This window comes from Deferrisoma sp., assembly GCF_054681715.1.
In genome coordinates, this window is the sequence record NZ_BAAHFQ010000013.1 from 1 (window position 1) to 53,099 (window position 53,099).

Genomic DNA, 53,099 nt, shown 5'->3' on the forward strand with positions numbered 1-53,099 from the left:
CGGCGAAGGAGCTGCTCAACAAGGTGATCTCGGTCATGCACAAGATCCAAAAACTCCCTGCCCGGGTTCGCCTGTACTACTTGCACCCGGCGATCCAATACGCGGCGGCCTAGCGCGCCTATTTAGCCGCCGGGTTAATAGGAGGCTATGAGGCTGGGAGGCTGGGAGGCACGGGTGTGCGTCCGCGCGTCCCAGCGTCCGCACGGTTCCTCACATCCCCAATCCCCCGATCATCTCCACGAAGCTCTCGAGCCGGGTGCGGGTGCGGGCGTCCACCGGGATCGGCCGGTCGCCCTCGAGGGTCAGAACCGGCACCCCGAGCTCCTTACGGAGGATCACGTCCTCCATCTGCCGGAAGCAAAACGACTGGACGTAGTGGACGATGCCCTGGATCCCCCGGCGGGCGATCTCGGCGCGGATGTCTTCGAGACGGCCGAACACGTCGTACGGATAGGTGTAGCGCAGGTAGGCCTCGACGAGATCCGTCCCGGGGTAGGGGAGGGCGAACTGGCGCTGGGTCTCGTTGAACACGACCCCGGCGCCGAAGGAGTCCAGGAGTTCGTAGAGTCCGTCCACGATGGGCGGCACCCCGATGTACCCCAGCCGGACCTCCGGCGGCCGGGGAGGGCGGGCCCGGGCCTCGGCCAGGAACGCCTCCACCCGAGCCGCGTACGCCTCGGGGTCGCCCTCGAAGTCGCTCATGCCCACCAGGAGCCGGTGGTTCTCCTCCCCGGTGACCCGGTGCTCCTCCCAGGTCAACCGATCGAGCTCGATGCCCAGGACCCGCACCCGGTCGAGCCGGCGCTTCTGGGCCTCGGCCTCCTCCCGGCTGGTGCCGAGCCGGCGGCACAGGCGGTCGATCTGCTCCGAGAGGGCCCCCGGGTCCCGGTCGAACGGGAACGCGAAGGGGATGGTCTCGATCCCCTCGTACTTCCAGATCTCCACCAGCGCCTGGGTGTTGGAGCAGTCCCCCGACATCACTCCGATCACGGCATCGACGCCGAGCCGCTTTGCCGCCGCGTACAACCCCTTGATCCAGGAGCAGGTGCTCGTGGGGAATCCGGCCGCCTCGGCCTCGTCGAGGAACCGGCTCCGGTCCGGGTGGGTGATGAAGGCGTTGTTGAGGTCCACGGGCTGGTGGCCGGCGGCGTAGATCGCCTCCACCGGCACCGTGGTCGTGATCCCGATGCGTCCCACGGCGGGCTAGTCCTCGCGGATAAAGAGGTAGTAGATCAGGAACGCTCCCACGGCCACGGCGCCCGCCGCGAACAGGAAGAGCTGCCGGTTGGGGCCGCCCTGGCCGGCGGTGGCGTACCGGCCGAGGAACGCGACCCCCACGCCCCCGGCCAGCACCGCAAACGTCACGCGCCACTTCATAAACAGCGAAACCAGCATGAGCACCCCGATCGCCGCCAGCCCGTACGGGTGGGTCAGGGCCGCGAGGATCTTCTCGTTGGAGACGTGCTCGAGCAGGGTCTGCCAGTCGACGCCGTTCCAGAGTTCCGCCAGGCGGTCGAACACGGGCCACCTCCGGGCGCGGGTTTGGTTCCATGAAACGCGGAAGTCTAGCAAAACCCCCCGCCCGGGTCACGGGGTAGAGGCGCGGCAGCCTTCCGACTCCCCACCGGCGCCTGCGCCCCCGGTTCTGGCCTCTGCCGCGGTGTCTCGGGTATCCTTACCGACTTCGTGACCGCTCTTTTTTTCCGTAGCTGAGGAGTTCGACCCATGCCCATGTCCCCTGACTTCCAGGCGCGGCTTTCCGCCGTGCTGCCCCAGGTGGCCGAGCGGTTCGGCACCCCGTTCCATATCTACGACGAGATCGGCATCCGCCGCACCGGCGAGGCCCTGAAGCGCGCCTTCTCCGGTGTGGCCTCGTTCCGGGAGTACTACGCCGTCAAGGCCCTGCCGAACCCGGCGATCCTCCGGATCATGGCCGACCTGGGGTTCGGGTTCGACTGCAGCTCCATCCCCGAGATCGAGCTGGCCCGGCGGGTGGGGGCCCGGGGGGACGACATCCTGTTCACCTCGAACAACACCACGGTGGAGGAGATGGAGGCCTGCCTGGCCGTGGGGGGCATCCTGAACCTCGACGACATCACCCTGGTGCCCAAGGTGCCCCGGATGCCCGATCTCATCTGCTTCCGGTACAACCCGGGCCCCAAGCGCACGGGGAACGCCATCATCGGCAATCCCGTGGAGGCCAAGTACGGCGTGGCCGACCACCAGATCGTGGAGGCCTACCGCCTGGCGCGGGAGCGCGGGGCCACCCGGTTCGGGCTCCACACCATGATCTGCTCCAACGAGCGCAACGCCGACTACTTCGTCGAAACCGTGCGGATGCTGCTGGATGTGGTAGAACGGGTGCAGGACGCCCTGGGCATCCGGTTCGAGTTCGTGAACATGGGCGGTGGGCTCGGGATCCCGTACCGGCCCGAGGACGAGCCGTTGGATCTCGACCGCATGGGCCGGGAGATCGCGGGGCTTCTGGCGGAGTTCGGAAAAACTCACGGGTACGTGCCCAAGCTCCTCATGGAGAGCGGCCGGTACATGACCGGACCCCACGGGGTGCTCGTGACCCGGTGCATCAACCACAAGCACATCTACCGGGAGTACGTGGGGGTGGACGCCTGCATGTCGGCGCTGATGCGGCCTGCGATCTACGGCGCGTACCACCACATCACCGTGCACGGGAAAGAGGATGCGCCGGCGGACACCGTGGTGGACGTGGTGGGGGCCCTGTGCGAGAACAACGACAAGTTCGCGATCCAGCGCCCCCTGCCGCGGATCGACGAGGGGGACCTCGTGGTCATCCACGACACCGGCGCCCACGGCCACGCCATGGGGTTCAACTACAACGGCCGGCTCCGGCCCCAGGAGCTCCTGCTCCGGGCCGACGGCGCGGTGGAGCGGATCCGCCGGGCCGAAACCCCGGCCGACTACTTCGCCACCCTGGAGTTCGAGCCGGCCGTGTGGAGGGGGTAGGGAACTGGGACGGCTATGGGGGCGGGAGGGGACGGAAAGTCCTTAAGAATTGCGGCCAGAAGGCCGCTCCCCCGGGTTGGGATGCGAGGCGGCGCTAGAACCACGAGGGATTGTAGCGTCCTGGCCTCCCGGCGTCCCAGCGGACGTACGGGAACCACCACGTGCGGATCCTGTGACCCGGCCGCGGGGCCGGGAAAGGAGGCGAAGCCATGAGCCGCAAGGAGTTTTTGTTCGGTGTGGGGCTGGGGGCCGTGGGGGCGCTTCTCCTGGCGAACCTGGTGCGGCCCGAGGCGCCCGTGGCCTACACCCTGCCGGAGCCGGCCGGGCCGGCGGTGTCCATCTCGGCCTCGGGGGATGCGGCCTGGGCCCTGGTGGGGAACCGGGTGTACTACCTGAGCCTCAAGAGCCGAAGCGAGGTCAAGGACCGGATCATCTACCTCATCGACGACGAGGAGCTGAAATGAGCCGGATCGCGGCGGCGCTTGTGGCCCTCCTTCTGGCCTCGGCCGCCCCGGCCCAGGAGGACCTTCCCGCGGCGGTGCGCGTAGGCGACCGGCTGCCGCCGCTTTCCGGGGTGGATCTCGCCGGGAACCCGGTGACCCTCAAGGAAATCACCGGCCCGGGCGCCGTGGTGCTCTCCTTCTGGTCGGTCCACTGCCGCGACTGCGTGCGGGAGCTCGACGACCTCAGGGCCATCCGGCGGGAGTTCCCGGCCGAGGACCTCACCGTGGTGGCCGTGAACACCGATTCGGGACTCCCCCTCGAGCGGATCGCCGGGTTCGTGCGGCGCTACGAGGCCGCCCGGGGCGAGCTCGGGGTGGCCCACCTGGTGGACCGGGACGCCGCCATCCTCCAGGGCCTCGGCATCCGGTTCATCCCGCTCCTCGTGGTGACCGACCCCAGCGGCCGGGTCACGGCCGTGGTGAGCGGGTACCGGGAGGGGGATCGGGAGCGGCTTTCCCGGGCGTTGGAGGAGGGCACCGTGGCCCTCGGGGCCTGGGGCGAGGGGCTCCGGGGGCGGCTCGTGACGCTCCTTCGCTCCCGGGGGCCGGCCGGCGAGGTGGAGTGGGGGAGCTTCCGGGTCGAGGCCGAGTTGCCGCGGTTCGGCCTCCACGACGCCACGGGCTGGATCGCCGACGCCGCCGGCCGCAGGGACCGGGAGGCCGAGACCCGGCGGGTGGAGGCCGTGGTGGCCGATCGGCTCAAGGTGGCCCTGGCCCGCGACGCCCTGGCGAGCGTGGGGGTGCGGCTTCCGTCCCCCGAGGATCCCGGCCGCCCCGGCGAGGGCCTGCGGGTGCCCGAAAGTCCGCTCGCCGGCGACGGCCGGTGGGCCCGGCTCTACGCGGCCCTGGGGTTCGACGGGCTCTACCGGGAGGAAGCCCGCCAGGGGGTGTGGACGGGCGACGTGTACCGGGCGGGGCTCGTGGGCGACGTGGACCTGGGCCGGCTCCGGGCCCGGCTCCGGGAGCTCGGGTTCCCCGAGGCGCCCCGGAGCATCCGGCTCGAGGTGGTGAGCGACTTCGACTTCAAGGCCCGGGCGGTGCTGGAGGAGCTCCGCCGCACCTCCTACCGGCTCCAGCAGGTGCGGGGCGAGGACCTGGTGTACTACGGCACGGCCGACCAGCTCGCCGCCGAGATCCAGGCCCTGGCCCTGGGGCTTCGGCTCTTCGCCGAGCCCCTGGCCGAGGACCGGGTGCGGGTGGAGGTGTTCTAGCGGCTAGGCGGCTGGGCGGCTAGCGCGGCTGGCGCGGCTGGCGCGGCTGGCGACTGGGGACTGGGGACTGGGCGGAACCGTATCGGGTGGCTTTGAGTGATACAAATACGCTTGGAAAACAAATCGTTAGGCGTGATTGGATGCGAAACCACTTGATGGATGATTGGCCGGGCGCCTCGGGGTCCCAGGGCCCCGGTACGCCAGCAGGGGGGGCCGGGGGCCGCCTTGCCGCCGCGCCGCCTCGCCGCCTGGCCGACAAGGAGGCGCGCCTCAGGGACCTCCTGCGCGAGATGGGCGGGGTGGTGATCGGGTTTTCGGGGGGTGTGGACTCGAGCTACCTCTTCGCCGCGGCCGTCGAGGTGCTGGGCGAGCGGGCCCTGGGGGTCACGGCCGTTTCCGAGACCTACCTGGAGCGGGAGCGCCGCGAGGCCGAGGCCCTGGCCCGCCGCCTCGGGGGCCGGCACCGGTTCATCGTGAGCGAGGAGCTCGACCTGCCGGCCTTTGTCCGAAACCCCCCCGACCGGTGCTACCACTGCAAGCGGGAGCTCTTCGGAAAGCTCCTCGAGGTGGCGGCCGAGGAGGGGCTTCCCTGGGTGGCCGACGGCACCAACGCCGACGACCGCTCCGACCACCGGCCGGGCCGGCGGGCCGCCCGGGAGCTCGGAGTGCGAAGCCCCCTGGACGAGGCCGGGCTCACCAAGGCCGACATCCGCTCGCTGTCCCGGGCCCGGGGCCTCCCCACCTGGGACAAGCCGGCCATGGCCTGTCTCTCCTCCCGGTTCCCCTACGGCACCCCCATCACCCGCGAGGCCGTGGCCCGGGTCGGCCGGGCCGAGGAGGGGCTGCGGGCCCTGGGGCTCCGGGTGCTCCGGGTGCGCCACCACGGCGACGTGGCCCGCCTCGAGGTGGGGCCCGACGAGTTCGCCCGGGTCGCCGGGGAGCTCCGGGAGGCGGTCGTCCGGCTCGTCAAGGCGGCCGGGTACGCCTACGTAGCCCTGGACCTCCAGGGCTACCGGACCGGGGCCATGAACGAGGTGCTGCGGCCGGAGGAGCGGGAGGTGGAACCGTGACCCGGGAGGCCCTGCGCCGGCTCCTCGAGGCCCTGCGGGCCGGCGAGACCTCGGTGGACGAGGCGCTCGATCGGCTTTCGGCGCTTCCCTTCGAGGACCTGGGGTTCGCCAAGGTGGACCACCACCGGGCCCTCCGAAAGGGCCTGCCCGAGGTGATCTACGGCGCCGGAAAAACCCCCGACCAGGTGGCCGGGATCTTCGAGCGGCTGGCCGAGCGGTCGGCCACCGTGCTCTGCACCCGGGCCTCGAAAGCCGCGGCCGAGGCCGTGCGCCAGCGGTTCCCCGAGGCCCGGTACGACCGGCTGGCCCGCATGATCCTGCTGGAACGGGAGAAGCCCCGGCCCGTGGGCCTCGTGGCCGTGGCCGCCGCCGGCACCTCGGACCTCCCGGTGGCCGAGGAGGCCGCGCTCACCCTGGAGGCCTTCGGGAGCCGGGTCGAGCGGCTCTACGACGTGGGCGTGGCCGGGCTCCACCGGCTCCTGGCCCACGGCGAGGTGCTCCGGAAGGCCCGGTGTGTGGTGGCCGTGGCCGGCATGGAGGGCGCCCTGCCCTCCGTCATCGGCGGGCTCGTGGCCGTGCCCGTGATCGCCGTGCCCACGAGCGTGGGCTACGGGGCGAGCTTCGGCGGCATCGCCGCGCTTCTGGCCATGCTCAACTCCTGCGCGTCGGGGGTGACCGTGGTCAACATCGACAACGGCTTCGGCGCCGGCTACCAGGCCCACCTGATCAACCGCCTTGCCGAAGGGGAGGCGGGGGGAGAGGGGCCAAGGGGGGCCCCGAAGGGAAGCTGCTGCCACAGGAGTGGGTAATCCATTTCCCATTCCGGCCCGGCTCCGGGGGAGGGAAAATGTTTTCCCCGCCCGACCGCCTGGCCTCATGGCCGCGCGATCGGGCCCCCACGGCCGAATATCCGCACGTCCGGGCGCCCCCGGCACCCCAGTTGCATGAACCCCGACCGCCACCGGGGGGCGCCGTGCCGGATGCCACGGCACCGCACCGGCGCCCCTGGTGAGCCCAATCTTGCCCGAATTCCCCCCGCGCCACGGGGGCCCCTCGATATCGATCGGAACCCATGATTCGAACAACCTCCGTCCTCGCGGCCCTCCTCCTCGTTCTGACGCTCGGCCTCGGGGCCTGCGGCAAGGGCCCGGCCGAGAAGGCCGCCATGCACCGGCAGCGGGCCGACGCCTACCTGTCCGAGGGCAAGGTGCGCGAGGCCAGCATCGAGTACCAGGCCGCCCTCCAGGAACTCCCCAACGACCCTGACAGCCTCTACGGCCTCGCCCGGTGTTTGGATGTGCTGGGACGCCCGGGCGAGTACCGAAAGACGCTGGCACGGGTTCTCGATGCGAATGCGGGTCACATTGGGGCAAACCTGGATCTAGCGGAACTCTTGCTTTCGGCCGGAAACTACGAGGAGGCCCTCGAACGGGCGGAAACGGCTTTGAAAGCCGCTCCCCTAAGCGCCAGAGGACTCCGATTCAAGGCCGAGGCACTGAGCGGGTCGGGGCGGGTGGAGGACGCCGTTCGGGCGTGGCTTGCCGCGACCGACTCCCCCGAGGCGGACGAAGATACCTTCCGGGCCGCGGCGGCCTACCTGGCGTGGCGGGAAGGAGCGGCCGCAGGGTTGGAGGTGTGCCGGGAGGGGCTGCGCCGATATCCCGACTCCCCGAAGCTTCTCGAGACGTTGGTATCGCTTCTCGTCGAAAGCGGGAAAACGGAGGAGGCGAAAGAACTGCTTGACGCCGAACGCTCCAAGTCACCCGAAGCGGTCTGGGTGGACCGCGTGTGGGCCCAACTCCTGGAGCGGTCGGGCAAGCCGGCGGATGCGGCGTCGTATCTCGAACAAAGGCGTTCAGCGAGAGCTCCGAGCAGCGAGGCGTGGAGGGAGCTCACCGTCGCGTTGGCGCGCGTGCTCCTGCGGACCGGCGAGTTGGACCGAGCAGGTTCGGTATTGAACGACGCGCTGAAGGTGAAACCGGGCGACCCGAGGCTAAGCGCAATCCTTGCCGATGTTCTCATCACCACCGGTCGGCCCGACGAGGCGCGGAAGTATCTGGAGGCGGCGGCAAAGCTAGAGGCCGGAGGCCGTACGGCCCTTTTGCTCGAAGCCAAGATGCACCTGGTTTCCGGGCGCCACCGGTGGGCGGCGGACGCCCTGCAAAAACTGATAGCACGGGGCGACATGACCGTCGAGACCCACTACCTTTTCGCGAAGGCCCTGGCCGGCCAGCGCCGTTGGGCCGCCGCGAGAGCCGAGTTCGAGCGGGTGCTCCAAAGGGTCCCGAGCCACCCGTTTGCCCGGTTCGATTATGCCGAGTTGCTCCTGGATGCAGGAGCCCCGGAAGCGGCCGACAAGGTTCTGGGGGTGCTTCCGGAAAGGCTGCTCACCCTGCCGCGGGTCCGGTTCCTGCGGACGGAGATCTTCCTTGCCGCGGGGGAACTTGAGGCCGCGGCGCGCGAACTGAGGGAACTGGACCAGGCGTTGCCCCAGAACGACCGGGTGGCGAAACTGCAGGGGGACTTGGAGCGTGCAAAGGGTCGAGCGCGCAGAGCGCTCGAGTGGTACCGGGAGGCCCGAAGCCGAAACCCGGAGGGCTGGGAGCCTCTCCTCGCCCAGCTTGCGGTGATGAAGGAACTGGGCTCGCCGCTGCGAGAACGTATCAGGGAGGTAGAGGACTACCTGCGGCTCCAGGGAGAGGTCCCCATCGTTTTGAACTATCTCGCCACCCTGTACTACGAAGAGGGGAAACTCGAAGAGGCGGCCTCGAAGATCGACCGAAGCCTTTTCCTGGAGCCCAACTACTGGTCTACCCGGTACATGAAGGCGAAGATCATTGCCGCGCAGGGAGATCTTGCGAAAGCTTCGGTCGAGTTTCGGGAAGCGATCAACCTGAATCCGTATCAACCCCACGCGTATAACGATCTGGCGGCCCTTTTGCTCCGGCAGGGCCGGGTGGAAGAGGCGGAAGCGGTGTACCGGGAGTTTTTGGACCGGGTGCCGGGAGAGCCCTACACGGCCAACAACCTGGCGAACCTCTATCTAACCCTTGGACGCACCGAGGAAGCGCTGGCCTTGGCCAGACTCGCGGTGGCCGGAGCCCCGGGAGATCCTCGGGTGGCCGATACCCTGGGCTGGGCGTTGGAAACCGCGGGACTGCACGAGGAGGCAGAGCCGGTCTTGCGGTTCGCGGCGGCCAAAGCCCCAGAGGATCCCGAGGTGCTTCTCCATAGGGCGCAGAATCTGGTGTCCCTGGGCCGCCGGGACGAGGCGCGCTCCGTCTTGAACCGGCTGAAGCCCCTGCCGGGTGCCGAGGCTCTGGAGGCAAAGGTTGAGGCCTTGCGGGAGAGAATGGAGGGGAACGGGGGCGGAGGGGGGTGAAAAGGTTTTCCACTTTTGGGTAACGGACCGCGGACCGTGTCCGGGCCTGGAAGAAGCCCGCGGTTGGCGGGGGCAGTCAGAACATGTTGAAAATACACACGATTCTGTTCGTCTTCGTGTGGTGTGGTCATGACGGGGTATTGGCACAGAAAGTGCATATTAAACGCGCCGAGATAACTTCAACGGGTGATCGCAGGGCACGCTGCTCACGAATGTGGCCCTCTAGGGAGAGAGGTTAGACATGAGAACACCATTACGTTTCGCCTGGACCGTGGCACTGGTGGGCGCCGTGTTCGCTGGTTTCTCGAGTGCCCACGCCGGCGTCGTGACCTTTGAGATGGACACCGTCTTTTCGGGCAAACCTTCGCCAGGGGGAACGCCCCCGTGGTTGACGGCCACAGTGGAAGACATCGCAGCCAACCAGGTGCGCATCACCATGAGCGCCCACGATTTGGTGGGGGATGAAGATGCCACGCGGTGGTACTTCAACCTTGACGAAGGGCTCCAGTTGGACCCCAGCAACTTCTCCTTTGCGAGAGCGGCCTCGGATCCGGGTACCGTCGGGAATGTGGACATCGGAGTGGGCACGAATACGACTAAAGCAGACGGCTCCGGAGGTTTTTACGATCTCACGTTTGATCTTCCCCCTCCGGGGAATCGGCTGTCGGCCGGGGAGCTTCTCGTGTACGACATCACGTACTCGGGGGCGGGTACGTTTGGGGCGGATTCGTTCAAGTTCCTGAGCAGTGACGGTTTTGGTGGAACCACCCAGTATTACTCCGCTGTCAAGATTCAAAGTTTGGCGGGGGGCGAGAGCACCTGGGTCGGTGCCACGGATGTTGGCGGGGGGGGTGGCGGCGGGCCGGGGGGGGTGGTTCCCGAGCCCGGCACCATGGTGCTCCTGGGCACCGGGCTTCTCGGGATCGCCGGGGTGACCCGGCGGCGGGGGAAGAAGGGGAAGAACGAGGAGGAACCCGCGTCCTGATCGAGACGGGGGCGAGCGGGGGAACGATCGAAGCGAGGGGCGCTTTCCGCCTTGGGAAGCGCCCCTCGCTTCGTTTGGCTTCGGCACGGCATCTCCCCTGGACCCCTGGGGGGCCTTAGACGCAGCATGGTGACGCCCGTGTCAGGCCGCGCCCCCCTGTCCTACGAGTCTTCCAAGGCGCGATCCGGGCCGGGGGTCCGCGTATCGGAGACCAGCTTCCGGAAGGCGGGATTCGGGAGGGGCCGAAGGGCTGTAGGTCGCGCGGGGCGCCGAGCGGCCAAACGATTCACGATTTACGACTTCACAATTCACCGCAGTTGAGCCGCCTCGCCGCCGAGCCGCCACGACGTCCGGCGGGGAGGCGCATGGCAGTTTGGATTTGCGCCTCGGCGGTCAGGTTCACGGAGGAACGCGTAGCATGACGGAAACCCCGAAGGCCCTCAACCGGCCGCCGGAGGCCCCCTCTCCAGCCCCCGAGCCGACCTCGCCGTGATCCGAATCCTTTGGGAGCGAATCCGACCGAGCCGCCGAGGGCTCCAGCCCGAGGCGGGGTGCCTGCGCTGCGGCATCTGCTGCGACCTCTACGGCCATCGGTTGCGGGCCACCGACGGGGACCTCGAACGCTGGAACCGGGAGGGGCGGGCCGATCTGCTGGCCCGGATGGGGCCGGACCAGGAGATCTGGTACGACCCGGCCACGGGGGAACGCCTGGACGACTGCCCGTTTCTGGTGCGCACCGGCCCCGAGGAGGCCCGCTGCCGCATCCATGACACCAAGCCCGAGGTCTGCCGGCGCTACCCCACCCGGGCCCACCGGGGCCGGTGCGTGCGAGGGCGGGTGGTGTCGGAGGGGGACGGGTAAGACGGCGGCCGCGGCGCGGCGGAGCAAAAAATCGCCGGAGCACGGGAAAGGAGGGAAACCGTGCCCCGGCCAAGAGGGGTTCGCGTCGGGTTGGGTCAACCTCGATCCGACGCTTTGTCTTTCTTTTCGTCCGCGTGAGGCATCGACTTTAGGCGGTTGCGAAATTTTTTTCGGCCGGCGGCCGGACCGGCGTTTGCATAAATCCCCACTTGGGGCGGGGTTCGCCCACGGCGCCACCGGAGGGCGGGCCGGGGGCCCGCTGCGGCTTCCCCGAGGGGAATCAACGGGTTTCGCGCGCTTGACCCCCGCCGCGGGGCGGTACTACAGTGCGCCGACCGCCCGGTTGGAGCGGTTTCGAAAAGCGAGGCAAAATCGCCACATGAATGCCGCGTCGCTTCCCAACCTTGGGAAAATTCTTTCTCCGGCCCAGTGGGAGCGGTTCGCCCGGTCCTTTGCCGAGGCCGCCGGAGTCCGAATGGCCCTGGTGTGCGTTCCCGGCGGGGTGGTGGCCGGGGACCTGCGGGAGTTGGGGCTGCCCGAGGTGCCGGGGCAGGATCCCAAGGGGTGGCCGGGGTTCCTCCGGAAGATCGTGAAGCAGGCCCTCGGCGGGGACGACACGATCCTGTTCCGGGACCCGTCGGGCCGGTTGGTGTTTGCCGGGCCGGTGGCCGGCGCGTCCGACCTGCCGCAGATCGTCCTTTTGGGCGCCGGGGACGCGGGGGCCGAGGTGGAACCCCGGAAGCTCCAGGCCTGGGGCACGCTGGTCCGGCTGTGCCTCGGGGCGCTGGTGCGCGGGCATGCCGAGCGCCGCCGGGCCGACCGCGACCGAACCCGGGCCGTGACGCTGTTCGACCTGCTGCCCGACCTCCTGCAGGCGGGAAGCGCCATCGAGGTCTGGGGGCTTGCCCTTTCGACCCTGAGCGTGCTCTTCGAGGTGGAAAACGCCGCGGTGCTCGTGCGCGAGGGCGGGGCAGGCCGGTTCCGGGTGCAGACCGCGTCGGGGCCGCTGGAAAAGGCGCTCCTTTCGTGGTCGCTCTCGACGGAGCTCCCCCCCGTGGCCGACCTGGAGAAGCACCGCCGGCCGGTGCGGGTGGACGACCCCCACGAGCTCTCCCGCCTGGGGCTGCCCGAGAGCGTGGAGCGGATTTCGCTCTTCCCCGTGGGCACCGGCGACCGCGTGGACCTGGTGCTGGCCGTGGTGAACCGGGAGCTCGACGCGGACGAGAGCGCCCTGCTGCGGGGGTTCGGGGTGCAGCTCGGGGTGGTGCTGGAAAACCGGAGGCTCCAGGAGGACGCCCGTCGCCGCCACGAGCAGGTGGCGGCCGTGCGAAGCCTGTCGCAGCGGTTCCTGGGCAGCCTCGACCCCGAGGAGCTTTTCCGGGTCATCCTCGACGAGGCCCGAAAGCTCACCGGGGCCCGCAAAGGGAGCCTCATGGTGCCCGAGGCCGGAAACGGGGCCCTGCGGGTGCGGGCGGCCGTGGGCATGGCCGAGAAGGTGGCCGAGCGGCTGCGGCTCCGGGCCGGGGAGGGGATCGCCGGCAGGGTGTTCGCCACCGGCGAGCCCATCATCGTCCACGACATCGAGCTCGACCCGCGGTTCCGCCGGAAGAACCGGCCCCGGTTCGACACCCGAAGCTTCCTGTGCCTGCCGATCCGGAAGAACGGCCACACGGTGGGGGTGCTGAACCTCTCGGACAAGGCCACGGGAGAGCCCTTCGAGCCCCAGGACCTGGACGTGCTGGAAACCGTGCTGGCCCAGGCCACGTTGGCCATCGAGCGGTCCACCTACTGGGCGCAATCGAAAGAGCTCCGGAGGCTCTCGATCACCGACGGCCTCACGGGGCTCCTGAACCGCCGGTACTTCCAGGAGCGGCTGGCCCAGGAGCTGGACCGGGCGTCGCGCCACAGCCATCCCCTGAGCCTCATCCTGATCGACATCGACCACTTCAAACACTACAACGACACCAACGGCCACCCGGCCGGCGACAAGGCCCTGGTGCTCCTGGGGCGGATCCTCCGGGCCAGCGTGCGGGCCATCGACGTGGTGAGCCGGTTCGGGGGCGAGGAGTTCGCGATCATCCTGCCCGAGACCCGAAAGCGCGAGGCCGTGGAGATCGGAGAGCGGATCCGCAAGGAGGTGGAGGCGTTCTACTTTCCCGGCGAGGAGCGCCAGCCCGGGGGGAAGCTCACCATCTCGATGGGGGTGGCCGCGTTCCCCGAGGACGCCCGGGACCTGAGGGGGCTCATCCAGCGGGCCGACCGGGCCCTCTATCTCGCCAAGGCCCGGGGCCGAAACCGCATCGAGGCCCACGCCACGGCCCCCGCCGCCCCGGCCCCGGCCGAGGACGACGCCGCGCCGTCCGAGTCCCAGCAGGCCGGGTGGACCCGGGTGTTGTAAAGGCTGGGAGGCTGGAAGGCTGGGAAGCTGGAACGCTGAACCCTTGGGGACTTCGGGGGCCGCCGGTTGCCTTCCTGGGGCGCGCCGGTTGCTCTGCGGCCTCTTCCCCGTGCCCCTTTGGCGCCATCCCGTTTGTCCCGCTCCGATACCCCCTTTTGGCTCCCTCCCACACCCCCCGGAAGCCCTCCACCGCACCGCGCCCCTGGAATCGCACGCCGGATCCCGGTAGCCTTACTAAATTCGGTCGTTGGTCGTTGGTCGTCGGTCGTCGGTCGTCGGCCAGGTGGTGGGCCGCCACGGCCCGGATCAAGGGACCGAAGACCGCAGGACCGGCGACCGTGGACCGCAGTCACGTGGAACTCCCATGCCCCCGTACGACAGAATCCTGATCGAGTTGGTGCTGCCGGTTCTCGCGCTGTTCGCGGCGGAGCGGTTCCTGGTGTACCGGTTCGTGCGCACGCCGGCCCAGCGCGATTTCGTGCGGCGTAACCGGGTGCTGTGGCCCAACAACATCAGCCGGCTGCGCTACCCGATGGGGTTCGTGACGGTGGCGCTCCTCGAGCTGGGGTGGCCCCGGGCCGCATTCTTGTTTTTCGCGTTCTGGATGATCACCGATCTCACCGACGGCGACATCGCCCGCCGCACCGGCCTCTCGAGCCCCCGGGGCGCCACCATCGACCCCCTGTCGGACAAGCTCATGTACGCCCCGCTCCTCGTCTATTTCGCGTGGAAGGGCGTGTACGATCCGTGGCTCGTGGGGGTGCTCCTGGGGTTCGACCTCCTGGGGCAGGCGTCCCGGCGCTTCCTCAAGGAAAAATCGGCCAATCTCTTCGGGAAGGCCAAGACGTTCCTCATCGTGGTGCTCCTGGCGGTGACCGGGATCGAGTGGATCTACGGGCCCCTGCCGCTCCACCGCACGATCCGGCCGCTCCTGGTCATCTGCACGGCCCTCGCGTTTTGCTCGTGGGCGTTCAAGGTCATTCCCAACTACTGGTACGCGAACATCCTGAGCCTGCTGAATCTGGTCTGCGGCTTGGGGGGCATCTGGGTCGTGGTGACCGGCCGCGACCCGGTGTACGCCTTCGGCCTCGTGTTCCTGGGGCAGTTCCTGGATCTTTTTGACGGGCGCGCCGCGGAGAAGTGGGGGTCCACGCCCCGGGGGGAGATCTTCGACGACGTGGCCGACGGGACGAGTTTCGGGGTCACGGTGGGGCTCATCGTGGCCACGGCGTTCGACCGGTTCTGGCTCGGGGCGGCGCTGGGGTTCGTGCATCTGGCCGCCACCGTGTACCGCCTGATCCGGTTCGTGGTGGAGAAGCGAAAGGCCGGTGTCGCCGGCGGGGTCCACGAGTTCAGCGGGTTACCGAGCCCGGGCGGGGCGCTCCTGGTGGGAAGCGGGTGCCTGCTGGTGCCCGGCGACCTGGCCAAGGCGCTGATCGTGCTCGTGAGCGCGGCCCTCATGGTGTCGAGGGTCCCCTACGCCCACTTCGGCCGGGCCGTGCTCCCCCGGATCCCGCGCATCGCCCGGGTGGCCTTTTTGGCCTTCTTCCTCCTGCTTCTCGCCCAGGGGGTACGCACCGACGAGTACACGGCCCCCCTGTGGATCGCCTTCCTCGCGGCCGTCGCGTACGTGGCCTCGCCCGTGGTCCGCTGGATCTCGGGCACCCCAGCGGGCCAGAAGGCCGCGTGAGCCCGCTCACGAGCCCTCCGAGGCCGATTCCTTGACGGCGTTTGTCTGCTATCGGTACCCTCGGGGCGGTGCTTCGTTTCCCTTCGGAGAACGGCCGCTTCCGGCCGTTTGAGGAGCTACGGATGGCCCGCTCTCGATCGGCGCCCTCGGCTTTGGATCTCGTGGTGGTACTCGGCGCGGTGGCCGTGCTCTATGCCGCCGTGGTGCCGCCGATGGTGCAGGACTGGCGCATCGACGAGAACTACTCCCACGGGTTCCTGGTGCCAGCCGTGAGCCTGTACCTCCTGTGGGACCGCCGGCGGGAGTTGGCCGAGGCCGCCCGGCGGGCGCGGGGCTCCTGGGCCGGGCTCGCGCTGTGCCTCGGAAGCCTCGCCCTCTACGTGCTCGGCCGGGCCGGGGCCGAGCTGTTCCTCCAGCGTTCGAGCCTGGTGTTCCTCCTCATGGGGTCGACGCTGTGGCTTTGGGGCTGGGGCGTGTTCCGCAAGGCCCTTTTTCCGCTGGCGTTCCTCCTCTTCATGGTTCCCCTTCCGTACCTGGTGTACGATTCCGTCGCGTTTCCCCTCAAACTCCTGGCCGCCCGGGTGGCCACGGAGACCCTGTTCTGGCTGGGGGTTCCCGTGTTTCGGGAGGGCAACGTCATCCACCTGGCCTCCCAGACCCTCGAGGTGGCCGACGCCTGCAGCGGGATCCGGAGCCTCGTGAGCCTCCTGGCGCTCAGCGTGGTCTACGCTTACTTTATGGGCCGCGGCGCGTGGCGCCGGGTGCTCCTGGTGTTCTCGGCCGTGCCCATCGCCGTGGCCGCCAACGCGTTCCGGGTGACCGGCACCGGGCTGCTGACCCACTACGTGAGCCCCAAGGCGGCCGAGGGGTTCTTCCACACGTTCTCCGGCTGGCTCGTGTTCGTGGTGGCCTTCGTGCTGCTGTTCGCCACCGGGTGGGTGCTGAACCGCATCGGCCCCCGACCACAGGACGGATGAGGAACCCATGCACCGGAGAACGCTGGTTCTGGTGGCCCTGATCCTGGCTACGGCCGGGTACACCCGGTTCCTGAGCGACGTCGAGGCCGTGCCGCTCCGGCGGCCCCTGGCCAGCGTGCCCCTGGAGATCGGGGCGTGGAAGGGGGTGCCGTCGAGCCTCGAGGAACGGATCGTGCAAGTGGTGGGCGTGGAGGACTACCTCCTGCGCACCTACCGGGCGCCCGACGGGGCCGCGGTGTCGGTGTACGTGGGGTATTACGAGCGACAGGCCGAGGGCGACCAGATCCATTCGCCCCGCCACTGCCTGCCCGGCGCCGGGTGGCGGCCCGTGGAGGCCCGGGTCGTGACCTTCGAGACCCCGGGGGTGAACGGCGGCGCCACCCGGGCGAACCGGGTGGTGATCCAGAAGGGCGATGAGCGCCAGGTGGTGCTGTACTGGTACCAGAGCCGCGGGAGGAACATCACGAACGAGTACTGGGCCAAGGTGTGGCTCGTGGTGGACTCGATCTTCCGCAAGCGAAACGACGGCGCGCTCGTGCGGTTCATCGCCACGGTGCCCAAGGGGGGAGACCCCGACGCCGTGGCCCGTAGGATGGAGGAGTTTGTGCGGGAGTTCCTGCCTCGGCTCCAGGAGGTGTTCCCGGCATGAGCGCTCCGGGGGGCGGCAGCGCTCGCAGGAGCCGGTGAGGACCCAGGGCGGAGGCGATGCGCCGGGGGGCGGGGCAGAGTTTCCGCTTCCCAGCCTCCCAGCTTCCCAGCCGAAAAGGAGTATGGACCATGACCGAGGAGCGTGGGTTCACCGTGCGCGACCGAAGGAAGGTCCGGCCGGACGGGGAAGGGGTCCAGGAGGAGCCCCGGCCCGCCGAGTCCTCGGAGCGGACGCGGCAGACCCCCCTGCCGCCCGTGGACTTCACGGGTTTCGTGGTGGGCCTGGCCCAGATGGCCCTGGTGCATCTGGGTGAGGTGCCCGACCCCGCAACCGGCGGCCTCCAAAAGGACTTGGAGCAGGCTCGGCACACGATCGACATCCTGGACCTCCTGCGGGAGAAGACCCGGGGGAATCTCACGGCGGACGAGGACCGGCTTCTCGAGACGGTGACCGCCGATCTCAAGTGGAAGTTCGTGAGGGCCAACCGTGGGGCGTGACCGCCGCGAGCGCCGTGGGGCGGCCGCGAGGGAAAGGGGGCGGTCATTCGGCGGGTAGCGGCCCTGGTGGGCCTGGTGCTCCTCGTGGCCGGCAGCGCGGCAGCGCTTCCTCCGGGGTGGGAGGACGCCGGCCGGTCCCCGGAGGCCCGTGCGCGGCTTCGGGCCTGGATGGAGCGGCTTCGGGCGGAGCAACTGGCTTCGGACCTGGTGCCGCTCGAGTTGCGGTTTCTGGAGAAGGCCCGGCGGGCGCAGACCGCCGAGGAGGCCCCGGTCTGGGCCGAGTTGGCCGTGCAAGCGGCTCCCGGCGACCCAAGGGCCCGGTGGGTTCTGGCGACCCGCCCGGAGACCGCCTGGGCGGACCGGGTGCGCCACGGCCTGGCGGGCCTGGGCGCGGTCGTCTCGGACCCTTGGGTTTTGGGACAGTTGGCCGCCCGGACGGCCGTGGGGATCGGGCTGGCGGGCTGGGCTGCCCTCACCGCCTTCGTCCTGTGGGGGGTGGTCGCCCGGGGCCGCCTGCTCCTCCACGACTACGCCGACGCGTTCCCGTGGCGGTACCGCCGGTGGACCCCCGGAGGGGTGGGCGTGTTCCTGGCGGGTGCGGCCTGGCTGGCCGGGTTCGGCCCCGGTGCCGCGTTGGGGGCGCTGGCGGCGGCTCTGGTGCCCTACCTGCCCTCCCGGGGACGGATCGTCCTCGCCGTGGCGTTCCTTGCCGCGTTTTCCCTACCGTTGTCCCTCAGGCTGGGGGCGTTCGACCCTCAACTCTCGTCCCAGGCGTGGCACCGCTACCTGGTCCGGACGGGGGCCAAACCGGGGGCGTTCGGGCCCGGGTCCGGCGCCGATCCGGTGGTGCGGTACGCTCTCGCCCAGCGCCGCGGGGACTGGGGCGAGGCGAAGCGGGTGGCGGAAGAGGCCCTGGCCCGGGGGGACAACCCCGCGTTTTGGCGCGTGGCCCTGGGAAACGCCGCCTATCTCGGGAGGCGGTACCAGGAGGCCGAGGCCCACTACGAGGCGGCGGCCACCCTCCGTCCGGACGATCCAGTGGCCTGGTACAACCTCCACCTGGCTCGGCTGGCGCGGCTCGAGTTGCGGGGTGCCGACGAGGCGCTCCAGAAAGCCCGGTCCGTGGACGCTTCCGCCGTGGAACGCTTTGAGACCCGGCAGCAGCCGGGACGGGGTGACGGCGTGCCCGCCGCGGTGCCGGTGCCGCCGGGGTGGATCTGGGGACCGCTTCTTCGCCCCGCCCCCGTGCCCGGATGGGCCGGGCCGGTGGTGGGCTGGTTCGTGTGGCCCTGGAGGGCGGTGCCGGTCTGGGGGGCTGGCCTTGTGGGGTTCCTCCTGGCCATTGCGGCGGGCCGGTTGGCCCGGGACCGGCGGAGCCGGCTGTGCCCCGGGTGCGGGGTGGTGATCTGCCCTCGGTGCGGCTACCGGGTGAAGGGAACCGATCTTTGCGCCGCCTGCTGGTCCCTCGATCGGGCCGAGGCTCCCGACCCGGCCGAGGCCGAGCGGATCCGGGATCGTCGGCACCGGTGGCGGCGAAGGCTGGAAGTGGGAACCCGGATCGGAAACGCGCTCCTTCCCGGGTGGGGCAGATTCCTCGCACGCGGGGGAGGAAGAGCCGCGGCCGCCGGGGTGCTGTGGGTCGGCGCGGTGGGGGCCCTGGGAACGGCCTGGGTCCCGGTGCCGCTCTGGCCCTGGTGGACCGAGCCCCGGGCGTGGTGGGCCGCCGCCGGGTTGCTGGCGTTTCTTCACGCGTGGTCGCTCTTGCGGGCCCTGGGCCGGAGGGGGACGGGATGAGCCTCCGCGGAAACCTGGAGACCTTCAACCTTTCCGAACTGCTGCAACTCGTTTCCCACCAGGGAAAGACGGGAACCCTCGAGATCGAAACCGCCGACGGCGTCGCGCGGTTGCGTTTTCGAGAGGGGCGCCTCGTGGAGGCGTGGCCCGACCGGCGGAGCCCGGCGGAGTTGATCGGGGCCCGGTTGGTGCGGGCCGGCCTCATCACCCCGGCCCAGCTCGGGCTCGCCCTCGAGCGCCAGCGCCAAAGCCTTCGCCGGCTCGGGGACATCCTGGTCTCCATGGGGGTGCTCCGGCTCGGAGAGTTCCGGGAGGTGCTGGGCCTTCAGCACCGGGAAACGGTGTACGGGCTTCTCGCCCTCAAACGCGGCGAGTTCCGGTTCCGGGAGGAACCGGTGGAGGTGGAGGAGGGGGTCAGCGAGTTGATCGACGTGGGGGAGCTCCTCATGGAGGGGTTCCGCCAGGTCGACGAATGGCCCCGGGTAAGAAAGGTCCTGCCGTCGGACCGGATCGTGCTGTCCCGGAAGGCCGGCAGTCCCCTTCCGGAAGACGTGGACGCGGCCGCCCTCAAGGTGCTCGCCCTGGTGGACGGGGTGGCCACGGTTCGGGAGGTGGTGGACCGGGCGCGGCTCGGGGAGTTCCGGGGGATGCAGGCCCTCGCGGAACTGCTGGAACGCGGCGTCGTTCAACCCGCGGGCACGGGGAAGGCGGTCGCCCCTGCGCCGGCCCGGCGAAGGGGCCGCCTGCCCCTCGACCTAGTGCTCGGCGTGCTTTTGGCCGCGGCGGGCCTGGCCACCGCATGGACCGCCGGGCCCCGGGGGGTGAACGGCCTGCGGGCCGCCTGGGCCGAGCGGAACCGGGTCGCGGACGACTGGCGGGCGAGAATCGCCGCCCACGCGCAACCCGGGGATGGGGCCCGTGCCCCGGCCGGACGGGGGGAGGGCCGGCGGTGATCGTGGTGGCCGAGAACCTCACCGTGGCCCATCCGGAGGTGGCCCGGGCCGTGGCCCGCCGCGACCCCGAACCCCTGCAACGGCTGGCGCGGGCCGCGGTCGAGGCGGGGGCGGCCTACCTCGACGTGAACCTGGGCCGGTCGGCCACCCGGGACGATGTGGCCTTCGTGGTGGGGAGCCTGGAGGGCGTGTGGGCCGGAGGCTTGGTGGCCGACGCGGCGCGGCCCGAGCCCATGGCCTGGCTGGCGGAGCGATGGGAGGGGCCCGTCGTTCTGAACGGTTACTCCGCCGACCCGGGGCGGGACGGGATCCCGGAACTGGCGGCGCGCCTCGGGGCCGAGTTGGTGGTGTTCTGCATGGGCTCGGGGGTGCCGCGGGAGGCCGACGAGCGCCTGGCGTTGGCCGCCGAGCTCGTGGGCCGGTGCCAGGAGGCCGGGGTTCCCCTCCAGCGGATCTGGATCGACCCGGTGCTCGTGCCCCTGGGGTGGCAGGACGGGCAGGCCTACAACGCGGCGCTCCTCGAGGTTCTCCGGAGATTGCCCGAGGTGTTCGGGGAGCCGGTGGCCACGATCGTCGGGCTCTCCAACCTGACCACGGGCGCCGCGGGGGGGCGGGGCACCGGATGGCTCCAGGGGGTGTTCCTGGCCGCGGCGGCGGGGGCGGGGCTCACCCACGTGATGCTCGACGCGACCCGTCCCGACCTTCGGCGGGTGGTTGCCGCCCTCGAGGTGTTCGAAAACCGAAGGCTGTACGCCCCCGAGGAGTTTCGGGCACCCGGCCCGGGCGGCGGGTGACCCGGAGGTTTCCGGGGCGCGCCCGCCCCCGGGCGAGGTGAATCCCGGCTCCCATGTCAGGAGCCAGAGGACAGACGACAGAGGACGGGGGTTCCCTGACATCTGTCCTCTGAAGTCTGGTCCCTGACACGGCAGCCGCTCTTTCGGCGCGGAACACGCGTCTTTGCGAGAGTCGGGGGGGCTTGCCGCCAAACGGACCAGCAGCCCAGCGCGAAGCACCAGGAAAGGACCAACCCATGGCCGACCTTGTCACCCTCCGCTACGCCAACGTGCTCGCCGAACGCATCGGACCCCAAGGGCTTGCGCCCGGGGAGATCGAGGCCGCGTTCCCCGAGGCCGCCCGGGCCCACGAGCGCCTGGGGGCCCGCCGGCGCTCGGGGGAGATGGGGTTCTACGACCTCCCCCTCGATCGGCCCGGGTTGCGGGAGAGCCTGGAGCTCGCCGGCCGGTTCCGGGGCGCGTACCAGAACCTGCTGGTGCTGGGCATCGGCGGAAGCGCCCTGGGCACCCTGGCCGTGCACCGGGCCCTCGGTTCGGCGCTCCACAACCACCTGCCGCCGGAGCGGCGGGGCGGCATGCGGCTGTTCGTGTGCGACAACGTGGACCCCGAGACCATCGCGGACCTCCTGGACTGGCTCGACCCCCGGGAGACCGCGGTGAATGTGATCTCGAAGTCGGGCGGCACCGCCGAGACCCTGGCCCAGTTCCTGGCGGTCCATGCGTGGCTCGCGGGGGCCGTGGGCTCCGAGGGCGCGCGCGACCGCCTCGTCGTCACCACCGACCCGGAAAAGGGGTTCCTCCGGCAGTACGCCCGGCGGGAGGGGGTGGCCGCCCTGGACGTGCCGCCCAACGTGGGCGGCAGGTTCTCGGTCTTGACCCCCGTGGGGCTTTTTCCCCTGGCCTGCGCGGGCGTGGACGTGGAGGGGCTCCTCGACGGCGCGGCCGCGGCCGAGCCCGTGGCCACCCGGCCCGACCCCTGGGACAACCCGGCCTACCTGTTCGGGCTGGTGCACGCGCTTTTCTACCGCCGGGGCCGACCGGTGCACGTGATGATGCCCTACAGCGACGCGCTGCGGGACGTGGCCGACTGGTTCCGGCAGCTCTGGGCCGAAAGCCTGGGCAAGCGGCTATCCACCGACGGCCGGGAGGTGTTCGTGGGGCCGACGCCGGTGAAGGCCCTGGGCACCACCGACCAGCACAGCCAGGTGCAGCTCTACATGGAGGGGCCCCACGACAAGGTGGTCACCTTTCTCGAGGTGGGCGAGGGCAGACGCAATCTGGGGTGCCCGCCGCTTCCCCAGGGGGCCGACGAGGTGGCGTACCTGGCCGGGCGCTCCCTCGGGGAGCTCCTGCGGGCCGAGAAGCGGGCCACCGAGGCGGCGCTCGCCGAAAACGGCCGCCCCAACCTCACGTTCTTCCTGCCCCGGGTGGACCCGGGCACCCTGGGGCAGATCCTCTATCTGCTCGAGGTGGCCACGGTGTTCACCGGGGAGGTCCTGGGGGTGAACCCGCTTGACCAGCCCGGGGTGGAGCTCGGCAAGCGCCTCACCTTCGCCCTCATGGGCCGGCCGGGCTACGCGGAGATGGCCGAGACGGCCCAGCGGCTGGCCGCCCCCGCCGACCGATGGGTCTGCCCCCGGCCGTGACCCGCTGGGCCTCGGTGGACCTCGGCTCCAACACCTTCCGGCTCCTCCTGGCCGAGGAGACGGCCCCCGGTGAGCTTCGGCCCGGCCCCCTTCGCCAGCGGGTGGTCCGCCTGGCCGAGGGGCTTCGGCCGGGGGGGACGTTCCGGCCCGAGGCCCGGGCCCGGGCCGAGCGGCTCCTGGAAGTGTTTCGGGCCGAGATGGACGCCTACGGAGCCCTGTACCGCGTGGGCGCCTTGGCCGCCGCGGGCCGAAACGCGGCCGACGGGCCGGCGTTTGCGAGGCGGGCCGGGGAGATCCTGGGCGGGCCGGTGCGGATCGTGTCGGGCGAGGAGGAGGCGCGGCTGTCCCTTCGGGGCGCGCTGGGGCTCCTGGAACCGCCCCCTCCCGCCGGGCTGTTTCTCGACATCGGGGGCGGCTCGACCGAGGTCGCGGCCTGGGAGGGCGGCGGCCGGCCGGTGGCCGCGGCGAGCCTTCCCGTGGGGGTGGTGTCGCTCTGGGAGGCCGGGGCGTGGTCGGACCCCCCGGCGCCCCGGGAGCGGGCCACCTTGACCCGGCGCGCCGCCGGGGCGTGGGACGGCCTGCCGGACCGGCTCGCGGACCCGCGGTGGACCCGGGAGCTCGGCGCCGGTCGGGCCGAGGTGGTGGCCACGGCCGGCACCCCGCTTACCGTGGCGGCCGAGGCGTTCGGCCTTGCGATCCGGGACACCCGGGCCCTGTCGGGCCGGTGGGTGCCGCGGGAGGCGTTGGCCCAGGTGGCCGAGCGGTTTTGGGCCATGACCCGGGCCGAGCGGGCGGCGCTCCCGAGCGTGGAACCGGGCCGGGAGGACGTGATCCTGCCCGGCCTTTCGCTCCTCGAGACCTTCCTCGACCGGTACGGCGCGGCGGGGTTCCGGGTGAGCGACGGGGGGCTCCTGGAGGGGATCCTCCTGGAGGCCGTCGAACGGGAACGGGGCAGGGCCCGGCTGGTTTCGGGGCCGGCGGGTGGGGGACAATAGCCGAGTCCAGCCTCCAGGGTGGGGCCGCCGTACCAGGGGCCAGAAGACGGAGGACAGAAGACAGGGGGTCTCTGAGGTCTGCCCTCTGAATTCTGATCCCTGACGCGGAAACGGCTCCCACGGGTAGGGATGGGCGTCACGCTGGAATCATAAGAGATTTTCGCATGTTAGCATCCTAGCCTTCCAGCCTCCTAGCGGGAAGGTACTCGGAAGGACCGCCATGAAGAATCGCGCTACTGGACCGGGGTGGATGTGGGCCGTGGGGATCGCGCTCGGGGGCCTCCTGTTCGCGGGGGTGCTCTGGGCCCGGCCCCCCGAGGTGGCCCCCGAGGAGCGGGACGAGCTTTACCAGCGGCTCCGGGTGCTGGCCGAGGCCATGGACGTGGTGCAGCGAAACTACGTGGAGCCGGTCAAGCCCGAGGATCTCGTGTACGGGGCCGTGGAGGGCATCGTGGCCCGGCTCGACCCCCACTCCTCGTTCATGACCCCCGACATGTTCCAGGAGATGCAGGTGGAAACCGAGGGGGCGTTCGGGGGCCTCGGGATCGAGATCACGGTGAAGGACGGCCGGCTCACGGTGGTGAGCCCCATCGAGGACACCCCGGCCGCGGCCGCCGGCATCCAGGCGGGCGACGTGATCGTGATGATCGAGGGTGAGCCCACCGAGGGCATGGACCTCATGGAGGCGGTGCGCCGGATGCGCGGTCCCAAGGGCACCCGCATCACGATCCACATCCTGCGGGAGGGGTGGGACAAACCCAAGGCGTTCACCCTGACCCGGGACATCATCCGGATCAAAAGCGTCAAGGCCCGGCGGGTGGACGGGGTGGGGGTGGTGCGGATCACCCAGTTCCAGCAGGCGACCCACCGGGAGGTGGCGGAGGCCCTCGAGGGGCTCCGGGACGACCCGAGTCTCTACGGGTTGGTCCTCGACCTGCGCAACAACCCCGGCGGCCTCCTGGACCAGGCCGTGAAGGTCGCCGATCTCTTCCTGACGGGGGGAACCGTGGTTTCGACGAAGGGCCGCGACCCGGAGCAGGAGGTGGTCTACACGGCCCGGGACGACGGCACCGAGCCCAAACTCCCCCTCGTGGTCCTGGTGAACGGGGGCACGGCATCGGCCTCCGAGATCGTGGCCGGCGCGCTCCAGGATCACAGGCGGGGGCTGATCCTGGGCGAGCGCACCTTCGGGAAGGGGAGCGTGCAGACCATCCTTCCGCTCTCGGACGGCTCGGGTCTTCGGATCACGACGGCGCTGTACTACACCCCGTCGGGCCGCACCATCCAGGCCCGGGGCATCGAGCCCGACGTGAAGGTGGCCGCGGGCCCCGGGGATCCGGAGGAAGTGCCGGAAGACCGGATCCACGGCCGGATGCGCGAGGAGGACCTCAAGGGGCACTTCGAGCCGGGCCAAGAAGAGGGCGAGAGGCCCCCGAAACCCGAAGCCGAGGAACCGGGCGGCGCCGGTGAGGGCTCCGATCTGAGCCAAGACCGCCAGTTGCAGCGGGCCGTCCAGATCCTCCAGGCCCTGCGGGTGTTCGGGGGCATGGGCCAGGCCTCCTCGGCCCCGGCGGACGCCGGCCGTGGCCCGTAACCGGAAGCGCCGGGGCGGAAGAACGGGCCGGCGCGGCCTCGGGTGGGTCGCGGCCTGGCTGGCCTGTCTGGCCCTCGTGGGGGGCGCCTACCTCCTGGGCCGCCAGCACCGGACGAAGCCCGCGCCGGTGGGGGTGGAGGCACCGGGCGGGGCCCTCCGGAGGGCACTGGGGCCCCTCGACGGGACCCCCGCCGAACTCCGGGTGGCCGACGCGGACCAGGCAGAGGCGCTCCTGGCCGAGGTCCGCGAGGCGGCCCGGGCGGACGGGGTGGCCCTGGGCCCCGTGCGCCGGGAGGCGGACCGGATCCGGTTCGACCTGGACCTCCCGTCGGGCCGGCTGCCGGTCACGATCCGCTGGCGGCGGCCGCCCGAAGCCGGGCCGCGCCTTGCCGTGGTGATCGACGACCTGGGGGGGAGTCTGGACCGGGCCCGGGCGTTTCTCGATCTGCCGATCCCCGTGACCCCGGCGATCCTCCCCTACCTGGAGCACAGCGCCGACGTGGCGCGGTTGGCCCGGGAGCGCGGGCGGGTGGCCCTTCTCCACCTCCCCATGGAGCCCGAGGGCTATCCGGAGCGGGCCGACCCCGGGCCCCACGCGCTCCTCGTGGGGCTTTCCGAGGACGAGGTGCGCGCCCGGGTCCGGAGAGCCCTGGCCGACGTGCCGGGCGTCTCCGGGGTCAACAACCACATGGGCAGCCGGTTTACGCAACGCGCGCAAGAGATGGCCTGGGTGGCCGACGAGCTCCGGCGGTCCGGGCTCTTTTTCCTGGACAGCGTCACCACGGCCCGGACCGTGGCCTACGACGAGGCGGTGCGGGCCGGGGTTCCGGCGCTCCGGCGGGACGTGTTCCTCGACAACGAGCAGACCCCCGAGGCGGTGGGCCGGCAGCTCGAACGGGCCGTCGAGCGGGCCCTTCGCACGGGCCAGGCCGTGGCCATCGGCCATCCCCACCGGGTGACCCTGGACACCCTGCGCGAGTGGGCCCCCCGGATCCGGGAGGCGGGCGTGCGGGTGGTGCCATTGGACGAGCTCCTGGCCGCCCAGCCGGGGGGATGATCAGGCTTCCGCTTCGAGATCCTTCTCCCCGAACACCTCGGCCTCGAACACGTGCACCTCGGCGCCGTGCCGCCACGCCCCCGGGGGGAGGCCGGCCTTGAGGCAGGTGTGGTCCAGAAACGTCTCCCGGTCCCAGCCCTGCTCCACGGCCACCTGGGGCAGGAGCACCCCCCGGTGGAGGCCGTGCACGATGTAGACGCCGTGGCGGCCCACCTCCACCTCCTCGGGCCGGGCCCGGCGCATGGGGGAGAGCACGCTGATCTCGAGGTCGATCCGGCCGAACTCCTCGGGCCGGAGGGGCGGGAAGCGCGGATCCTCGAAGGCCGCGGCCCGGGCCATCTCGGCCACATTCAGGTAGAGCGGCCGGTCGGCCTGGAACGTGCCGATGCACCCCCGGAGCGCCCCGGCCTCGTGGAGGGTGACGAACGCCCCGGCCGGCCGGGCGAGCTCGGGGAGGGTGGGGGCTTGGGGGACGTACCTTCGGCCCCGGAGCCCCTGCCGGATGGATTCACGCGCGATGGCAAGGAGTTCACGACGGGCTTCGGGGGAAAGGGCCATGGGATGCCTCCTTACGTGTGCCGGGAAGGGGAGTCGACGGACGCGGGCGCCGGTGCCGCCTCCCGATTCACTCTTGGGCGCGGGCCGCGGCTTGTCAAGGCGCGTTGACCCCCTTGCGGGGCCTCCCTATAATCCGGGCCCCATCCGCGCCGCGGAGGAACCCATCCCTGAAGGAGGGCGTTTGATGCTTTCGATCCGCACCATCCGCGAACAGGCCGACCGCGTCCGGCGGGCCCTCGAGGCCCGGGGCGCCGATGTGGACCTCGACCGGATCCTGGCCCTGGACGCCCGGCGCCGGGAGGTTCTCCAGGAGCTGGAGGCCCTTCGGAGCCGGCGCAACGCGGCCTCGAAGGAGGTTGGCCGGATCAAGCGGGAGGGCGGCGACGCCACGGGCCTCATGGAAGAGGTGCGGCAGGTCGGGGAGCGGATCAAGGCGCTCGAGGCCGAGCTGCGGGAGGTGGAGCCCGAGATCGACGGGCTGCTCCTTCGGGTGCCCAACATCCCCCACGAGTCGGTGCCGGTGGGCCGGAGCGAGGAGGACAACCCGGTGGTGCGCACCTGGGGCGAGCCGCCGGCGTTCGATTTCGAGCCGCTGCCCCACTGGGAGATCGGGGAGCGGCTCGGCATCCTCGACTTCGAGCGGGCGGCCAAGATCACCGGCGCCCGGTTCGTGGTGCTGCGGGGGCTCGGCTCCCGGCTCGAGCGGGCGCTCATCCAGTTCATGCTCGACCTGCACACGGGCGAGCACGGCTACACCGAGGTCTGGCCCCCGTTCATGGTGAACGCCAAGGCCATGACCGGCACCGGCCAGCTCCCGAAGTTCGAAGAGGACCTCTTCCATCTGACGAACACCGACTACTACCTCGTGCCCACGGCCGAGGTGCCGGTCACGAACCTCCACGCCGACGAGATCCTCGACGAGGAGGCCCTGCCGGTCTGCTACACGGCCTACACCCCCTGTTTCCGGGCCGAGGCCGGCGCCTACGGCAAGGACACCCGGGGCATGATCCGCCAGCACCAGTTCGACAAGGTGGAGCTCGTGAAGTTCGCCCACCCCGACCGGTCGTACGAGGAGCTGGAAACCCTGACCCAAAACGCCGAGGAGGTGCTCCGGCGGCTGGGGCTCCCGTACCGGGTGGTGACCCTGTGCACCGGGGACCTGGGGTTCTCGGCCGCCAAGACCTACGACCTCGAGGTGTGGCTCCCGGGCCAGGGCCGGTACCGGGAGATCAGCTCCTGCTCCAACTTCGAGGACTTCCAGGCCCGCCGGGCCAACATCCGGTTCCGGCCCAAGGGGGGGAAGGGCACCGAGCTTGTGCACACCCTGAACGGCTCGGGTCTCGCCGTGGGCCGGACCCTGGTGGCGATCCTCGAGAACTACCAGCGCGAGGACGGCAGCGTCGTCGTGCCGGAGGCCCTGCGGCCGTACATGGGGGGCGTGGAGGTGATCGAGTAGAAGCCAGAAAGCGGAGGGGTGGCCGAGCGGTTTAAGGCACCGGTCTTGAAAACCGGCGGGGCGCAAGCCCCCGTGGGTTCGAATCCCACCCCCTCCGCCAGCTCAGAGATCGGGCGGAAGCATTCCGGTGAGACGTGACGGCCGACCTTGCGGGGTCGGCTGATTTGTTTCCTCCCCCCTACCACCCCTCCCAGATCCGGTCCCGGAGCCCGGAGGTGCGTTCGGCCCGGGATTCGACGGCGGCCCGTAACACGGCGGGCCGGCCCCACACCTCCGCGTGGCTTCGCGCCCGGGTGAGCCCGGTGTAGACGAGCTCCCGGGTCACCACCGGGCTCGGCCGGTCGGGGAGCACCAGGAGCACCCGGTCGAACTCCGAGCCCTGGGATTTGTGCACCGTCATGGCGTAGAGGGTTTCGCAGGGGGGCACCCGCACCGGCGGCAGGGTGCGCCAGCCGCCTTCGGGGGTGGGGAAGAGCACCTGGAGCGTGCCGGTGTTCGCATCGGCGTAGCACAGGCCCACGTCCCCGTTGTAGAGCCGAAGCGCCGGGTCGTTTCGGGTGACGAGCACGGGCCGGCCGGGATACCACCCGCCGTGGGAGGGCACGCGTCCCTCGCGGGCCAGGATCCCCTCGACCACCCGGTTCACCGTGGTGACCCCGTAGGGGCCTGCGCGAAGGGCGCAGAGGATCCGGAACCGCTCCAGCCGACGGTAGGCCTCCTCGGGCCGGCCCTCGGCCAGGGCCTCGAACACGGGCACGATGCCGGCGCGGACCACGGGTTCCAGCGCCCCGGGGAGTTCGGTGGGTGCCGGAAGATCCTTCCAGGACACCTCGCCCCCCGCCGCCTGGCGCAGGAGTTCCAGCGCCTCGCCGCTTCGGCCCGCGTTGACCGCCCGGGTGGCCCGGCCGATGCCGCTCTCCTCGCCGAAGCGGTAGTTGCGGCGGAGCACCACGAGTCCCCTCGCCGGCGGCGGCTCGTCCCGGACCCAGGGGTCGAGGGGAAACCCGGCCAGGGGGGCCAGGTCGCGGGTGTGGTCGGCCGGGACCCCGTGTTCGGCGCCGGTGTCGCACAGGTCGCCCAGCACCGAACCCGCCTCCACCGACGCCAGTTGGTCCCGGTCGCCCACGATCACGAGCCGGGCCCCCGGCTTCACGGCCGAGGTGAGCCGGGCCATGAGGGAGAGGTCCACCATGGACACCTCGTCCACCACGACGAGGTCGTGGGGCAGGGGATTGTCGGGGCCGAACCGGCCGCGGCTCCGGCCCGGCACGACGCCGAGGAGCCGGTGAAGGGTCGAGGCCTCACCGGGGATGCGATCGCGCACCTCGTCGGGTACGGGAAGGGCCCCCGGGGCTTCCCGGGCCTGGCGCACGGCCTCCTGGAGCCGCGCGGCCGCCTTGCCCGTGGGGGCGGCGATGGCCGCCCGGAGCCGTTCGTGGCCGGGGTGGGCGAGCAGGAGCGCGAGGAGCTGCACCACGGTGTGGGTCTTTCCGGTGCCGGGGCCGCCGGACACGAGGGTCAGGGGCCGCAGGAGCGCGGTGGCCGCCGCGAGCCGCTGGAAATCCGGCTCACCGCCCTCGGGCGGGAACAACCGGTCCAGGTCGGCCCGGGCCCGGTCGGGGTCGTGGGGGAGGTTCGGCGCGGCGGCCCGGTCTCGCACCCACCGGGCCACGCCGTCCTCGTAGGCGAAGTACCGGTGGAGGTAGAGGCGCCCCGCGTCGTCCAGGACCAGGGGTTTGACGTCGCCGGGCCGCCCCACGGCGGGGCTTTGGGCGAGCGCCCCGGCCCACCCGGGGTCGGGCCGGAACGGGGGCGGGAGCTCTCCGAGCACCCGTTCCGGCCGGCCCAGGGGCAGGCACACGTGGCCCTCGGTCACGGCCCGGCTCGCCAGGGCGGCCGCCAGGGCCACCTCGGCGCGGCCGTCCCCCGACAGCCGGACGATCGTCCGGGCGAGCTCGGCGTCGAGGGCCCCCACCACGCCCTGGGCTTCCAGCGCTTCGAGCAAGGTCTCCACGGTCATTCTCCCCCTCGGTCGTGGGACTCGCCGCCGGCCGCGGCCTCAGCCCGGGATCGCGCCGAGGGCCGCCTCGAGGTCGGCCCAGAGGTCTTCGACGTCCTCGAGCCCCACGGAAAGCCGCAGGAGCCCCGGGCCGATCCCGAGCGCCCGGCGGTGGTCGGGGGGCATGGCCGCGTGGGACATGGCCCAGGGGTAGGAGAGGATGGACTCCACGCCCCCCAGGCTCACGGCCACGGCCGGGATGCGAACGGCCCGCAGGAGCGCCAGCGCCCGCTCCCCGGTCCCGAGATCGAAGCTCAACACCGCTCCCGGCCCCGTGGCCTGGCGGGCGTGCACCTCGGCGCCGGGGTGGTCGGGGAGCCCGGGGTAGTACACGCGCTCCACCGCCGGATGGGCCGCAAGCCGGCGGGCGAGTTCCGCGGCCGCGGCCTCCTCGGCGTCCAGGCGGGCCTTCAAGGTCTTGATCCCCCGGACCAGAAGCCAGGCGTCGTGGGGCGAGAGCACCCCGCCCAGGGCGTTTTGGAGGTAGCCCACCTGTTGGGCGAGGTCGGCGTCCGCCACCACGGCCACCCCGGCGACGAGGTCGCTGTGGCCCCCGAGGAACTTCGTGGCGCTGTGGACCACGATGTCGGCGCCCAGCGCGAGGGGCCGCTGGCGCAGCGGGGTCATGAAGGTGTTGTCCACCACCGTGAGGATTCCCCGTTCCCGGGCGATGGCCGCGCAGGCCCCGAGGTCGGTCACCCGGAGGAGCGGGTTCGAGGGGGTCTCCAACCAGAGCATCCGGGTGTTGGAGCGAAGCCCCCGGGCGACGGCCTCGGGATCGGTGGTGTCCACGAACGAGGCCTCGATGCCGAACCGGGAGAACACCCCGGTGAGCGCCCGGTAGGTGCCGCCGTAGAGGTCCCGGGCCGCGAGCACGTGGTCGCCCTGGTTGAGGAGGGCGAGCACGGTCGTCGTGGCGGCCATGCCCGAGGCGAAGGCGAACCCCGCCGTGCCGCCCTCGAGATCCGCCACCAGGCTCTCGGCCGCGTGGCGTGTGGGATTGCCGGACCGGCTGTAGTCCCAGGGGCCGGGGTGTTCGGGGTCGGGCTGGTGAAACGTGCTGGCCATCACGATGGGCGTTCCGAGCGCCCCGGTGGCCGGGTCCACCTCCCTGCGGCCGCCCACGCAGCGCGTGGCGGGGGAAACGCGTCGTCCTTGCGTCATGGCTTTCCTCGGGTTGCGGGTTGGGCGGTTCGAGTCCCCCCGGATCGGCGGGGCGGGCGTCAGCCCCCCAGGGCCTGGGCGAGGTCGGCGATGAGGTCCTCGGGGTGCTCGAGGCCCACGGAGAGCCGCACGAGATCGTCGGTGACGCCCAGGCGTTCCCTCACCTCGGGCGGCACGTCGCAGTGGGTCCGCCGGCTCGGCACGGTGACCAGGGTCTCCACCCCGCCCAGGCTCTCGGCGAAGGTGGCCACCCGCAGCCGCTCGAGGAACGGGCCGACCCGCTCGGCCGCGGCGAGCCGGAAGCTCACCATGGCCCCGAACCCGGCCGCCTGCCGGGCGAGCACCGCCCGGCCCGGATGGTCCGGGAGGCCGGGGTAGTATACCCGGGTGACCGCGGGGTGTCCCAGGAGAAACCGCGCCACCTCCCCGGCGGTGCGGCACTGGCGTTCGAGCCGCACCCCGAGGGTCTTGAGGCTTCGCACCAGGAGCCACGAGGAGAAGGGGTCGAGCACGCCCCCGGTGGTGTTTTGGAGAAACGCGAGCTGCTCGGCCAGGTTGGGGTCCCGGGCCACCAGGACCCCGGCCAGGAGGTCGTTGTGGCCCCCGAGGTACTTGGTGGCGCTGTGGACCACGATGTCGGCCCCGAGTTCGAGGGGGCGCTGGAGGTAGGGGGTGAGGAAGGTCGAGTCCACGACGAGCCAGGCCCCGTGGTCGTGGGCGAGGCGGGCCAGCGTTTCCACGTCCACCACCTTGAGCAGCGGGTTCGTCGGGTTCTCCGCCACGACGGCCCGGGTGCCGGGCCGAAGGGCCCGCTCCACCCGGCCCGGGTCGGTGACATCGGCGTAGGTCACCTCGAGGCCGTACGCCCGGAACACCTGCTCGAACAGGCGGTAGGTGCCGCCGTACAGATCGTCGGAGGCCACCAGGTGGTCCCCCGGCCGGAACAGAAGACACAGGGTGGTGAGCGCCGCCATCCCGGACCCGAACGCACAGGCCCCCGCCCCGCCCTCCAGCCGGGCCACGGCGTCCTCCAACACCTTGCGGGTGGGGTTGGCCGTGCGGGAGTAGTCAAACCCGGTGGTGCGGCCGAGTCCCGGGTGGGCGAAGGTGCTCGACGGGTGGATGGGGGCGCTGACGGCCCCGGTGGCCGGGTCGGCCCCGAGCCCGGCCCGCACCAGCAGCGTGTCGATCCGCATGGGACCTCCTCGGGCGGGAAGGGTGAGGCTAGGTGGCTCGCCGTCGTACCCCGGCCAGCACGGCTGCGCCGAGGGCCATGGCGACGCTCAGGCACTGGCCCATGGTGAGAGGGCCGAGCACGAATCCGAGTTGGGGGTCGGGTTCCCGGACGAACTCCACCCCGAACCGGACGAGGGCATATCCCCCCAGGAACGCCGCCGCCGTAAGCCCCGGCGCCGGCCCGCGGCGCCAAAGAACCCAGAGGACGAGCCCCAGGAGGGGGCCCTCCAAACCGGCCTCGTACAGTTGGCTCGGGTGACGGGGCAGGGGCCCGCCGCCCGGAAACACCATGGCCCAGGGCAGATCGGTCAGGCGGCCGTAGAGTTCGCCGTTGACGAAGTTTGCGAGGCGGCCGAAAAAAAGCCCCGGGGGGCCGCCAGGGCGAGCCCGTCCGCGAGCACCCACGGGTCGGCCCGGTGCCGTCGCGCGTAGGCCCACAGGGCGACGCCAACCCCCAGGAGCCCCCCGTGGAAACTCATCCCTCCCTCCCACACCGCCACGATCTTCCACGGGTGGGTGGCGAAGTACGGTGCGTTGTAAAACAAAACGTACCCTAGCCGGCCTCCCAGCACGACGCCGAGGACGAGCCAGCCCACCAGGTCCCCCACCTCGCCCGGGCCGAGCGGCAACCGCCCCGCGCGGGCCTGCCGCCGTAGGACCCAGGCCCCCAGGAGAAACCCCGAGAGGTAGGCAAGTCCGTACCAGCGCACGGCGAGGGGGCCGATCCGGAAGGCCACGGGGTCTAGCGCGGGGTAGGGCAACACCTTTGGTTTTCCTTTCGACGAAACGGGGTCAGAGACCGAGCCCCTCCAGCGGCGCCGACGGCTGGGGGGTCGCCCGGCGCCAGAGAACCAGCCCGACCCGCTCGCCGGTGCGGCGGAAGGTGAACTCCAGGTCGTGCTCGTAGGCCAACAGGGCCACCGGGGCCACCTGCTCGGGCCCCCGCAGTCGAAACAGCACCCGGTTCCCGGCCGCGACGAGGTCGAGGAAGTGGGGCGTCACCTCGAACTCCACCGCGCCCCGCTCCTGGGTCAGGTCCACCACGTAGCCATCGGGTTCCGTGGCGAACTGGCGGTCGAGGTGGATGACCTGAGCCGCCCGCACGCCCCCCAGGGCCCGGGCCTCCCGGACGATGCCCCCGCCGGCGATGAACGCGCCGTCCTGGAGCACGAACCGCCCGAGCTTGGGGTTGTCCTGGAACGCGTCGAGGGCCGCGGGATGTCGGAGCCGCAGGAGCACGTTCCCCACCTCCGGGCTCTCGAGCCGCTCGGCGTGGCGCTCCAGAACCTCCAGTGTGGAGGCGTCGATCCGGTCCTCGATGTCCAGGCACTGGGCCTCCACCTCGGTGGTCGCGACCTTGAGGATAACCGTTTTCCCCCTCTCCAGGGGAGCCTTGCCGAGCCAGAACAGGCTGGCCCGGATCTCGCGGCCCACCACCGGTCCCCGGTCGGGATGGCCCATCACCTCGCCCCGCTCCACGAAGAGTTCCTCGTCGAACGTCAATCCCACGCAGTCGCCCGAACGGGCCTCCTCCAGGGGCGGATCGCCCCACCGCTCGACCGTTTTCACCCGGGCCGTGCGGCCCGAGGGGAAAAACCGGACCGCGTCACCGCGCCTCACCCGGCCGGTCTCCACCCGGCCCACGTAGAGCCGCCGGTTGTCCCACGTGTACACGTCCTGGACCGGGAACCGGAGGGGCAGGGCGTCCTCGTCCTGGGTCCCGCCCAGGGTGGCCAGGGCCTCGAGTACCGTGGGCCCATCGTACCAGGGCGTGCGGCCGAGGCGGCGGGCTATGTTCTCCCCTTCGCGGGCGGAGATCGGGATCACGTGGTCCGGTGCGATCCCCAGGGAGTGGAGGAGCGAGCGGACGTCGTTTTCCGCCTGGAGGAACGTGGCGCGGTCGTAGTCCGCCTTGTCGAGCTTGTTCACCGCCACGACCACATGCCGGATGCCCAGGAGCGAGAGGATGAACGCGTGGCGCCGGGTCTGCTCCCGCACCCCCTCCACTCCGTCGAGAAGGAGGACGGCCGCGTCGGCACTGGCCGCGCCGGTGATCATGTTCTTCAGGAACTCCTTGTGCCCGGGGGCGTCGATGATGACGTACGGGCGTCCCTGCCACCGGAAGAAGGTCTGGGCCGTGTCGATGGTGACGTTCTGTTCCCGCTCCTCCTCGAGGGCGTCCATCAGGTAGGCGAACTCGAAGGGGCGGCCCTGCCGGCGACAGGTCTCCTCGATCTCCCGGTAGCGGGATTCCGGGATGGAGCCGGTGTCGTAAAAGAGCCGCCCGATCAGGGTGGACTTGCCGTGGTCCACGTGGCCCACGATCACGATGCGAAGGGTGTCGGTTCGGTTCATGGTGTGATGTCCCGTCGTGGTTGCCTGGAAGACGATTTCAGTGCCAGGTGCCAGGTGCCAGAAGACAGAGGACAGGGGGCCCTGACTTCTGACCTCTGAATTCTGGCCCCCGGTACGGGAGCCGCCCCCACAGGTTGGGACAGCCGATCACGCCGGAAACACAGGGTTTCCGGCCGCCCAGCCGCCTAGCCGCCTAGCGGAAAGTCCACGGTGTGCAGGGGCCCCGACTTCCGTCCGCGACCCCGGGCCCCGGTCACATGTATCCGCGAGCGCGGAGTTTTTGCATGGCGTAGGCGTTTTCCTGGTCCTGGGCCCGGCCCGCGCGCTCCGGGGTTTTCGTGGCCTCGAGTTCCGCGATGATCTCGGCGACCGTGGAGGCGTTCGAGGGGAACGCCCCCGTGCACGGCATGCAGCCGAGCGAGCGAAACCGCTTGCCATTCTTGGAAAAGTACAGGGGGCAGATCTCGATCTCCTCGCGCTCGATGTAGCGCCAGATGTCCAGCTCGGTCCATCCCAGGAGCGGATGGATCCGCACGTGGGTGCCCCGGTCGAAGTCGGTGTTGAACTGGTCCCACAGTTCCGGGGGCTGGTCCTTGTAGGCCCACTCGAAGTTTTCGTCCCGTGGGGAAAACACCCGCTCCTTGGCCCGGCTGCCCTCCTCGTCCCGGCGGATCCCGAGAAAAAGCCCCTGGAAGCCGTGCTTCGCGATGGTCTGGGCCAGGGCCTGGGTTTTCAGGGCCTCGCAGCAGGCGAGCCGTCCCCTCTCGGGCCCCATGCCGTCCGCCAGGGCCTCCTCGTTCCTGCCCACGATCAGTTCGGCGCCCCACTCGGCCACCATGCGATCGCGAAACGCGATCATCTCCGGGTACTTGTAGGTGGTGTCGATGTGCACCAGCGGAAACGGGATCCGGCCGAAAAAGGCCTTCCGGGCCAGGTGCGCCATGACCGTGGAGTCCTTGCCCACGGAGTAGAGCATGGCGAGGCTCTCGAACTTCCGGTACGCCTCCCGGAAGATGTAGATGCTCTGGTTTTCCAGTTGGGTTAGATGATCACGCATGGGTCCCTCCCGTTTCGGGGGTTGGGCCGACGTGCAGCCCGCACTCCTTGTGCTCGGGGTCCTCCCACCACCACCGGCCGGCCCGGGGGTGCTCGCCGGGCCGGACCGGGCGGGTACACGGTGCGCAGCCGATGGAGGGGTAGCCGGCGCGGTGGAGTTTGTGCATCGGCACGGCGTGGGCGGTGGCGTAGGCCTCGACCTGGGTCCAGGTCCAGTCGGCAAGGGGGTTGATCTTGAGAATCCCTCCGTGGGCGTGGTCGATCTCGAGCGGCGCGAGTGCGCTGCGGGTCACGCTCTGTTCCCGCCGGAGTCCGGTGATCCACCCGGCCAACCCCTGAAGCGCCCGGCCCAGGGGTTCCACCTTCCGGATGCGGCAGCATTCCTTTCGCGCCTCCACGCTGTTGCGGAAGCTGAAGAGCCCCCGCTCGCTCTCGAGCCGCTCCACGGCGTCCCGGTTAGGGAAGTACCACCGGATCGTCACGCCGTAGCGAAGTCGCGCCGCTTCGGCGGCCTCGTAGGTCTCCTCCGGCAACCGTCCTGTGTCCAGGGCGAACACGAGCGGGTCCGGGGTGAGCCGCACCAGCATGTCGAGGACCACGAGGTCCTCAAGGCTGAAGGAGCAGGCGAGGGCCACCGGGCCCCCGGCGGCCTCGAGGCCGATCCGAAGGATCTCCTCGGGAGAGGCGCCGGCGGGGAGGGCTGGGAGTTGGCGGATCGCGGCCATGGGGGCCTCCTTGGGTCAGATGTAGTACTCGGGTTCGGGCCGGTGCCGGCCGAACGGGATGCGGTTCCACAACCGTTCGTGCAGGAAGTAGGCGCCGAACTTGACCACCGTGTCGGTGATCCCGATGGTCGCCGCGAACTCGGCCTCGCCGGTGGCGGCGAACACGATGGCGGTGGTGACCACGGTGGCCACCAGGCGCCACGACAGGGCTTTCGCAAGGCTCCGGCGGGCGGTTTCCACGGTTTTTACCTCAAGGAAGTCGGAGTATTTTTGTTGACCGCAGTGCAAACATATAGTAAGGCGATCGGAAATGCAAGTGCAGAACTCGGAAAACTTGCAAGAAACCACCGTCAAAGCACGTAGGCAGCCGGGAAATAGGGCTTCGCGGGATCCGTTGGGGCCCAACGGCGGAGGTCGGTACAAGCGGGTTCTTCGGGGGAAGACGGGGAAGGGTTCGGGCCGGAAAACAAAACCCCCGGCCCAAGGCCGGGGGCAAGCGGAACCGAACGAGGAACGGGAATGGGTCAGCGGTTCACGGCGACCAATCCGGGCTGAACCTTGCCCAGGGTCTCATCGTCCAGGATGCGTTGCGTGAGAACGCAGTCGGGGTACACGTAATCGGCCAGGAGGCAGGCGCAGGGTTCGCCGGACTCTTCCTGGATCTCTATTTCGTCCCCCTTCTTCACCCAGTTGCCCCCGCTCACCAGGATCCGGCCGCCGATCACGGCCAGAACCCGGCCGGGTTCCTTGGGTAGCGGGGTCTCCTTCTGAGCCAGGGTGGTCACCAGGGCCTCCACCGCCTCCCGGTCGGGCGCCGTGGGGTCGAGTTCGAGGTACCGCTCAAGGTGGTACCGCGCGAGTCGGTACGCCCGGAAGCCCTTGAGGAAGGCCACCCCCAGGTTGTAGTGCGCCTCCGGGTAATCCGGTACGATCTCGAGCGCCTGGAGGTAGCAGTCGATGGCGTCGGCGTATCGCTTCGCCGCCAGGAACTGGTTGCCGGCCTCCTTCATGAGTCGCGCCGAGCGCGGGACGTCGGCGGCCGGTGCCCAATGGGTGACGAGGAGTGCCGACCCGACCACGAGGGCCACGATCCAACCCACCTGCTTCGTTCGCATGGCGAACCCCCTTGAGACGAGAAAAACGAAACGGCCTCAACCCGAACCCGGGGAGGGCGGGAGCCCGTCCCCGAAAAGGAAGTCGCGTGCCCAAAAGTAGCAAAAAATTTCCCCGAGACAACCCCAAAACGCCGGGGGAAGGAACCATTTTGCGGGAATCCCCAGGGAATGTCCGGACGCCGGCGAGGGCTCGGGGCGTATCCGATTCAAAGTTTGTGCCACGCAGAACAAGTGGAGCCCCGGTGACCCGGGAAGCGCTGGAGGCCCTGTACCAAACCCACCACCGCCCGGAGTTCCTGTGGCCCGACCCGCTGGTGTACGCCCGGGGGTGGGACGATCCGGCCGACGGCGAGGTGGCGGCGCTCACCGCCGCGGCCTTCGCCTACGGCCGGGTGGAGAAGATCCTCGAGGCCCTGGGGACCGTGTTCGAGGCGCTGGGCCCCCGCCCGGCCCGGGCCCTGGAGGCGACGGAGCCCGCCGCGTGGCTCGAACGGTTTCAGGGGTTTTCCTATCGGTTCCACAAAGGGGCCGACGTGGCGCTGTTCCTCCACCTGGTGGCCCAGGCCCGGGAACGGCACGGAAGCCTCGGGGAGCTCTTTCGGGCGGCCGATCTGGGGGGCGACGTCGGGGTCGCGCTCGCGCGGTTCGCGAAGGCCATCCTTTCCGGCGACGCCCGGCCGATCCTGGGGGACCGGGAGGTGCCCCCCGGGCACCCGGTGCGCCATCTTCTCGCGTCCCCGGCCAGGGGGGGCGCGGCCAAGCGCCTGTGTCTCTTCCTACGCTGGGTCGCCCGCCGCGACGCCCTCGACCCCGGGTACTGGCACGGCCTCGTGGACCCCGCCCGGCTGGTCGTTCCCTTGGACGCCCACGTGGCCCGGGTGGGCCGGGCCCTGGGCTTCACGCGCCGCCGGGCCAACGACTGGAAGACGGCCCGGGAGATCACGGCCGCGCTCGCCCGGTTCGACCCCGCAGACCCGGTGCGCTTTGACTTCTGTCTGTTTCGCTACGGCATGGGCCGGTACGGACCCGTCGACGGGAAAGACGGCCCGCGGGCGCCCCGCGGCTCGTGAGGTCCAAGGCCTTTCCCCGCGCTTGGCCGGCCGCTGCCGGACCGCCTCGGGGCCAAGCCCGGGCCTCAGAGGGAGGGGTAGAAGCCCGGCCCGAGGTCCAGGAGCTGGGCCAGTTCCTCGAGGGCGGTGTACACCTCCTGCAGGAGCTGCGGGTCCCGGAGGTCGTCGAACACCAGGCGGTCCCGGTAGTGCCGGTTCACCCAGTCGCGCAGGGCCCCGAGGAGATCGGGGGTGAGGAGCACGCCCCGGTGCACGGCCCGGAACTCCTCGGGCGTCAGCACCACCCGGAGCCGCAGGCAGGCGGGTCCGCCGCCGTTTCGCATGCTCTGGCGCACATGCACGTAGTGGACGGCCCGGATCGGGCCCTCGGTTTCCACGAGCTCGGCCAGGATCCCCCGGGCCTCGGGGTCGGCCCGGCACTCCGTGGGGGCGACTATGGCCATTCCCCCGTCGGGAAGCGTCAGGATCTGGCTGTTGAAGAGGTAGGTCGCCACGGCCGACCGCAAGGGTAGGCGCCGTTCCGAGATCCGGTAGAGGTGGAGCGGCCGGCGGAAGGCCTGCTGGAACCGCCTCGCCAGCTTCCGGGAAGTGCCCGGGTCTGCCCAGGCCGAGGCGTGGCAGAGGAGCACGTCCTCGTTGCTCACGGCGGCGACGTCGTTGTGGAAGACTCCGGCGTCGATCGCCTTGGGGTTTTGACGCAAAAACACGGTGCGCTCGGGCGGGGTTCGGTGGCGGCGGGCGACGGACTCCGAGGCCTCCAGGGCCTGGCGCGCGGGAAACCGGGCCGGTTCCCGGCCCTCCACCCGCAGCGCCCTCCGGCCGTACACGAACACCTCGATCCCCGCCGAACCGTGGGCGGGTGCCAGGCGCATGTGGTTGGCGGCCCCCTCGTCGGCAAGGGCCGGGGAGGGGGGGAGCGGCGGGTGGACGGCGAAGCGTTCGGGGTCCGGGAAGATCCGAAGAAGGGCCCGGTGGGTCCCCTCGGCCTCCAGGAACCGGTGGAAGTGGGTCACGAGGTTCGCCGGGGTGAAATGCACCCGGCCGTCGGCCGCGTCCGCCGAAGGGGTCACGGTGGCGGCGTTCGCGGCCCACATGCTCGAGGCGCTGGAAACCGCGGCGAGGAGGTCCGGGGCGTCCCGATAACACCGCTCCAAGACCTCGGCGGCGGATCCCCGGAACCCGAGGGCCCGCAGGGTGGGGAGATGGGGCCGTTCCTGGGGCGGCAGCACGGCCTGGGGGACCCCGAGGGCCATCACCCGCTCCATCTTGGCCAGCCCCTCGAGGGCCGCGGCCCGCGGGTTCGAGGGCGCCCCCCGGTGGGTCATCGAGGCGACGTTGCCGTAGGCGAGCCCGGCGTAGTGGTGGGTGGGCCCAACCAGACCGTCGAGCTGGAGTTCCACCGCTTTGTTGGGAGGCTGCATCATCCGCACCCCTTCGGACTCACGCCATGAACTTCGCGGACTTTCGTGGCGAGCCTGGCGGGCGTTGCGAGAGGCCCAAACTCAACGCCCGGCGGAAGGTTTGGGGGCGCCATGAGTTCCGCCTCCTGGATCGCCACCGGGTCGGCGCACTGGTCCACGGCCCAGTACCCCAGGGGCCGATGGTTTCCGCTCTGGCCCAGCCCCCCGAACGGGAGCCGCCCGCTCGCCCCGGTGGTGGGGCGGTTCCAGTGAATGACCCCGGCCCGGAGGCCGCGCCGAAACCGCTCGAATTTCTGGCGGTCGGGCGTGAGGAGCCCCGCCGCGAGCCCGAACGCGGTGGCGCCCGCGAGCCGGACCGCCTCGTCGAAGGTCCCGGCCCAGTACACCCGCAGGAGCGGGCCGAACCACTCCCGGTCGGGATCGGCCGGTCCCAGACCCGAGGCGTCCACCACCCCCGGCGACAGAAACGCCCCGCCGGGGCGGAGGATGCGGGGTTCCAGGAGCGGCCGGCCCCCCTGGGTCACGAGCCGGTGCCAGGCCCGGCGGATCGTGAGCGCGGCCCGTCGGGTGACCAGGGGGCCGCCGAAGGGTTCGGGTTCCTCGTGCCAGGCACCGAACCGGAGCCCGCGGGCCCCCTCCACCACGGCGTCCAGGATCCGGCGGCCTCCGCGGGAGCGGGGCAGGATCAGACGCCGGGCGCAGGTGCACCGCTGACCCGTGGTGACGAAGGCCGAAAGGAGGGCGTGGGCCGCCGCCACCCCCTCGTCGGGCACGTCGTCCCAGATGACGAGCGGGTTGTTGCCGCCCAGTTCCAGGGCGAGGAGGGTCTCGAACCGGCCCGCGAGCGCCCGGTGGAGCCTTCGGCCCCCGGCCACGCCGCCCGTGAAGAACACGCCGTCCACCCCCGGAGCCGTGGCCAGGGCGCGGCCGACCGCCGCACCCCCTTGGACCAGGTTCAGGGCCCCGGGCGGCAGGCCCGCCGCCTCCCACAGGGAGGCCAGGAGTTCGCCGGTCCCCGGGGTGAGTTCGCTCGGCTTCCAGACGACCGCGTTCCCGGCGAGGAGCGCGGGCACGATCTGGCCCGAGGGCAGGTGGGCCGGGAAGTTGAAGGGGCCGAGCACCGCTACCACCCCCAGGGGCCGGTGTTCCACCCGTCCCACGGCCCCGCCCAGGTCCACGGGGGCGTGCGCGCACCGCTCGGCGAACGAGGCCCCGGTGAGGTCCACCTTGGCCCGCACGGCATCCACCTCGGCGCGGGACTCCCACAGGGGCTTCCCGGTCTCCCGGGAGATCCGGCGGGCGAGTTCCTCCCGGTTCGCGGCGAGTTCGTCCTGGAACCGGCGGAGCACCCGGAGGCGCTCTTCCCGAGGGGTGCCCTCCCACCCGGGCGCGGCCCGCGCCGCGGCGGCGACGGCCTCTCGCACCTGCTCCGGCACGGCCTCGCGCCCGGTCCAGACCTCCTCGCCCGTGGCGGGGTCGGTCCGTCGGAACGCCGGACCCCGACCCCCGATCCACCGGCCGCCGACCCAGAGCCGGCCCATCAGGCCGTTCCCCCCGGCCGCAGGGGTGCGCAGGCCACGGGATCCCCGGGTGAAACGCCGAGCACGGCTCGGGCTTCCCCGTCGAGGGGCGCCTCGGCCGCCCCGGCGGGAAGGGGAACCGAGACGATGGGCACCCCCGTGGGGTGGGGTGCCACGAGGTGGGGCACGCCGTCCGCGGGCCGGGCGGCGGGAGCGGCTGGAACCACGCGGGTTTCCCGGACCGTGCGGATGGCGGGCCGGTCACATCCGACCACGGGACCCCCGTCGAAGATGTCCACGAATCCCAGGGGCTCGAACCCCTCCTGCCGGAGGAGCGCCAGCGCCGGCTCGGTCTCGGGGTGGACCCGGCCGATGACCTCCTGGGCCTCCCGGGGCAGAAGGGGCACGTAGATCGGATGGGTCGGCATGAGCTCCGAGATGATCCGCTTGTCCCGCACGCTCAGGTAGTCGGCCTTGGGGAAATCGATGCCGAAGAAGTGCCGGCCGATGGCCTCCCAGAACGGGCAGCGGCCGGCCGGGTCCACCACGCCGCGCATCTCGGCGATCACCACCCGCTCGAACCGGTGGGGCTGGCAGGCCATGTAGAGGAACCGGCCGAGGGAGAGCACGCGGCCGTTGCCGTGGCGCCGGTACGCGGGGGAGAGGTAGAGGCTCCCGATCTCGCACGGTCCGCTGTGTTCGCGCACGAGGTGCAGGCACCGGATCTCTCGGCGGATTCCCAAGACCTCGGACACGAGTTCGTGGGTTTCGAGGCGGTAGGTGTAAAAGGGATCGAACCCCCCCACCTTGGCCACGATGCCGCTCGTGCCGGCGATCGCGCCGGTCTCGAGATCCTCGAGGACGAAGAGGTACGACTCCCCCCCGGGCTTCCGGATCTCGCGGCCGAAGGCCTCGGCCCCGTCCCGGACCCGGTCGGCCAGAAGGTCGGGGTCCTTGGGCAGGCTCGTGAGCCCGTAACCCGACGCCCCCACGAGCCCCACCACGGCCTCCCGGTCTTCCACGCGCACCGGCCGAAGAACCATCATGGCGGCCCTCCCTCGATCACCCGTTCCACGATCCGGACCACGGCCTCCAGGTCCGCCTCGTACACGGCCGGGGTGGGCACCAGGAACCGGACCCGGGCCGGGTCGTGGACGGCCGTGTACGCCACGATCCCCTCGTCGAAAAGGCGCCGCACCGTGGCCTTGGCCCCGGCCTCGGAGCCGTCGAAGGGGGTGAACGCCACCATCGCCCCAAGCCCGAAGGGGCCCCGGATCCGTTCGGGCATCCGCTCGGCCAGGCGGCCCAGTCGTTCGCGGAAGAACGCCTCCACCCGCGCGTTTCGGCCCTCGGGCCCGAAGAGGCCGGCCTCGCGGATCTCCCGGACGACGGCCCGGCCCACCCAGAAGGAGGCGGTGGCCCCGGTGAAGGTCTGGCTCACCAGGCCCGCCGGGGGCCGGTACTCCGGCCGAAACAGGGTGGCGCACACCTGGGTCATCTTGCCCACGGTCACGAGGTCCACGAGGTCGTCGAGCCCGAAGTGCTGAAACGCGAAGGGGGCGTGGGTGCGGCCGAAGGTCTGGATCTCGTCCACCACGACGGCGACGCCGCGGTCCCGCAGTTCGGCCATGAGGGGACGGAAAAACGCCGGGCTCCCCGGGTAGAACCCCCGTTCCCCCTGCACCAGTTCGAAGATCATGGCGGCGTGGCGACCGGGGTAGCGATCGAGGTGACGGCAAAGGGCCTCGTGGGCTCGCGCCGTGCTCCCCTCGGGATCCCCGGGGTCGAAGAACGGCACGTAGTCCACGGCCAGGGTGGGGGGGAGGCCCGTGCGGTAGCCCGGCCGGTCGGTCACCCATGCGAGCGCCAGGGTGCGGCCCGCGAACCCGCCGTCGAAGGCGAGAAGGCGGTCGGCCGGCGCGTGGCGGTGGAACGCGAGCTTGAGCGCGTTCTCGTTGGCCATGGCCCCGCTCGTGGTGAAGAACACGTGCCGAAGGGCCGCGCCCCCCTCGTTCGCGAGCCGGAGGAGGTCCTCGCCCAGGGCCGGCACGACCCCGCCCTGCTGGAGGTTCCCCTGCATGGCCACGTCCTCGAGGGCCGCGTCGATGGCGGCCTCGAGGAGGGCCGGGTGGCCGTGGCCCAGGAAGTGGACCCCGATCCCCCCGATCATGTCGTATTTGACGCTGCCGTCCACGAGCTCGACCAGGGGCCCCCGGCCCCGGCCGGTGGCCAGGTAGGGGAGGGCGAGGGGCCCTCCCCGGAGTTCGGACCACGCCTCGATCCGCGCCCTGGCGGCCTCGGCCCGCGCGGGGTCCGGGGGGCGCACGCCCCTCAGGTCGGCCTGGAGTTCGGCGATCCTCCGGAGCAGCCCTTCCCGGAGCTTTTGGACCACGGGGTCGGATCGGAAAGGGTTCAAGGTGTCCAAGGGCTCTCTCCTATCAGAGGCCGCTCCGGGGCCTTGCCGCGGGAAGGGCCGCGGCCGGGACGAAGCCCCCGGTGGGGCCAGCGTTTTCGGCGGGGTCCAACGGCGATCCCGGCTGCCCGGCCGCCTGGCCGACGAGCCGCCTAGCCGGAGTTCCACGGAACTCCGGCCTCGAGCCGACACAGGAAGGCGTGCACCAATGCGGCCCGCTCCTCGAGGCTCTCCACGGCCACCCACTCCTCCGCCGTGTGCATACCGTCTCCCCGGGGGCCGAGGCCGTCGGCGCAGGGGAGGCCCAGTGCGGTGAGCAAATTGGCGTCCGAAACCCCTCCGCTCGGCCTCCAGGGGAGCTCCCGGCCCAGGTCCGCGGCGCAGGCGGCCAACGCCCGGTACAGGGCTTCGGCCCTGGCGTCCAGCCGGCGGGGCGGCCGGCCGAACCGGCCCTCGATCTCGATCCCCACCCCGAACCGGGCCGCCACCCGGGCATGCACGGCCGCCAGGGCCTTCTCGAACCGGGCCGCCGCCTCCGGGGTCCTGGCCCGCACGTTCCACCGGGCCACCGCCCGGTCGGGGATCACGTTGACCGCCTCTCCGCCCCGGATCTCCCCGACGTTGATCCGAAGCTCCGGGTCGGCTCTCCCGAGTTCGTCCAGTTCCACGACCAGGGCGGCCAGCGCGTGGACGGCGTTTCGCCCCTGTTCCGGGTTTCGGCCCGCGTGGGCCCGCCGCCCGCGAACCACCGCAATGTAGTTTCCGGACCCGTCGCGGTCGGAAACAAGGGCCCCGTCGGGGTGGGAGGGTTCGAACACGAGGGCGAGGTCGTGGCCGGCGGCACGCCTTTGGAGTTCCGGCCCCGAACAGGGGGATCCCAGTTCCTCCTCGGGGGCGATCCAGACCGACCATCCGATCTCCGGCGAGGTGCCGGAACCGGCTTCGTAGCGCCGGAGGGCCTCCCACAGCACCAGAATGCCCCCTTTGTCGTCGAGGGCTCCCGCACCCCCCAACCGGTCCGATCTCGGGGAATCGGGGGGAGAGGGGGCGGAGGGTGGGAGGGCCGTGTCGGCGTGGGCGACCAAGAGCACCCGGCAGGGGGCCTCGGGCCTTCGGGTCGCCCAAAGGGCCGGGGCCGGCACGAACGTCGCGGCTTCCCCGGCCTCGTCCCGGGTGCGCCAGGCCGGCAGGGAAACGAGCTCGGTTGCGGCGCCGAGGTCGCGGAAGAGCGGATCGAGCTCCCGGAGGAACCGCTCCACCCCGGCCGGGTCGCGGCTCCAGGTCGGCATCCCGACCCACCGAGTCAGCCGGCGAACAAGGTCCATGGTGGCCCCCCGGGCCCCTGCGGGGCCCGACAAACGGAGGAAGGCAACGCCCGGGCCGAAGGCCCGCAGGAACATCGGTCGCGGCTCGGAAGCCGCTCCCCCGGCTTGGCCGGCGCGATGGCGCCGGAATCCCGAATGTTCTTAGCCGCCTAGCTGCCGAGCAGCCCAGCCGCCTAGCCGAAGTTCCTTGGAATCTCCCCAAGGACCCTTTGGGGCCCCGCGGCGCAGGACAGGAACGTCCGAGTCAGAGTTAAGGGCAGGAGCGGCGCCCGTGCCAGGAGTCAGTAGACAGACGACGGAGGACAGGGGGTTTCTGACATCTGCCCTCTGAACTCTGAATTCTGAAAAGCAACGGCCGGCGGCGCGCTCGGTCGGCGTCGCCGGCCTAGGCGGTTCGGCCCTACGGAAGTCCAACCACGGAGCAGTCAGCCAGATAGAGCGTGGTCCATTCGCCCCAGTCGTGGGCATCGACCAGGGTGCCCCGGAACGACACCCTCGTCCCCTCCCGCAGGTCGTTCCGGTCTTCGGCGTCGGGGAGTCGCGGGAGGCCGCAGGCCACCTTGCGGCCCGGTGAGACCTGAAGCAGCAGCACGCCCGGGTTCCGGTCGGGCACCGAGGTGTCGTAGTACGTGCGGGGCAGGAGCGCCTCGACCGCGCCGGCCCCCTCCACGGGGGTGCCGGCCCGCTCGCGCAGATAGCCCTCCCGCTCGGCCGGGGACACGAGTTGCCCGAACGCGACGAACACCTGCACGGCCTTGAGAGGTTCTCGGTCCGTGGCCGTGCCCGGCCAGGCCGCGGCAAAAAGGAGCAACGCGGCCAGCCAGGTTGTCGCCGGTCGCTTGTTCACCGGCGCACCACCAAATCGAGCCCCACCAGTGTGTCGTCGCGCCGGGTGTACTTGAGGCGCGCGGTTTCTCCGGGTTGGAGATTTCCGAGGGAGAGGGGCTGCCCGTCGGCGCGCGGTTCCACGCCCTCGTCCAGGGTGACGCCCACGGTCAGGTCCCCCTTGGGGGTCGGGACCTCGAGGACCACGGACCGGTACGCCACGTCCACGGCCGCGATGCGCCCCTCCACCACGCGGATCTCGCCGGGCTGGATCGTGGCGGCCCAGGCCGCGGCGGCGAGAGCGGAACCGAGCAGTGCGGAAAGGAAACCTTTGCGAAGCGCTCCCATGACACACCCTCCTTCGTCTGAAACCACCGGTTTCGGCCCCGGTCGACGGCCACCGGACTGGCCGCCGATGCCCCAACGGCCCCCAACCTAGCCGATTCCGCGGGGTTGTCAACGAAGGCCCGGGACCGGTCGAACCGGCCCCGGGCCCAGGTGTCACTCGGGAGTTCCGTAGGCCGCGGGCCGGAAGCTCTTATGCTCTTAGCCGCCTAGCTGCCGAGCAGCCCAGCCGCCTCGCGGAAGTTACTTCGAAAGCGGCACGACCACGTAGAGCGTTCCGACTCCGCGCTTCACCAGGAAGAGCACGCTGCCCTTCCCCTTGGCCTCCCGTAGGGCCTTCCGGTACTCCTCGATCGATCCGACGGACTCCTGATTGACCTCGAGCAGAATGTCGCCGCGGCGCAGTCCCGCCTCGGCTGCCGGGCTTCCAGGCTCAACCCCGGACACCACCAGCCCCTCGTCGGTGTCGAGCCCCAGGTGTTTCTGGAGTTCGGGGGTGATCTCCTGGACCGTCAGGCCCAGTTCCTCTTCCACCGTGGCCTCGCCGGCGAGTTCCTCCTCCTTGAGTTCTCCGAGCTTCACCCGGAAGGTCTTGCGCTCGCCCTTTCGGAGCACCACCACATCCACCTCGCTGCCCGGGGCGTGCTCGGCCACGATGCGCGGCAACTTGTGCATCTTGTCGATCGAGACCCCGTCGAACTCCACGATGATGTCCCCCCGCTCGATGCCGGCCTTGTCCGCCGGTCCGTCCGGGACGACGTCCCACACCAACGCCCCCTCGGGCTCGTCGAGGCCGAACTGGTCCGCGAGTTCTTTCGTGACCTCCTGGATCATCACCCCGAGCCAGCCCCGGGTCACCCGGCCCCGCTCCTTGAGTTGGGGCACGATCTCCTTGGCCATGTTCACCGGGATCGCGAACCCGATCCCGGTGCCTCCGGCGACGATGGCGGTGTTGATCCCGACCACCCGGCCCTCCATGTCGAACAGGGGGCCGCCGGAGTTGCCCGGGTTGATCGCCGCGTCGGTCTGGAGGAAGTTGTCGTAGGGCCCGGCCCCGATCACCCTCTCCTTGGCGCTGATGATCCCGGCGGTCACGGTGTGGCCGTACCCGAAAGGGTTCCCGATGGCCACGACCCAGTCGCCGACCCGGATCTTGTCGCTGTCGCCGACCTTCACGGGCTGGAGCCGAACATCCTTCGGATCGATCTTGATCACGGCGAGGTCGGTCTTGGGATCGGTGCCGACGATCTCGGCCTTGAACTCGTGCTCGTCCGACAGGCGCACGACGATCTCGTCGGCGCTCTCCACCACGTGGTTGTTGGTCAGGATGTAGCCCTCCTCGTCCCAGATGAACCCGGACCCGAGACTTTGGGTCTTGAACTCCCTTGGCTGGTCCCCGAAGAACCGGTCAAAGAAGTCGTCGCCGAAGAACCGGCGGAACGGGTCGTTGGGTCCGAACCGGGGAAAGTCCCGGAACAGCCGGCGGGTCTTCACCACCTTGGTCGTCGAGATGTTCACGACCGACGGTTTGAGCTTCTCCACTAGGGGGGCGAAGCTCTCGGGCGCTCCGCGGGCCCAGGCCGTGTGCCCGGCGAGGAGCGCAAGCCCAAGGAACAGTGCGAGCCACCCCCGTGCCGAGATCCGCGTCGTGTCCATGGTGTCCGACCTCCTTTCGGCGATTGGGAAAAGTGCGGAGAGGGCCGCCGGAACGGCGGCCCCAATATAAGCCCCAAGGATGAGGAGGCAATGAAACGGACCTTAAAATCCCATGAAACGGGTGCGGGCGATCAGGGACCTTCGAGCCCCAGGTGGGTGACGAGCCGTTTGGCCACCACGGGAAGGTCGGACTCCACCCTCGAATCGCGTTCCGCCGACCCCGCCTCGTCGGCGCCTTCGAGGAACAGGTTCGCCACGGCCCGGGCGCCGAGCACCTCGAACCATGCGTCGAGGATCCGGTGCAGGCAGGTGAACACCGAGTGGGACGGGGCGCCGGCGGTGGAGAGCACGGCGGCCACCCGCTCCCGGGGCGGCGGCCGGTCGAGGAGGTGAATCCGGGACCAATAGGGCTGGAACCGGTCGATCACCGCCTTGAGGGGCGCGGGGGGCCCGAGGAAGTAAACGGGGCTCGCCACCACGAGGGCGTCGGCGCGGTCCGCGGCCTCGTACACCCGGGGCATTTCGTCGCCCGTGAGCACGCACTCCCCGGTACGGCCGCACGCGCCGCACCCGGTGCAGGGTTTCACCGTGAGCTCCGAACACCGGAGGTGTTCGGCCCGGATCGGGAGGCCGGCCAGCAGGGCCTCCAGCCTCCCCACGAGGGCGTCGGTGTTTCCTCCTTTCCGGGGGCTTCCGTGGACGAAAAGGACCCGTTTCTCCATCAGTCCCCCCACAGCCAGACGCCGCGGTTGGAAAGCGCGTAGGACTGGTCTTCCAACACCTTGCGGTGCATCGCCTCCTCCTCGGCCAGTCGCAGGAACAGCTCGCGGCCTTGCCGGTCCGGCGCCTGGTCGGCGAGTCGGCGGTACCGCTGCTCGGCTTCGGCCTCGGTTTCCACCGCGATCCGCAGGGCCTCAAGCGCGTCGGCGTGGGGCGACGGGGTGGACGCGGGCGTATCGCCCTCGGCCCGCCGAGGGGGGAGGTCCCGGGGTTGATACTCCGGCCACGGCCTTTCGTGGAGGAGCGCCTCGCGCAGCTCCTCGAGATGCTGGCGGTGGTGGCGCTCGAACGCCGCCAGTTCCCTGAACATGGCTTGGCCGCCGGGGTGGTCGGTCTTCTGGGCCGCCCCTTCGTAGAAGTTGCAGGCTTCTTCTTCGGCACGGATGGCTTGGTCGAGTGCCTCGCGAAGATCGGTGGGATGCATTGGGCCTCCTCGTGGGTAAGGGGAAGAAGAATTCGTCGCCGGCACGATGGTACCACCGCAGGCCGCCGCTGCAAGCGACCCGGCGGGCCCTTGTCCAACACCGAAACAGCGAGGGTGACTGTGGGGCGGGCGTGGATCAGTTGTGGAGTGATCCCTCGACACCTGGGAAGTTCGAACCGAAGTCCCAAGATCTGGATCGGGGGATCAAGGAAAAATGCTTGGTACAGGCTTGCACAATGTATGAACCTGAGCTATATAGACGAAATCTACCGGACCGATTCCAAAGGAGGATGAAATGGACAAGCGACTGCTGCTGCAACTGACGGCCGACATCGTGGCCTCCCACGCCTCGATGAACGAGATGGGTCAGGAGGACCTGTTGGCGGAGATCGACAAGGTGTACAAGAAACTCGCCTCCCTGGCGGGGGAGGAGGTGGAGGAGGAGTCGGCGGAAGCCCAAGTGGTAGCCGAGGGCGCCCCGGCGCCGGCCACCCCCGTCGTGCCTCCGGAGGTGGCGTTCGGCAAAGACAAGATCTACTGCATGCTCTGCGGCAAGGGTATGAAGACCCTGAAGCGCCACCTCTCCACGGCCCATGGGCTCACGCCCAAGGAATATCTGGAGATGTTCGGCCTGCCCAAGAACACGCCGCTCGTGTCCGAGGAGTACTCGGAGCAGCGCAAGCGGATGGCGGCGGAGCTCGGCCTGGCCGACAAGCTGGTGCAGGCCCGGGCCGCCCGGGCGGCGAAGCGCAAGGCCAAGGAGGGCTAGGTCGGGAAAGGGACGGCAACGAAACCGGCCCGGATCGCTTAGACGATCCGGGCCGGTTCGCGTTTGGCGAGGCACCCCATGGGAACGGACAACGTCGTCTTTTTGGAAGTCATCGAATGGTTTGACCCATCCGGCCGGGTGGTGGCTCACCGGATCCCCGAACGGGGGTCGGGCGAGTTCAAGATCGGGGCCCAGGTGATCGTGCGCGACAGCCAGGCCGCGGTGTTTTACTCGGGCGGGGTGGCCTGCGACGCCCTGGGGCCGGGTCGGCACACCCTGGTCACCAAGAACGTGCCGCTCCTCACCAAGGCCCTGGCCCTGCCGTGGGGGTTCACGAGCCCGTTCCGGGCCGAGGTGTACTTCGTGAACCTCAAGGTGTTCCCGAACCTGCGGTGGGGCACACGGGACCCGGTGGCGTTCCGGGATCGGGAGTTCGGGCTGATCCGGCTCCGCGCCCACGGGATCTGCGACGTCCGGGTGACCCAGCCCGTGCTGTTCGTGAACACCCTCGTGGGCACCGAGGCGTCGTACACGGTGGACGCCCTGGAGGCGTACCTGGGCGAGGTCATCGTGTCGCGGCTCAACGACCACCTGGGCGAGCACCTCGATTCGGTCCTGGATCTGCCCACCCGGTACGGGGAACTGGCCGACGGTCTCCGGGAGCGGTTGGCCCGGGATCTCGCCGGCTACGGCCTGGAACTCGGGCGGCTCTACATCAACGCCATCACCCCCCCGGACGACGTGCAGCAGGCCATCGACGACCGAAGCCGCCTGGGGGCCGTGGGAAACCGGCTGGACGATCTGGTGAAACTCAAGGCGGCCGAGGCCCTCGAGCGGGCGGCCGACGGGGGAGGAGGGGCCGCCGAGGGGGCCATCGGGCTCGGGCTCGGGATGCTCCTGCCGGGGTTCCTGGGGGGCGTGGCCGGGGGAGCGGCGCGCGCCGAGGGGGCTTCGTGCCCGGAGTGCGGACTGCCGGTGGGCCCCGAGGCCCGGTTTTGCCCCCACTGCGGGCATCAGATCCTCGTCACCCGCCGCTGCGGCCGGTGCGGGAAAAACCTCACGCCAAAGGCCCGGTTCTGCCCGGCCTGCGGCGCCCCGGCGGGCGAGAGGCCCGCGCCCCGGGTCTGCGGAGGGTGCGGCGCCGAGAACCGGCCGGAGGCCGTCTACTGTAACGCATGCGGCCAGAAGCTGAAGACCTGAGCGGGTTTCCCGAGGCGTCGGCCGGCTGCCCCCAATGCGGGGCCGAGGTGGAGCTGGGGGTCGGCGATCCGGTGCTCCGGTGCGCCTTCTGCCGCACCGGGCTGTACGTTCGGCCCCGGGACTTCCTGGGGTACCACTGGCCGTGGGAGGGGGCGGCGCCCCCGGGGCTCGTGTGGGTCCCCTACTGGCGGTTTCGGGGGCTGTGGTACCGGCTGTTCGCCTCGGGAGCCCGGGGGAGCCTGCTCGACGGTACCGGGCCCGGCCGTGCGGGGCTCCGGGAGGGCTCGCACCTCGGCGTGAGGCCGCAGGCCGTGCGGTTCCGGCTCGGCCCCCCCGTCAAGGGGCGGGTCGTGTGGCCCGACCGGGCGGTGGCCCAGGTGGTGGACGAGGCCGAGACCCAGGCCGAGGCCGCCGGCGGCGAGGCCGCGCCGCTCCGGCGGTTCGTCGGGGAGGTGACGGCCGTCCTGTGGGTCCCCTTCGCGTTGGAACGGCGCGGCGGGGGGTGGGCCTTGCTCCCGCTCTTCCCCGACGGGCCCGGGGGGGCCCTTGCCGGAGGGGAGGCCCTTGCGCTCCGGCGGGCCCTGGATGAGCCTCCCCGGCCGTGGGCTCCCCGGTTCCTTCCCCTTCGGTGTCCCGAGTGCGCGGCCGACCTGCCCGCGGTGCCCCATGCGGTGGGGTTCTGGTGCGGGCGGTGCGGCAGGGGGTGGGTCCCGGGGCGCCGCAGACTCGAGCCCCTGGCGTTTCGGGTCAGGGTTTCCCACGGTTCCGGAGTGCGGTACCTTCCGGTCTGGGAGCTCGAGATCGGGGCTAGGGGGCTTTCATTCCGGAGCCAGGCCGACATGGTGCGGTGGGCCGTGCCCTACTGGACCCCGAATCCCGGGGACGATCGCACCCCCCCGCTCGTTCGGATCCCGGCGTTCAAGCTCCATCCGAGGCTCTTCTTGCGGGCCGCCCGCAACCTGACCCTCGGATCCGTGGCAGGGGGCGACGCGACGCGGCTCCCGGCGGGGCCGGCCGAAGCGGAGGCGGTGCGCCTGCCGCTTTCCGAGGCGGCCCAGGCGCTAAAGCCCGTGCTCGCGGAACTGGCGGGTAGCCAGCGGGGAAAGGCGGCGTCGGTGCTGAGCGCACGTCTTCGGGTGCGGGCCGCGCGCCTCGTCCTCCTCCCGTTCGCCCGCCGGGGCGCCGAGTGGGTCGAAGAAACCTCCGGGGTGGCCGTGCCCGCGGCGGCCCTGGAGCGCGGCCGGGGGCTTTGACCCGGGGTGCCGCACCCCGCCGGCGTCCACGCGTCCTATTAATCCGGCGCCAATAGAGGCGCGCAAGGAGATCGCGTGGGCATGGGGCCTGCTTCCGGCCGTGCGTGAGTGCGGCATCCGGCCACTGTAGGAGCCACGCCCGGCGCTCCAGCAGGCCCCATGCCCCCGACCGTGTCTTTTTGGCCGCCGGAGTAATACTAAGACCTTCAAAAGTATTGCCTGATATGCTAGTATGAGTGCATGAAATGCAAACGGAGAACAGATAATCGAGCGCTCGACAAAAAAGCTCAGGAAGCCTTGCGCATCCGGGTGGTGCGCCAGGTGCGCGAAGGGGTC

At 71.0% G+C, this 53,099-nt stretch carries 46 protein-coding genes, 1 tRNA gene and 1 pseudogene; 26 read left to right on the forward strand and 22 right to left on the reverse strand.

What is annotated here, in order from left to right; all coding sequences use genetic code 11:
* Positions 1-210 precede the first annotated feature (210 nt).
* Both ACY0I8_RS03565 and ACY0I8_RS03570 read right to left on the reverse strand, forming a co-directional pair.
* Positions 211-1,197 (reverse strand): 2-hydroxyacyl-CoA dehydratase family protein, encoded by a 987-nt coding sequence (locus ACY0I8_RS03565; protein ID WP_459941562.1) that lies wholly within the window; start codon positions 1,195-1,197, stop codon positions 211-213.
* Positions 1,198-1,203: 6 nt separating this feature from the next.
* Entirely contained in the window at positions 1,204-1,521 is a 318-nt protein-coding gene (locus ACY0I8_RS03570) for a hypothetical protein (RefSeq protein ID WP_459941563.1), read from the reverse strand.
* A gap of 204 nt (positions 1,522-1,725) precedes the next feature.
* Between ACY0I8_RS03570 and ACY0I8_RS03575 the strand changes: the two genes are divergently transcribed.
* From ACY0I8_RS03575 to ACY0I8_RS03670, 20 genes are all read left to right on the forward strand, one after another.
* Complete coding sequence (locus tag ACY0I8_RS03575) at positions 1,726-2,982, forward strand: diaminopimelate decarboxylase (protein ID WP_459941564.1); 1,257 nt, start codon at positions 1,726-1,728, stop codon at positions 2,980-2,982.
* 209 nt (positions 2,983-3,191) lie between these two features.
* The gene (locus ACY0I8_RS03580; protein WP_459941565.1) at positions 3,192-3,446 is read left to right on the forward strand and encodes a hypothetical protein; all 255 of its coding nucleotides are present in this window, start codon (positions 3,192-3,194) and stop codon (positions 3,444-3,446) included.
* A complete protein-coding gene (locus tag ACY0I8_RS03585; RefSeq protein WP_459941566.1) occupies positions 3,443-4,696 on the forward strand; it encodes a peroxiredoxin family protein in 1,254 nt (417 codons plus the stop codon). The genes ACY0I8_RS03580 and ACY0I8_RS03585 overlap by 4 nt, the downstream gene beginning before the upstream one ends.
* A gap of 155 nt (positions 4,697-4,851) precedes the next feature.
* The gene (gene larE / locus ACY0I8_RS03590) at positions 4,852-5,766 is read left to right on the forward strand and encodes an ATP-dependent sacrificial sulfur transferase LarE (RefSeq protein ID WP_461393620.1); all 915 of its coding nucleotides are present in this window, start codon (positions 4,852-4,854) and stop codon (positions 5,764-5,766) included.
* On the forward strand, positions 5,763-6,575 hold the full coding sequence (gene larB, locus ACY0I8_RS03595; RefSeq protein WP_459941568.1) for an AIR carboxylase family protein: 813 nt from the start codon (positions 5,763-5,765) through the stop codon (positions 6,573-6,575). Before larE ends, larB begins: the two co-directional genes overlap by 4 nt.
* Before the next feature lie 356 nt (positions 6,576-6,931).
* Positions 6,932-9,148: a tetratricopeptide repeat protein gene (locus ACY0I8_RS03600; protein WP_459941598.1), complete on the forward strand. Its 2,217-nt coding sequence runs from the start codon at positions 6,932-6,934 to the stop codon at positions 9,146-9,148.
* A 241-nt stretch (positions 9,149-9,389) separates the two neighbouring features.
* Positions 9,390-10,133, forward strand: a complete 744-nt coding sequence (locus ACY0I8_RS03605; protein ID WP_461393621.1) for a PEP-CTERM sorting domain-containing protein — start codon at positions 9,390-9,392, stop codon at positions 10,131-10,133.
* A gap of 489 nt (positions 10,134-10,622) precedes the next feature.
* Positions 10,623-10,994, forward strand: coding sequence for a YkgJ family cysteine cluster protein (locus tag ACY0I8_RS03610; RefSeq protein ID WP_459941570.1), 372 nt, complete (start codon positions 10,623-10,625; stop codon positions 10,992-10,994).
* Positions 10,995-11,469: 475 nt separating this feature from the next.
* A complete protein-coding gene (locus ACY0I8_RS03615; protein WP_461393622.1) occupies positions 11,470-13,392 on the forward strand; it encodes a GGDEF domain-containing protein in 1,923 nt (640 codons plus the stop codon).
* Between the two features lie 364 nt (positions 13,393-13,756).
* Positions 13,757-15,082 (forward strand): CDP-alcohol phosphatidyltransferase family protein, encoded by a 1,326-nt coding sequence (locus ACY0I8_RS03620; RefSeq protein ID WP_461393623.1) that lies wholly within the window; start codon positions 13,757-13,759, stop codon positions 15,080-15,082.
* A gap of 122 nt (positions 15,083-15,204) precedes the next feature.
* Complete coding sequence (gene xrtA / locus ACY0I8_RS03625) at positions 15,205-16,059, forward strand: exosortase/archaeosortase family protein (RefSeq protein WP_459941573.1); 855 nt, start codon at positions 15,205-15,207, stop codon at positions 16,057-16,059.
* A gap of 7 nt (positions 16,060-16,066) precedes the next feature.
* Positions 16,067-16,708, forward strand: a complete 642-nt coding sequence (locus tag ACY0I8_RS03630; RefSeq protein WP_459941574.1) for an EpsI family protein — start codon at positions 16,067-16,069, stop codon at positions 16,706-16,708.
* A 128-nt stretch (positions 16,709-16,836) separates the two neighbouring features.
* Positions 16,837-17,205: a DUF1844 domain-containing protein gene (locus ACY0I8_RS03635; protein ID WP_459941575.1), complete on the forward strand. Its 369-nt coding sequence runs from the start codon at positions 16,837-16,839 to the stop codon at positions 17,203-17,205.
* Between the two features lie 66 nt (positions 17,206-17,271).
* Positions 17,272-18,999, forward strand: coding sequence for a hypothetical protein (locus ACY0I8_RS03640; protein WP_459941576.1), 1,728 nt, complete (start codon positions 17,272-17,274; stop codon positions 18,997-18,999).
* The gene (locus ACY0I8_RS03645) at positions 18,996-19,952 is read left to right on the forward strand and encodes a DUF4388 domain-containing protein (protein ID WP_459941577.1); all 957 of its coding nucleotides are present in this window, start codon (positions 18,996-18,998) and stop codon (positions 19,950-19,952) included. Before ACY0I8_RS03640 ends, ACY0I8_RS03645 begins: the two co-directional genes overlap by 4 nt.
* Positions 19,949-20,746, forward strand: coding sequence for a pterin-binding domain-containing protein (locus ACY0I8_RS03650; RefSeq protein ID WP_459941578.1), 798 nt, complete (start codon positions 19,949-19,951; stop codon positions 20,744-20,746). Before ACY0I8_RS03645 ends, ACY0I8_RS03650 begins: the two co-directional genes overlap by 4 nt.
* 236 nt (positions 20,747-20,982) lie before the next feature.
* On the forward strand, positions 20,983-22,392 hold the full coding sequence (locus tag ACY0I8_RS03655; protein ID WP_459941579.1) for a glucose-6-phosphate isomerase: 1,410 nt from the start codon (positions 20,983-20,985) through the stop codon (positions 22,390-22,392).
* Complete coding sequence (locus tag ACY0I8_RS03660; protein ID WP_459941580.1) at positions 22,371-23,387, forward strand: Ppx/GppA phosphatase family protein; 1,017 nt, start codon at positions 22,371-22,373, stop codon at positions 23,385-23,387. The genes ACY0I8_RS03655 and ACY0I8_RS03660 overlap by 22 nt, the downstream gene beginning before the upstream one ends.
* A gap of 220 nt (positions 23,388-23,607) precedes the next feature.
* The gene (locus ACY0I8_RS03665) at positions 23,608-24,981 is read left to right on the forward strand and encodes a S41 family peptidase (protein WP_459941581.1); all 1,374 of its coding nucleotides are present in this window, start codon (positions 23,608-23,610) and stop codon (positions 24,979-24,981) included.
* Positions 24,971-26,038 (forward strand): divergent polysaccharide deacetylase family protein, encoded by a 1,068-nt coding sequence (locus ACY0I8_RS03670; protein ID WP_459941582.1) that lies wholly within the window; start codon positions 24,971-24,973, stop codon positions 26,036-26,038. The genes ACY0I8_RS03665 and ACY0I8_RS03670 overlap by 11 nt, the downstream gene beginning before the upstream one ends.
* Here the strand turns inward: ACY0I8_RS03670 and amrA are convergent, their stop codons facing one another.
* The gene (gene amrA / locus ACY0I8_RS03675) at positions 26,039-26,596 is read right to left on the reverse strand and encodes an AmmeMemoRadiSam system protein A (protein WP_459941583.1); all 558 of its coding nucleotides are present in this window, start codon (positions 26,594-26,596) and stop codon (positions 26,039-26,041) included. It abuts the gene before it with no gap.
* 184 nt (positions 26,597-26,780) lie between these two features.
* Here amrA and serS point away from each other — a divergent pair, with 184 nt between their 5' ends.
* Positions 26,781-28,052, forward strand: a complete 1,272-nt coding sequence (gene serS / locus ACY0I8_RS03680) for a serine--tRNA ligase (protein WP_459941584.1) — start codon at positions 26,781-26,783, stop codon at positions 28,050-28,052.
* A gap of 12 nt (positions 28,053-28,064) precedes the next feature.
* Positions 28,065-28,152 (forward strand) — tRNA-Ser (locus ACY0I8_RS03685).
* Positions 28,153-28,230: 78 nt separating this feature from the next.
* Here the strand turns inward: ACY0I8_RS03685 and recD are convergent.
* The 9 genes and pseudogenes from recD to ACY0I8_RS03730 form a co-directional block, all read right to left on the reverse strand.
* Positions 28,231-30,072 carry an exodeoxyribonuclease V subunit alpha gene (recD, locus tag ACY0I8_RS03690; RefSeq protein WP_461393624.1) on the reverse strand — a complete coding sequence of 614 codons (1,842 nt, stop codon included), beginning with the start codon at positions 30,070-30,072 and terminating at the stop codon, positions 28,231-28,233.
* A 39-nt stretch (positions 30,073-30,111) separates the two neighbouring features.
* Positions 30,112-31,275: a trans-sulfuration enzyme family protein gene (locus ACY0I8_RS03695; RefSeq protein WP_461393625.1), complete on the reverse strand. Its 1,164-nt coding sequence runs from the start codon at positions 31,273-31,275 to the stop codon at positions 30,112-30,114.
* A gap of 59 nt (positions 31,276-31,334) precedes the next feature.
* Positions 31,335-32,471, reverse strand: a complete 1,137-nt coding sequence (locus ACY0I8_RS03700) for a trans-sulfuration enzyme family protein (protein ID WP_461393626.1) — start codon at positions 32,469-32,471, stop codon at positions 31,335-31,337.
* 28 nt (positions 32,472-32,499) lie between these two features.
* A pseudogene (lgt, locus tag ACY0I8_RS03705) lies at positions 32,500-33,275 on the reverse strand (prolipoprotein diacylglyceryl transferase).
* Positions 33,276-33,303: 28 nt separating this feature from the next.
* Complete coding sequence (locus ACY0I8_RS03710; RefSeq protein WP_461393627.1) at positions 33,304-34,866, reverse strand: sulfate adenylyltransferase subunit 1; 1,563 nt, start codon at positions 34,864-34,866, stop codon at positions 33,304-33,306.
* A gap of 253 nt (positions 34,867-35,119) precedes the next feature.
* Positions 35,120-35,923, reverse strand: coding sequence for a sulfate adenylyltransferase subunit CysD (gene cysD, locus ACY0I8_RS03715; protein WP_461393628.1), 804 nt, complete (start codon positions 35,921-35,923; stop codon positions 35,120-35,122).
* Positions 35,916-36,647 carry a phosphoadenylyl-sulfate reductase gene (locus ACY0I8_RS03720; RefSeq protein WP_461393629.1) on the reverse strand — a complete coding sequence of 244 codons (732 nt, stop codon included), beginning with the start codon at positions 36,645-36,647 and terminating at the stop codon, positions 35,916-35,918. The genes cysD and ACY0I8_RS03720 overlap by 8 nt, the downstream gene beginning before the upstream one ends.
* Before the next feature lie 15 nt (positions 36,648-36,662).
* Positions 36,663-36,887 (reverse strand): DUF2061 domain-containing protein, encoded by a 225-nt coding sequence (locus ACY0I8_RS03725; protein ID WP_459941591.1) that lies wholly within the window; start codon positions 36,885-36,887, stop codon positions 36,663-36,665.
* 284 nt (positions 36,888-37,171) lie between these two features.
* A complete protein-coding gene (locus ACY0I8_RS03730; RefSeq protein WP_461393630.1) occupies positions 37,172-37,762 on the reverse strand; it encodes a tetratricopeptide repeat protein in 591 nt (196 codons plus the stop codon).
* A gap of 242 nt (positions 37,763-38,004) precedes the next feature.
* Between ACY0I8_RS03730 and ACY0I8_RS03735 the strand changes: the two genes are divergently transcribed.
* On the forward strand, positions 38,005-38,832 hold the full coding sequence (locus ACY0I8_RS03735) for a TIGR02757 family protein (protein WP_461393631.1): 828 nt from the start codon (positions 38,005-38,007) through the stop codon (positions 38,830-38,832).
* A gap of 65 nt (positions 38,833-38,897) precedes the next feature.
* Here the strand turns inward: ACY0I8_RS03735 and astB are convergent, their stop codons facing one another.
* From astB to ACY0I8_RS03785, 10 genes are all read right to left on the reverse strand, one after another.
* Complete coding sequence (astB, locus tag ACY0I8_RS03740; RefSeq protein WP_461393632.1) at positions 38,898-40,253, reverse strand: N-succinylarginine dihydrolase; 1,356 nt, start codon at positions 40,251-40,253, stop codon at positions 38,898-38,900.
* On the reverse strand, positions 40,253-41,794 hold the full coding sequence (locus tag ACY0I8_RS03745; RefSeq protein ID WP_461393633.1) for a succinylglutamate-semialdehyde dehydrogenase: 1,542 nt from the start codon (positions 41,792-41,794) through the stop codon (positions 40,253-40,255). Before ACY0I8_RS03745 ends, astB begins: the two co-directional genes overlap by 1 nt.
* Positions 41,794-42,819: an arginine N-succinyltransferase gene (locus tag ACY0I8_RS03750; protein WP_461393634.1), complete on the reverse strand. Its 1,026-nt coding sequence runs from the start codon at positions 42,817-42,819 to the stop codon at positions 41,794-41,796. Before ACY0I8_RS03750 ends, ACY0I8_RS03745 begins: the two co-directional genes overlap by 1 nt.
* Positions 42,816-44,198, reverse strand: a complete 1,383-nt coding sequence (locus ACY0I8_RS03755) for an aminotransferase class III-fold pyridoxal phosphate-dependent enzyme (RefSeq protein ID WP_461393635.1) — start codon at positions 44,196-44,198, stop codon at positions 42,816-42,818. The genes ACY0I8_RS03750 and ACY0I8_RS03755 overlap by 4 nt, the downstream gene beginning before the upstream one ends.
* Positions 44,199-44,338: 140 nt before the next feature.
* Complete coding sequence (locus ACY0I8_RS03760; RefSeq protein ID WP_461393636.1) at positions 44,339-45,586, reverse strand: hydrolase; 1,248 nt, start codon at positions 45,584-45,586, stop codon at positions 44,339-44,341.
* Positions 45,587-45,911: 325 nt separating this feature from the next.
* A complete protein-coding gene (locus tag ACY0I8_RS03765) occupies positions 45,912-46,358 on the reverse strand; it encodes a hypothetical protein (RefSeq protein WP_461393637.1) in 447 nt (148 codons plus the stop codon).
* Positions 46,355-46,684, reverse strand: coding sequence for a hypothetical protein (locus tag ACY0I8_RS03770; RefSeq protein WP_461393638.1), 330 nt, complete (start codon positions 46,682-46,684; stop codon positions 46,355-46,357). Before ACY0I8_RS03770 ends, ACY0I8_RS03765 begins: the two co-directional genes overlap by 4 nt.
* Before the next feature lie 240 nt (positions 46,685-46,924).
* A complete protein-coding gene (locus ACY0I8_RS03775; RefSeq protein ID WP_461393639.1) occupies positions 46,925-48,337 on the reverse strand; it encodes a DegQ family serine endoprotease in 1,413 nt (470 codons plus the stop codon).
* Positions 48,338-48,468: 131 nt separating this feature from the next.
* A complete protein-coding gene (locus ACY0I8_RS03780) occupies positions 48,469-49,059 on the reverse strand; it encodes a flavodoxin family protein (protein ID WP_461393640.1) in 591 nt (196 codons plus the stop codon).
* On the reverse strand, positions 49,059-49,541 hold the full coding sequence (locus ACY0I8_RS03785) for a ferritin family protein (RefSeq protein WP_461393641.1): 483 nt from the start codon (positions 49,539-49,541) through the stop codon (positions 49,059-49,061). The genes ACY0I8_RS03780 and ACY0I8_RS03785 overlap by 1 nt, the downstream gene beginning before the upstream one ends.
* Before the next feature lie 295 nt (positions 49,542-49,836).
* On the opposite strand from ACY0I8_RS03785, the gene ACY0I8_RS03790 reads away from it, so the two are divergent.
* From ACY0I8_RS03790 to ACY0I8_RS03800, 3 genes are all read left to right on the forward strand, one after another.
* Complete coding sequence (locus ACY0I8_RS03790; RefSeq protein WP_461393642.1) at positions 49,837-50,310, forward strand: MucR family transcriptional regulator; 474 nt, start codon at positions 49,837-49,839, stop codon at positions 50,308-50,310.
* 78 nt (positions 50,311-50,388) lie between these two features.
* Positions 50,389-51,510: an SPFH domain-containing protein gene (locus ACY0I8_RS03795; RefSeq protein WP_461393643.1), complete on the forward strand. Its 1,122-nt coding sequence runs from the start codon at positions 50,389-50,391 to the stop codon at positions 51,508-51,510.
* Complete coding sequence (locus ACY0I8_RS03800) at positions 51,486-52,763, forward strand: TFIIB-type zinc ribbon-containing protein (protein ID WP_461393644.1); 1,278 nt, start codon at positions 51,486-51,488, stop codon at positions 52,761-52,763. Before ACY0I8_RS03795 ends, ACY0I8_RS03800 begins: the two co-directional genes overlap by 25 nt.
* Positions 52,764-53,099 lie beyond the last annotated feature (336 nt).

Coding starts and splice junctions, on each gene's coding strand:
- ACY0I8_RS03575 (WP_459941564.1), top strand. CDS start 1,726: ATGCCCATGTCCCCTGACTTCCAGGCGCGGCTTTCCGCCGTGCTGCCC.
- ACY0I8_RS03580 (WP_459941565.1), top strand. CDS start 3,192: ATGAGCCGCAAGGAGTTTTTGTTCGGTGTGGGGCTGGGGGCCGTGGGG.
- ACY0I8_RS03585 (WP_459941566.1), top strand. CDS start 3,443: ATGAGCCGGATCGCGGCGGCGCTTGTGGCCCTCCTTCTGGCCTCGGCC.
- larE (WP_461393620.1), top strand. CDS start 4,852: ATGGATGATTGGCCGGGCGCCTCGGGGTCCCAGGGCCCCGGTACGCCA.
- ACY0I8_RS03600 (WP_459941598.1), top strand. CDS start 6,932: ATGCACCGGCAGCGGGCCGACGCCTACCTGTCCGAGGGCAAGGTGCGC.
- ACY0I8_RS03605 (WP_461393621.1), top strand. CDS start 9,390: ATGAGAACACCATTACGTTTCGCCTGGACCGTGGCACTGGTGGGCGCC.
- ACY0I8_RS03615 (WP_461393622.1), top strand. CDS start 11,470: ATGGCCCTGGTGTGCGTTCCCGGCGGGGTGGTGGCCGGGGACCTGCGG.
- ACY0I8_RS03620 (WP_461393623.1), top strand. CDS start 13,757: ATGCCCCCGTACGACAGAATCCTGATCGAGTTGGTGCTGCCGGTTCTC.
- xrtA (WP_459941573.1), top strand. CDS start 15,205: ATGGCCCGCTCTCGATCGGCGCCCTCGGCTTTGGATCTCGTGGTGGTA.
- ACY0I8_RS03630 (WP_459941574.1), top strand. CDS start 16,067: ATGCACCGGAGAACGCTGGTTCTGGTGGCCCTGATCCTGGCTACGGCC.
- ACY0I8_RS03635 (WP_459941575.1), top strand. CDS start 16,837: ATGACCGAGGAGCGTGGGTTCACCGTGCGCGACCGAAGGAAGGTCCGG.
- ACY0I8_RS03645 (WP_459941577.1), top strand. CDS start 18,996: ATGAGCCTCCGCGGAAACCTGGAGACCTTCAACCTTTCCGAACTGCTG.
- ACY0I8_RS03655 (WP_459941579.1), top strand. CDS start 20,983: ATGGCCGACCTTGTCACCCTCCGCTACGCCAACGTGCTCGCCGAACGC.
- ACY0I8_RS03660 (WP_459941580.1), top strand. CDS start 22,371: ATGGGTCTGCCCCCGGCCGTGACCCGCTGGGCCTCGGTGGACCTCGGC.
- ACY0I8_RS03665 (WP_459941581.1), top strand. CDS start 23,608: ATGAAGAATCGCGCTACTGGACCGGGGTGGATGTGGGCCGTGGGGATC.
- amrA (WP_459941583.1), bottom strand. CDS start 26,596: ATGGCCCTTTCCCCCGAAGCCCGTCGTGAACTCCTTGCCATCGCGCGT.
- serS (WP_459941584.1), top strand. CDS start 26,781: ATGCTTTCGATCCGCACCATCCGCGAACAGGCCGACCGCGTCCGGCGG.
- recD (WP_461393624.1), bottom strand. CDS start 30,072: ATGACCGTGGAGACCTTGCTCGAAGCGCTGGAAGCCCAGGGCGTGGTG.
- ACY0I8_RS03695 (WP_461393625.1), bottom strand. CDS start 31,275: ATGACGCAAGGACGACGCGTTTCCCCCGCCACGCGCTGCGTGGGCGGC.
- ACY0I8_RS03700 (WP_461393626.1), bottom strand. CDS start 32,471: ATGCGGATCGACACGCTGCTGGTGCGGGCCGGGCTCGGGGCCGACCCG.
- ACY0I8_RS03710 (WP_461393627.1), bottom strand. CDS start 34,866: ATGAACCGAACCGACACCCTTCGCATCGTGATCGTGGGCCACGTGGAC.
- cysD (WP_461393628.1), bottom strand. CDS start 35,923: ATGCGTGATCATCTAACCCAACTGGAAAACCAGAGCATCTACATCTTC.
- ACY0I8_RS03720 (WP_461393629.1), bottom strand. CDS start 36,647: ATGGCCGCGATCCGCCAACTCCCAGCCCTCCCCGCCGGCGCCTCTCCC.
- ACY0I8_RS03730 (WP_461393630.1), bottom strand. CDS start 37,762: ATGCGAACGAAGCAGGTGGGTTGGATCGTGGCCCTCGTGGTCGGGTCG.
- astB (WP_461393632.1), bottom strand. CDS start 40,253: ATGCAGCCTCCCAACAAAGCGGTGGAACTCCAGCTCGACGGTCTGGTT.
- ACY0I8_RS03745 (WP_461393633.1), bottom strand. CDS start 41,794: ATGGGCCGGCTCTGGGTCGGCGGCCGGTGGATCGGGGGTCGGGGTCCG.
- ACY0I8_RS03750 (WP_461393634.1), bottom strand. CDS start 42,819: ATGATGGTTCTTCGGCCGGTGCGCGTGGAAGACCGGGAGGCCGTGGTG.
- ACY0I8_RS03760 (WP_461393636.1), bottom strand. CDS start 45,586: ATGTTCCTGCGGGCCTTCGGCCCGGGCGTTGCCTTCCTCCGTTTGTCG.
- ACY0I8_RS03770 (WP_461393638.1), bottom strand. CDS start 46,684: ATGGGAGCGCTTCGCAAAGGTTTCCTTTCCGCACTGCTCGGTTCCGCT.
- ACY0I8_RS03775 (WP_461393639.1), bottom strand. CDS start 48,337: ATGGACACGACGCGGATCTCGGCACGGGGGTGGCTCGCACTGTTCCTT.
- ACY0I8_RS03780 (WP_461393640.1), bottom strand. CDS start 49,059: ATGGAGAAACGGGTCCTTTTCGTCCACGGAAGCCCCCGGAAAGGAGGA.
- ACY0I8_RS03785 (WP_461393641.1), bottom strand. CDS start 49,541: ATGCATCCCACCGATCTTCGCGAGGCACTCGACCAAGCCATCCGTGCC.
- ACY0I8_RS03790 (WP_461393642.1), top strand. CDS start 49,837: ATGGACAAGCGACTGCTGCTGCAACTGACGGCCGACATCGTGGCCTCC.
- ACY0I8_RS03795 (WP_461393643.1), top strand. CDS start 50,389: ATGGGAACGGACAACGTCGTCTTTTTGGAAGTCATCGAATGGTTTGAC.
- ACY0I8_RS03800 (WP_461393644.1), top strand. CDS start 51,486: ATGCGGCCAGAAGCTGAAGACCTGAGCGGGTTTCCCGAGGCGTCGGCC.